This is a genomic window from Massilia norwichensis, from assembly GCF_024753245.1.
GTDB classification, from domain to species: domain Bacteria; phylum Pseudomonadota; class Gammaproteobacteria; order Burkholderiales; family Burkholderiaceae_D; genus Telluria; species Telluria norwichensis.
In genome coordinates this window covers 1-56,655 of the sequence record NZ_JANUGX010000008.1, presented here as the reverse complement: position 1 = coordinate 56,655, position 56,655 = coordinate 1, and the positions used below count along the sequence as shown (strand labels likewise).

At 64.4% G+C, this 56,655-nt stretch carries 53 protein-coding genes, 1 other RNA gene and 1 riboswitch (1 of these 55 only partly in view); of the genes, 23 read left to right on the top strand and 31 right to left on the bottom strand.

Annotated features, from left to right (window positions below; all coding sequences use genetic code 11):
• From NX782_RS08765 to NX782_RS08745, 5 genes are all read left to right on the top strand, one after another.
• Positions 1-37, top strand: the final stretch of a protein-coding gene (locus NX782_RS08765; protein WP_258845064.1) for a superoxide dismutase. 542 nt of this gene lie to the left of the window's left edge; the window shows 37 of its 579 coding nt (coding positions 543-579); the start codon falls outside the window, past its left edge; it ends in the stop codon at positions 35-37.
• Between the two features lie 120 nt (positions 38-157).
• Positions 158-652, top strand: a complete 495-nt coding sequence (locus NX782_RS08760; protein WP_258845063.1) for an arsinothricin resistance N-acetyltransferase ArsN1 family B — start codon at positions 158-160, stop codon at positions 650-652.
• Between the two features lie 170 nt (positions 653-822).
• On the top strand, positions 823-1,281 hold the full coding sequence (locus NX782_RS08755) for a Rid family detoxifying hydrolase (RefSeq protein ID WP_258845062.1): 459 nt from the start codon (positions 823-825) through the stop codon (positions 1,279-1,281).
• A gap of 188 nt (positions 1,282-1,469) precedes the next feature.
• Positions 1,470-3,164 (top strand): matrixin family metalloprotease, encoded by a 1,695-nt coding sequence (locus NX782_RS08750; RefSeq protein WP_258845061.1) that lies wholly within the window; start codon positions 1,470-1,472, stop codon positions 3,162-3,164.
• A gap of 170 nt (positions 3,165-3,334) precedes the next feature.
• Entirely contained in the window at positions 3,335-4,021 is a 687-nt protein-coding gene (locus tag NX782_RS08745) for a response regulator (RefSeq protein WP_258845060.1), read from the top strand.
• Here NX782_RS08745 and NX782_RS08740 read toward each other — a convergent pair whose 3' ends face one another.
• From NX782_RS08740 to NX782_RS08730, 3 genes are read right to left on the bottom strand one after another with little or no spacing between them, the layout of a single operon-like run.
• The gene (locus NX782_RS08740; RefSeq protein WP_258845059.1) at positions 4,022-4,771 is read right to left on the bottom strand and encodes an SDR family oxidoreductase; all 750 of its coding nucleotides are present in this window, start codon (positions 4,769-4,771) and stop codon (positions 4,022-4,024) included.
• A gap of 19 nt (positions 4,772-4,790) precedes the next feature.
• Positions 4,791-5,471 carry a hypothetical protein gene (locus tag NX782_RS08735; RefSeq protein WP_258845058.1) on the bottom strand — a complete coding sequence of 227 codons (681 nt, stop codon included), beginning with the start codon at positions 5,469-5,471 and terminating at the stop codon, positions 4,791-4,793.
• A gap of 2 nt (positions 5,472-5,473) precedes the next feature.
• Positions 5,474-6,337, bottom strand: coding sequence for a MipA/OmpV family protein (locus NX782_RS08730; protein ID WP_258845057.1), 864 nt, complete (start codon positions 6,335-6,337; stop codon positions 5,474-5,476).
• 297 nt (positions 6,338-6,634) lie between these two features.
• Between NX782_RS08730 and NX782_RS08725 the strand changes: the two genes are divergently transcribed.
• Positions 6,635-7,951 (top strand): ATP-binding protein, encoded by a 1,317-nt coding sequence (locus NX782_RS08725; protein ID WP_258845056.1) that lies wholly within the window; start codon positions 6,635-6,637, stop codon positions 7,949-7,951.
• On the opposite strand, the gene NX782_RS08720 is transcribed toward NX782_RS08725, so the two are convergent.
• From NX782_RS08720 to NX782_RS08705, 4 genes are all read right to left on the bottom strand, one after another.
• Positions 7,944-8,612 carry a thiol:disulfide interchange protein DsbA/DsbL gene (locus NX782_RS08720; protein ID WP_258845055.1) on the bottom strand — a complete coding sequence of 223 codons (669 nt, stop codon included), beginning with the start codon at positions 8,610-8,612 and terminating at the stop codon, positions 7,944-7,946. The genes NX782_RS08725 and NX782_RS08720 overlap by 8 nt on opposite strands.
• A gap of 141 nt (positions 8,613-8,753) precedes the next feature.
• Positions 8,754-9,083, bottom strand: coding sequence for a hypothetical protein (locus NX782_RS08715; RefSeq protein ID WP_258845054.1), 330 nt, complete (start codon positions 9,081-9,083; stop codon positions 8,754-8,756).
• Positions 9,084-9,092: 9 nt separating this feature from the next.
• On the bottom strand, positions 9,093-9,767 hold the full coding sequence (locus tag NX782_RS08710; RefSeq protein WP_258845053.1) for a thiol:disulfide interchange protein DsbA/DsbL: 675 nt from the start codon (positions 9,765-9,767) through the stop codon (positions 9,093-9,095).
• Positions 9,768-9,967: 200 nt separating this feature from the next.
• Positions 9,968-11,914, bottom strand: a complete 1,947-nt coding sequence (locus NX782_RS08705) for a TonB-dependent receptor (RefSeq protein WP_258845052.1) — start codon at positions 11,912-11,914, stop codon at positions 9,968-9,970.
• 76 nt (positions 11,915-11,990) lie between these two features.
• Positions 11,991-12,319, bottom strand: a riboswitch (cobalamin riboswitch).
• Between the two features lie 149 nt (positions 12,320-12,468).
• Between NX782_RS08705 and NX782_RS08700 the strand changes: the two genes are divergently transcribed.
• The 3 genes from NX782_RS08700 (at position 12,469) to NX782_RS08690 (ending at position 16,573) form a co-directional block, all read left to right on the top strand.
• The gene (locus tag NX782_RS08700) at positions 12,469-14,694 is read left to right on the top strand and encodes a M1 family metallopeptidase (protein ID WP_258845051.1); all 2,226 of its coding nucleotides are present in this window, start codon (positions 12,469-12,471) and stop codon (positions 14,692-14,694) included.
• A complete protein-coding gene (locus NX782_RS08695; protein WP_258845050.1) occupies positions 14,691-15,623 on the top strand; it encodes a hypothetical protein in 933 nt (310 codons plus the stop codon). Before NX782_RS08700 ends, NX782_RS08695 begins: the two co-directional genes overlap by 4 nt.
• Before the next feature lie 122 nt (positions 15,624-15,745).
• Positions 15,746-16,573, top strand: a complete 828-nt coding sequence (locus NX782_RS08690) for a DODA-type extradiol aromatic ring-opening family dioxygenase (protein ID WP_258845049.1) — start codon at positions 15,746-15,748, stop codon at positions 16,571-16,573.
• A gap of 4 nt (positions 16,574-16,577) precedes the next feature.
• Here the strand turns inward: NX782_RS08690 and NX782_RS08685 are convergent, their stop codons facing one another.
• Complete coding sequence (locus NX782_RS08685) at positions 16,578-16,862, bottom strand: hypothetical protein (RefSeq protein WP_258845048.1); 285 nt, start codon at positions 16,860-16,862, stop codon at positions 16,578-16,580.
• A 152-nt stretch (positions 16,863-17,014) separates the two neighbouring features.
• On the opposite strand from NX782_RS08685, the gene NX782_RS08680 reads away from it, so the two are divergent.
• From NX782_RS08680 to NX782_RS08670, 3 genes are read left to right on the top strand one after another with little or no spacing between them, the layout of a single operon-like run.
• A complete protein-coding gene (locus NX782_RS08680) occupies positions 17,015-17,509 on the top strand; it encodes an Hcp family type VI secretion system effector (protein WP_258845047.1) in 495 nt (164 codons plus the stop codon).
• 7 nt (positions 17,510-17,516) lie between these two features.
• Entirely contained in the window at positions 17,517-17,900 is a 384-nt protein-coding gene (locus NX782_RS08675) for a CHAP domain-containing protein (protein WP_258845046.1), read from the top strand.
• 25 nt (positions 17,901-17,925) lie between these two features.
• Positions 17,926-18,453: a hypothetical protein gene (locus tag NX782_RS08670; protein ID WP_258845045.1), complete on the top strand. Its 528-nt coding sequence runs from the start codon at positions 17,926-17,928 to the stop codon at positions 18,451-18,453.
• Positions 18,454-18,494: 41 nt separating this feature from the next.
• Here the strand turns inward: NX782_RS08670 and ylqF are convergent, their stop codons facing one another.
• The 6 genes from ylqF to NX782_RS08640 all read right to left on the bottom strand — a co-directional run bounded on the left by ylqF (position 18,495) and on the right by NX782_RS08640 (position 24,313).
• Positions 18,495-19,442 (bottom strand): ribosome biogenesis GTPase YlqF, encoded by a 948-nt coding sequence (ylqF, locus tag NX782_RS08665; protein WP_258845044.1) that lies wholly within the window; start codon positions 19,440-19,442, stop codon positions 18,495-18,497.
• 30 nt (positions 19,443-19,472) lie between these two features.
• Positions 19,473-20,090 (bottom strand): hypothetical protein, encoded by a 618-nt coding sequence (locus NX782_RS08660; RefSeq protein ID WP_258845043.1) that lies wholly within the window; start codon positions 20,088-20,090, stop codon positions 19,473-19,475.
• Between the two features lie 9 nt (positions 20,091-20,099).
• On the bottom strand, positions 20,100-21,392 hold the full coding sequence (locus tag NX782_RS08655; protein ID WP_258845042.1) for a choice-of-anchor X domain-containing protein: 1,293 nt from the start codon (positions 21,390-21,392) through the stop codon (positions 20,100-20,102).
• On the bottom strand, positions 21,382-22,257 hold the full coding sequence (locus NX782_RS08650; RefSeq protein WP_258845041.1) for a hypothetical protein: 876 nt from the start codon (positions 22,255-22,257) through the stop codon (positions 21,382-21,384). The genes NX782_RS08655 and NX782_RS08650 overlap by 11 nt, the downstream gene beginning before the upstream one ends.
• 189 nt (positions 22,258-22,446) lie before the next feature.
• Complete coding sequence (locus tag NX782_RS08645) at positions 22,447-23,319, bottom strand: hypothetical protein (protein WP_258845040.1); 873 nt, start codon at positions 23,317-23,319, stop codon at positions 22,447-22,449.
• Positions 23,320-23,383: 64 nt separating this feature from the next.
• Positions 23,384-24,313, bottom strand: a complete 930-nt coding sequence (locus NX782_RS08640) for a histone deacetylase family protein (protein ID WP_258845039.1) — start codon at positions 24,311-24,313, stop codon at positions 23,384-23,386.
• Between the two features lie 86 nt (positions 24,314-24,399).
• Here NX782_RS08640 and NX782_RS08635 point away from each other — a divergent pair, with 86 nt between their 5' ends.
• The 5 genes from NX782_RS08635 (at position 24,400) to NX782_RS08615 (ending at position 30,342) form a co-directional block, all read left to right on the top strand.
• Positions 24,400-25,320 (top strand): AAA family ATPase, encoded by a 921-nt coding sequence (locus NX782_RS08635; protein ID WP_258845038.1) that lies wholly within the window; start codon positions 24,400-24,402, stop codon positions 25,318-25,320.
• Between the two features lie 16 nt (positions 25,321-25,336).
• On the top strand, positions 25,337-26,365 hold the full coding sequence (locus NX782_RS08630; protein ID WP_258845037.1) for a DUF58 domain-containing protein: 1,029 nt from the start codon (positions 25,337-25,339) through the stop codon (positions 26,363-26,365).
• A complete protein-coding gene (locus NX782_RS08625) occupies positions 26,362-28,380 on the top strand; it encodes a transglutaminase TgpA family protein (protein ID WP_258845036.1) in 2,019 nt (672 codons plus the stop codon). The genes NX782_RS08630 and NX782_RS08625 overlap by 4 nt, the downstream gene beginning before the upstream one ends.
• Positions 28,377-29,549 (top strand): lytic murein transglycosylase B, encoded by a 1,173-nt coding sequence (gene mltB / locus NX782_RS08620; protein WP_258845035.1) that lies wholly within the window; start codon positions 28,377-28,379, stop codon positions 29,547-29,549. The genes NX782_RS08625 and mltB overlap by 4 nt, the downstream gene beginning before the upstream one ends.
• A gap of 448 nt (positions 29,550-29,997) precedes the next feature.
• Positions 29,998-30,342 (top strand): hypothetical protein, encoded by a 345-nt coding sequence (locus NX782_RS08615; RefSeq protein WP_258845034.1) that lies wholly within the window; start codon positions 29,998-30,000, stop codon positions 30,340-30,342.
• 152 nt (positions 30,343-30,494) lie between these two features.
• Here NX782_RS08615 and cysM read toward each other — a convergent pair whose 3' ends face one another.
• The 16 genes from cysM to gyrA form a co-directional block, all read right to left on the bottom strand.
• A complete protein-coding gene (gene cysM, locus NX782_RS08610; RefSeq protein ID WP_258845033.1) occupies positions 30,495-31,397 on the bottom strand; it encodes a cysteine synthase CysM in 903 nt (300 codons plus the stop codon).
• A 179-nt stretch (positions 31,398-31,576) separates the two neighbouring features.
• Positions 31,577-31,948: a ComEA family DNA-binding protein gene (locus NX782_RS08605; RefSeq protein ID WP_258845032.1), complete on the bottom strand. Its 372-nt coding sequence runs from the start codon at positions 31,946-31,948 to the stop codon at positions 31,577-31,579.
• Between the two features lie 113 nt (positions 31,949-32,061).
• Entirely contained in the window at positions 32,062-33,078 is a 1,017-nt protein-coding gene (gene rfaE1, locus NX782_RS08600; RefSeq protein ID WP_258845031.1) for a D-glycero-beta-D-manno-heptose-7-phosphate kinase, read from the bottom strand.
• A gap of 9 nt (positions 33,079-33,087) precedes the next feature.
• Positions 33,088-34,455: a UDP-glucose dehydrogenase family protein gene (locus tag NX782_RS08595; RefSeq protein WP_258845030.1), complete on the bottom strand. Its 1,368-nt coding sequence runs from the start codon at positions 34,453-34,455 to the stop codon at positions 33,088-33,090.
• A 12-nt stretch (positions 34,456-34,467) separates the two neighbouring features.
• Entirely contained in the window at positions 34,468-35,643 is a 1,176-nt protein-coding gene (gene lapB / locus NX782_RS08590) for a lipopolysaccharide assembly protein LapB (RefSeq protein WP_258845029.1), read from the bottom strand.
• Between the two features lie 26 nt (positions 35,644-35,669).
• Positions 35,670-35,972, bottom strand: coding sequence for a LapA family protein (locus NX782_RS08585; protein WP_230027580.1), 303 nt, complete (start codon positions 35,970-35,972; stop codon positions 35,670-35,672).
• 230 nt (positions 35,973-36,202) lie between these two features.
• Entirely contained in the window at positions 36,203-36,508 is a 306-nt protein-coding gene (locus NX782_RS08580; RefSeq protein ID WP_008446215.1) for an integration host factor subunit beta, read from the bottom strand.
• An 18-nt stretch (positions 36,509-36,526) separates the two neighbouring features.
• Complete coding sequence (rpsA, locus tag NX782_RS08575; RefSeq protein WP_258845028.1) at positions 36,527-38,233, bottom strand: 30S ribosomal protein S1; 1,707 nt, start codon at positions 38,231-38,233, stop codon at positions 36,527-36,529.
• A gap of 89 nt (positions 38,234-38,322) precedes the next feature.
• On the bottom strand, positions 38,323-38,985 hold the full coding sequence (gene cmk / locus NX782_RS08570; protein WP_258845027.1) for a (d)CMP kinase: 663 nt from the start codon (positions 38,983-38,985) through the stop codon (positions 38,323-38,325).
• Between the two features lie 99 nt (positions 38,986-39,084).
• On the bottom strand, positions 39,085-40,428 hold the full coding sequence (gene aroA / locus NX782_RS08565; RefSeq protein WP_258845026.1) for a 3-phosphoshikimate 1-carboxyvinyltransferase: 1,344 nt from the start codon (positions 40,426-40,428) through the stop codon (positions 39,085-39,087).
• Complete coding sequence (locus tag NX782_RS08560; protein WP_258845025.1) at positions 40,425-41,345, bottom strand: prephenate dehydrogenase; 921 nt, start codon at positions 41,343-41,345, stop codon at positions 40,425-40,427. Before NX782_RS08560 ends, aroA begins: the two co-directional genes overlap by 4 nt.
• Positions 41,345-42,448: a histidinol-phosphate transaminase gene (hisC, locus tag NX782_RS08555; protein WP_308632877.1), complete on the bottom strand. Its 1,104-nt coding sequence runs from the start codon at positions 42,446-42,448 to the stop codon at positions 41,345-41,347. The genes NX782_RS08560 and hisC overlap by 1 nt, the downstream gene beginning before the upstream one ends.
• A gap of 162 nt (positions 42,449-42,610) precedes the next feature.
• Entirely contained in the window at positions 42,611-43,681 is a 1,071-nt protein-coding gene (gene pheA / locus NX782_RS08550) for a prephenate dehydratase (protein WP_258845024.1), read from the bottom strand.
• A gap of 123 nt (positions 43,682-43,804) precedes the next feature.
• Entirely contained in the window at positions 43,805-44,905 is a 1,101-nt protein-coding gene (gene serC / locus NX782_RS08545; protein ID WP_258845023.1) for a 3-phosphoserine/phosphohydroxythreonine transaminase, read from the bottom strand.
• A gap of 12 nt (positions 44,906-44,917) precedes the next feature.
• The gene (locus NX782_RS08540) at positions 44,918-45,466 is read right to left on the bottom strand and encodes a DUF2059 domain-containing protein (RefSeq protein WP_258845022.1); all 549 of its coding nucleotides are present in this window, start codon (positions 45,464-45,466) and stop codon (positions 44,918-44,920) included.
• A gap of 153 nt (positions 45,467-45,619) precedes the next feature.
• Positions 45,620-48,235, bottom strand: coding sequence for a DNA gyrase subunit A (gene gyrA, locus NX782_RS08535; protein WP_258845021.1), 2,616 nt, complete (start codon positions 48,233-48,235; stop codon positions 45,620-45,622).
• Positions 48,236-48,610: 375 nt separating this feature from the next.
• Between gyrA and ompA the strand changes: the two genes are divergently transcribed.
• The 4 genes from ompA (at position 48,611) to NX782_RS08515 (ending at position 51,729) form a co-directional block, all read left to right on the top strand.
• Positions 48,611-49,327 (top strand): outer membrane protein OmpA, encoded by a 717-nt coding sequence (gene ompA, locus NX782_RS08530; protein ID WP_308632876.1) that lies wholly within the window; start codon positions 48,611-48,613, stop codon positions 49,325-49,327.
• Positions 49,328-49,419: 92 nt separating this feature from the next.
• Positions 49,420-50,139 (top strand): bifunctional 2-polyprenyl-6-hydroxyphenol methylase/3-demethylubiquinol 3-O-methyltransferase UbiG, encoded by a 720-nt coding sequence (gene ubiG / locus NX782_RS08525; protein ID WP_502572701.1) that lies wholly within the window; start codon positions 49,420-49,422, stop codon positions 50,137-50,139.
• Between the two features lie 19 nt (positions 50,140-50,158).
• A complete protein-coding gene (locus tag NX782_RS08520; RefSeq protein WP_258845020.1) occupies positions 50,159-50,854 on the top strand; it encodes an HAD family hydrolase in 696 nt (231 codons plus the stop codon).
• 218 nt (positions 50,855-51,072) lie between these two features.
• Positions 51,073-51,729: a glycine zipper 2TM domain-containing protein gene (locus tag NX782_RS08515; RefSeq protein WP_258845170.1), complete on the top strand. Its 657-nt coding sequence runs from the start codon at positions 51,073-51,075 to the stop codon at positions 51,727-51,729.
• Between the two features lie 55 nt (positions 51,730-51,784).
• Here NX782_RS08515 and NX782_RS08510 read toward each other — a convergent pair whose 3' ends face one another.
• Complete coding sequence (locus NX782_RS08510) at positions 51,785-52,636, bottom strand: class I SAM-dependent methyltransferase (protein ID WP_258845019.1); 852 nt, start codon at positions 52,634-52,636, stop codon at positions 51,785-51,787.
• Between the two features lie 160 nt (positions 52,637-52,796).
• On the opposite strand from NX782_RS08510, the gene ssrA reads away from it, so the two are divergent.
• Together ssrA and NX782_RS08500 are read left to right on the top strand one after the other, a co-directional pair.
• Positions 52,797-53,155: a transfer-messenger RNA gene (gene ssrA / locus NX782_RS08505) on the top strand.
• Between the two features lie 658 nt (positions 53,156-53,813).
• Entirely contained in the window at positions 53,814-56,606 is a 2,793-nt protein-coding gene (locus NX782_RS08500) for a TonB-dependent receptor plug domain-containing protein (RefSeq protein WP_258845018.1), read from the top strand.
• Positions 56,607-56,655: the final 49 nt, after the last annotated feature.

Below are 56,655 nucleotides of genomic sequence, written 5' to 3'. Positions count from 1 at the left end.
CGTCAACTGGGACTTCGTGAACCAGAACTTCGCGTAATCCAGTCCGGACCCGTTCCTGCCTGAAGCACAGCCCGCCCCTGCGGGCTGTGTCCGTTTACAGCCTTGACATCCAGGCGGCTTTACGCGGATATTGCTGTAACCACAACGGATTATCGCAATGAACATTCGTCCCGCCACCGCCCTCGACGCCGCCCCCATCTGCGCCATCTACAACCCCTACGTCGCCAACACGGCCATCAGCTTCGAGGAAGCGCCCGTCAGTGAAGAGGACATGGCCAGGCGCATCGCCGACGTCGGCGCGGCCGGCCTGCCCTGGCTGGTGCTGGAAGCCGACGGCAGGATCGCCGGCTATGCCTATGCCACCAAATGGCGGGTGCGGCCGGCTTACCGCACCTCGGTCGAAAGCTCGATCTACCTGGACCCGGCCTTCGCCGGGCGCGGACTCGGCCGCCAGCTCTACGGCGCCCTGCTCGACGAGCTGCGGCGGCGCGAACTGCACATGGTCATCGGCGGCATCGCGCTGCCGAACGAGAATAGCGTCGCCCTGCATGAAAAGCTGGGTTTCCGCAAGGTGGCCCATTTCTCGGAGGTCGGCATGAAGTTCGGCCGCTGGATGGACGTGGGTTACTGGGAACTGAAGCTCGGCAGCTGAGACCGCGCCAGGTAGCACAACATTCAGTACAGCAATCTTGTATTTAGCAAATTGATCCAGCACTAATCATCGACGGATTCTCCATTCGCATCGCCAGCTGAAGCGTTTAATAAAGCGAACGCAGCCATGAAACGGCCAGCGTCGACGCCTTTATTACTGTGGAGAATCCCGTGTTCAAGAAACGCATACTGATGGCGCTGTGCCTCGGCATCAGCGCATGTGCACTGACTGGCTGTGCGGTGCCGGCCCGTAAAGTCGTGCTGTCGACCGACCGGATCTATCCGGCAATCGGTCCGTATTCGCAGATGATCGGCTACGGCAATCACATCTATTTTTCCGGCCTGATCGCCCTGAATCGGGAAGGTACGGCGATCGAGGGCGCCACCACCGCAGAGCAGACGCGGCGGGTACTCGAGTACATCGGAGAAGGCCTGGCGTCGCAGGGCCTGAGCTACGACGACGTCCTGTCGAGCACCGTCTACCTGCAGGACCTGAACGATTTCGCGGCGATGAACGCGGTGTATGCGGAGTTCTTCAAGAAGGATCCGCCGGCCCGCTCGACGATCCAGGTGGCACGCATCCCGCGCGACGCCAGGGTCGAAATCGCAATCGTCGCTGCACGCCGCTGAGTCCTTCTGCATTGATGAGGAGCCTGGGGGGCACGACCGGGACCTGAGCCCAAAGGGCTGAATACTCACCGGCTGAAGCGGTTTTACGTTGCACTGATCCGTTTGAGTTACATCAAAGTTCGCCAATGGCTCACTTCTACGCTGGGTCGACATACTTGTTTGTTCACTCCTCGAGCAAGGAGGACACCATGGCGGAGAGTAAGGACTGGAATAAGTTGCAACATGAGATGACCAGGCTGGGCTTCCTGGATCGCGACCAGGTAACCGAGCTGAGGGGCGACCAAGTCATTCCAGTGCCATTGCAAAAAGCCTTGGCAGATGCGAACCAGGCCTTCGGGCTCAATCTATCCCATGCGATCATTACCGACACTAAAGTAAATGACTTCGCACAGATCAACGACTTCATCGGGCTGCTGACGGACCGCTTTTGCGGTGTCCCGGACCGTGGCGGCAAGATCGGCCCCCTCACGTTCGGCCCTCCTGGCGGGCGCTGGCGCCGCTCCTCCCTGACGTACTCGATCGATACCAACGGCTGCATGTTCGTGATTCCGCCGGGTACGGCACCGACGACGCCCGGCGCGGTGATCGCCCGTGCTTTCGGCCAGTGGCAAACGGCGGCTGCGCCGTATTTGACGCTCACGCAGGTTCCGCCCGGCGCCGGACCAAATATCCGGCTCTGGTTCGATAACGGAAAGGCCGATCCGCGCCTGGGTACGGCCAACGGCGTACTCGGCTCCGCTCCGCCACCGGAAAGCGGAGAGATTTACCTCGACGCCGGCGAAACGTGGACGCCGGACCTGTTGCAGAGGGTGTCGGTTCACGAAATCGGGCACGCGCTCGGACTCGGACATTCGAATATGCCGAGGGGGACCATGTACCCATACCAGTCACCTTCAGCCCTTATCGATAACGAATCGCGCGACGCCATCAGGATGATGTATGGGTGGCGGCCGCAACAGCACTGCCCTGATCGCGGCACAAGCGACCGGCCCGCCCTGGGCGTCACCAGCGTGAGTAATTTCACGGGACATTTCAACACCGTGCACATGCTGTGGAAAGGGGTGCACGACGATCACCGCATTTATGGTTCCGAACTGGGACCGGACGGGTGGTCTCCGCAGGAGATCATTCCCAGGATAGGCTCGACGCATGGGCCCAGCGTGACAGAGATCGACAGCCCCTCAGGGGTAATGGCCACGGGACTGATGATGGCATGGAAAGGTATTCCCGGCGACCAGGGCCTCTACTGGTCCAGGAACTTCGGCTTCGGCCAAGCCTGGCATACGCAAAGAAATATTCCGGGCGTCGGTTCGAGTACCAGGCCGGCTATCGCCAACGTCATGGGCCGCGTCTACATGGCATGGAAAGGCGTTCACGGAGACCAAGGGATTTACTGGTCGGCTTTCGACGGCAATGAAACCTGGACTCCTCAAAGACATATCGACGGCGTGGGTACATCCGACGCCCCGGTGCTGGTTGGCTTGGGCAACCGGCTTTATATGTTCTGGAAAGGCGTGGAAGGAGACTCCACCGCCTACTACTCCTTCATGGACCCCGGCGATCCCTTCTCCATCTGGCACCCGCAACGTCGGATCGAATATTTTTCGTACACGACGGAAGGTGGCGTGCCGCACGCGATCGGCACGACCGGCGGCATGACTGCGACACCGCATGGAAACGCGATCCTCCTTGCATGGAAGGGTATCGAAGGCGATTCGTCGATCTGGACCAGCCTGTTCGAAAACGGGGAGTTCAGCGGCCAGGTATCGGTTCCAAACGTGGGCACCTCGGTCGGGCCATGCGCCGTCGAATCGGATGGCACCGTGTACATGGCTTGGAAAGGTATCTCCGGCGACAGCACTATCTGGTACTCGACCCTGTGACGGAATTGGACACCGCTGCGGCGCACCCAGCACGCTCAGCGGTGGCCTTATGAGGAGGTCGCCGGATCGCGCCATCTTGTCGCGAAACTGTATCAGTTTGTCAATGCATGCCAGCATTTGTGCTCCTTTGATACTTGCTCTTATAGAATGTCGGGGTCAAGGAGAAAACCATGTATCGCGTACTGTTGGTAGAAGACGATCCGCGCCTCGCCGAACTGGTGACGGAATATTTATCCAGTTATGAATTTTCAGTCGAGCTCGTCACGCGCGGCGACACTGCGCTCGAGCACTTCAAGCAAAGCCAGCCCGACATCGTCGTGCTCGACCTGATGCTGCCCGGCATGGACGGCATGGTCGTGTGCCGACAGATCCGCGAGCAGTCCGAGGTGCCGATCCTGATCCTGACGGCGCGCGAAGATACCTACGACGAAGTCTCGGGCCTGGAACAGGGCGCGGACGACTTCGTCAACAAGCCAGTCCAGCCGCGTGTGTTGCTGGCGCGTTTGCGGGCCCTGCTGCGCCGGACCCAGCAGAAGTCGATGCCGGATACCCGGGTGCTGGAATTCGGCGCCCTGCGCATCATGACCAATGACCGCAGCGTGAGCTGGCGCGGCCAGCCTTGCGTGCTCAGCAATACCGAGTACAAGCTGCTGCTGGTGCTGGCCGAGGCGGCCGGACGGGTGCTGTCGCGCGACGAACTGCTCAAGAAGATGCGCGGCATCGAATTCGACGGCCTGGACCGCAGCATCGACAACTGCATCTCCAAACTGCGCAAGAAGTTCGACGACAACCTGTCGGAGAAGATCAAGACCGTGTGGGGCGAGGGTTACCTGTTCTCCCCTTCGGCCTGGAATTGATCACCTGCCTCCAGAACAATCGATGAAGCTGCCCGTGGTATAGGACGCTTCATCGGACAGCAGCCACAGCACGGCGCGCGCCACCTCCTCCGCTTCCCCGCCCCGCCCCATCGGCACTGAGCTCTTCAAGCGTTCAATGCGGCCCGGCTCGCCGCCGCTGGCGTGCATCTCCGTGTCGATCAGGCCGGGCCGCACGCCGTTCACGCGGATACCCTCCTGGGCCACCTCTTTCGCCAGGCCGATGGTCAGCACGTCCAGCGCCGCCTTCGAGGCCGCATAGTCGACGTATTCGCCGGCCGCCCCGAGCACCGCGGCGCGCGAAGAGACGTTGACGATGGCGCCGCCGCTGCCGCCGTGCCGGGTCGACATCCGCCGCACCGCCTCGCGCGCGCACAGGAAGCTGCCGGTGACGTTGGTGGCGAAGATGCGTTCGATGCGCGCCGCGTCCATCTGCTCGACGCGCATCTGGCGCGCCAGGATGCCGGCATTGTTGACCAGGGCATCGAGGCGGCCACCGTGCGCGTCGACTTCGCCGAACAGGCGCAGGACCTCGTCTTCGCGCGCCACATCGGCCTGCACCGCGAAGGCGCTGCCGCCGGCTTCTTCGATCGCGCGGACGACGCCCAGCGCGGCATCGCGGTCGGTACGGTAGTTGATGCAGACGCGGTAACCGCGCGCGGCGGCCAGCAGCGCGCAGGCGGCGCCGATGCCGCGACTGGCGCCGGTGATGAGGATGGTTTTATCGGTCATGCGCACAAGAATAGCGCGCTTACTCGAACAGGGGAAGGATGGCCAGCGGCGCGTTGAAGGTGGCGACCTGCCCGCGCTCGGCGCCGGCCTGGAAGCGGTAGATCACGGCCGGGAAGTCGTCCGGCTCGCCGATGACGGGGGCCAGCACCTGCTCGCCGCTGTCGGGACGGCGCAGGCGTGCCCCGCCCTCGGTCTTCCTGGGGAACACGAAGCGCACGCCGGCGCACTGGCGCGCGCGCTGGGAGGCGTCGACGTAGCGCGCGAAGCCCAGCGCCTGGGCGCAGCCGGCGCGCAGCTCGAGCACGTCGTAGACGCCGTCCGGGCGCACCGCGATCGAGACCTGCGGGCGCAGCACGAAGCCCAGGCCCTTGCGGCTCAGGGACAGCGCCGCGTTGTCGTCGTAGGCGGCCTTCTGCAGCGGGAACACGGTGCGTCCCAGCAGGTCGAGCGGCAGGCTGAGCTGGGTCGAACGGCCCGACAGCAACAGCTGCAAGCCCTCGGCCAGCGCGCCGCGCTCCTTCGGCAGCACCTGCAGCTGGCTCACCAGCAGGTTCTTGGGGCCGCCGTATTTCTCGAACTGGACCATGGCCCGGTAGGCGTCCCGGTAACTCACGGCATCCTCTGCGTGCGCCTGCGCGCCGGCCGAACCGGCCGCCAGCAGCAGGGCAAGGGATGCGATGAATTGTCGGGCAGAACGCATCGTCAGAATCGATAAGCGATGGCGGTCGAAACCGTCAGGTTGGTGGACCGCTCGGTCAGCGGGCTCTTGCGGGCATCGCCCAGCAGGCGTTTGGCCTGCAGGTTCGAGGTCAGCATCCAGGACGGGCTCAGCGTCCAGTTCCAGCGCACACCAAGGTGCACGTCCTGCAGGCCGCCGCCCGGCTGGTAAGCCTGGAAACGGCTGCGCGCGGCTTCCGCCATCGTGACGCCAAAATAGGTTTCGTTGAACTGGCGATTGACGAAGCCGACCCCGGCCGACAGCGACAGGTGATGGCGCTCGCCGGTGGCGAAGGCCAGGCGCTGCACGCCGAGGTCCAGGCGCGCGCCGTCGTGCTCGCGGCCGGCACCGACCAGCAGGCTCGAGGTCAGGCGCCACTGCGGGTTCAAATAGGTATTGTAGAAGGCACCGACTTGCAGGCGCGCACCGATCTCATCCATACCCGCCAGGCGGGCCGGGGTCTCCCCCCGCGCAAACGGCGTCAGCGGCGCCGGGGGGGCGGTAGCGTTCAGGCCGATACCGTCGACGTCGGTACCGGCGCCGGACTCGTCGCGGCCAGGCTGGATCGCCAGCAGCGGGCCGTACTCGACAGTGGGGGAACTCGACAGATGCATGCCTGCGCTCATCCCGGAAATGAAGATGCCGTTGCTCCATTCAACCTGGAGCACAGGCAAGGCCGAGACCTTGCGGCTCCCCGTTCCCTCGTAGCGCGGCGCCGACTGCACGCCAAGACCGACGTACATGTCGCGGCTGCCGTCGGGCATCAGGTTGAGGGCCGGCGTCTGAGCCAGGGCAGCGCCACTGGCCAGCGAACCGGCGCTCAGGACGAAGGAGAGGAGCTTGTTCATAGTGCCGAGTTAAACGATTCAGGAAAACAACATTCTACGTGCTTGTCTTCCCTCCTCCCAAAATCCCGGTTCTCCACATTGGCTGCCCTCTTTCATTGCGAATAAAAAAAGGCCCACCATCGCTCGCGCATCAGGTGGGCCAAACGGAAAAACCTGATGAGTTACCATCCTACGCAGACCTGGCAAGCGAATCCGCCTCGACATGTCCAGCATTTGTCGCAACTTTGTAAAATATGGTTTTGCTGATCATTGCTCCTATACAATTCCGCCCATGAGCAAGACCACTTCCGCGACGGCGTGAACCGCCTGTTTTTCCGCTTCTTCATTCTGGTCATGCTGTCGATCACGGCAGCAAGCTTCGTCATCTATTTCATTTTCACGCGCCTGTTCGGCGATCCGCTCGAGGACATCGCGCGGCGCCAGGCCTCGGCCCAGATCTTCCTGCTCGAACAATACGTCGACCAGGCCCCGGCCGACGAATGGCTGGGCCGCCTGAACAAGGTGCGTGAAGTATCGACCGCGCATTTCGACCTGGTCCCGCTGGACCAGGCCAGGCGCGCCCTGCCGCGCAACGACCGGGCCGCCTTCGAACGCGGCGAGATCGTGATCGACCCGGCCCGCAAGACCTTCTTCCGGCGCGTCGACCTGGCGGGCAACCGCTATATCGGCAGCAACGAGGAAGCGATCCGCGCCTCCAGCCTGCCGATCGACCTCGGCCAGGCCCTGCTGATGGAAGTGGTGCGCTATGTGGTGGTGGCGCTGGCGCTGCTGGTGCCGATCGCATTGTGGTCGCGTTCGCACTGGCAGGGCCTGCAGATGCTGGCGCGCACGGCCGACGAGTTCGGCGCCGGCCAGTTGTCGGCGCGCGCCCGCATGCACCCTTCCGATGCGGCCTATCCGCTGGCCGAGCGCATCAATGCGATGGCCGAACGCATCCAGGGTTTATTGGAATCGCAGAAGAACCTGCTGCACTCGGTGTCGCACGAATTGCGCACCCCGATCGCGCGCCTGCAGTTCGCGCTCGAACTGGTGGAAGCCCGCATCGACGACCCGGCCCTGGCCAAGCGCATCAAGGCGATGGACGGCGACCTGGCCGAGCTGAACGAACTGGTCAACGAACTGCTCTCGATGAGCAAGCTGGACAACGCCATCGAGCCGCAGCGCGCGCTGTTCGAGGTCGAGCCGGTGCTGCGCGAATGCGCCGAGGGACTGCATCCGAGCCCGGCCACCCTGCACGTCGAACTCGGCAGCCGGCTGGGCAGCATCGACGGCGACCGCCGCCTGCTGGCGCGCGCGGTCGGCAACTTGCTGCGTAATGCCCAGAAATACGCCGCGCACACGGTGGCGCTGAGTGCGCGCCACGCCGACGGCGAGCTCGAGATCCTGGTCGACGACGACGGCCCCGGCATCCCCGAAGAGGAACGCGAACGCATCTTCGAGCCCTTCTACCGGCTCGACCGCAGCCGCGACCGCGCCACCGGCGGCTTCGGGCTCGGGCTGTCGATCGCGCGCAAGGCGGTCAGGCTGCACGGCGGCAGCCTGCGCGTGGAGCGCTCGCCGCTGGGGGGTGCAAGGTTCGTGATCGCCCTGCCGGACGGCGTTCTGATTATTTAGTCGCAGCCGCCTTGGCCACCAGCGCATCGGCGATCTGCAGCGCGCCCTGGTACATTTCCTGAGGATTGTTGGTCTTGGTGCTTTCATGGACCATGCCCGGCGAGGTCATGTATTTGCCGTCGACGATGATGGTCGGCACCGAGTCCACCTTGTAGTTCTCGATGATCCGGTTCAGGCCGCGCAGGCGGGCCTGCACGCCGAAGGAGTTCCATGCATTCAGGAAGGTCGTGCGGTCGATGCCGTTCTTCGACACCCAGTCGATGATGGCATCGTCCTTGTTCAGGCGGATGCGCTGCTTGTGCACGGCATTGAAGACCTTCTCGTGCATGTCGTCGAGGCGGCCCAGCGCTTCCAGGGTCAGGTACAGGTGCGCTTCCGGATCGTTGGCGCCGGCATAGGGCATGTGGATGCGGCGCACCTGGATGCGGTCGCCCTGCTTCTTGACCCATTCCTCGAAACCGGGTTCCAGGCCATTGCAGACCGGGCAGTGGTACATGAAGAATTCGATGACCTCGACCTTCTTGCCGGTCGTCTGCACCGGCTGCGGCTGGGCCAGGGTAACGTAATCGACGCCGTTCTGCGGGTTCGCCGGCGAGGCGAAGGCCGGGCTCATGGCGGCGGTGGCGAGCAGGCAGGCGGCGGCAAGGCGCAGGAGACGCATGGGACTAATCCTTTTGATCGTATGAAGGGTATGCATAGCTTAGCATTCTTTCGAGAAAGGATTGCCTTAAGGGAAACTTAGCGGGCAAAAAAAATCCCGCTGCGGAAGCGGGATTTTTTCGATGCCTGCGATACGCGGCCATCAGCGGCGGCGCGCCTCGGGCTGTTCCGCCCTGAGGTGGGTGACGCCGTACCACAGGTGCTCCCACCAGTGATCGCGCGAGCTCACGATGCGCAGGCACTGGCGGTCGACTTCACCTTTGAAGACCGGATCGGCGCACTTGTTGGTGAGCAGGGCGTAACGCTGGTTCTCGGCATTCACGAGCGCGATGCAGAGCCAGAAGACCATGCCGACGAGGACCGCGACCACGCCCCACAGCCAGTGGAGGTAGTACTTGGTATCGGCCAAGTCCTCGTCTTCCGGCTTGGACTTGTCGTACATCTTCAGGATCTTGCCTTCTACATCGCTCATAGCGCTCGCTTATTTCGTCTTGGCTGCCTTGGCGACCAGCGCGTCCATGACCTGCAGGGTTGCCTGGAACAACTGCGGCTCGTTGTTCGTCTTGACCGTATTGTAGACCGTCGCCGGCGAGGTCTGGTACTTGCCGTCGATGACGATGGTCGGCGCGCCGTCGACCTTGTAGGCATCGACGATCTGCGGCAGGCGGCGCAGCTTGGTCATCACGCCGAAGGAATTCCAGGCGTTGGTGAAGGTTGCGCGGTCGATGCCATTCTTCGAGACCCAGTCGATGACGGTGGCGTCGTCACGCATGCGGACGCGGTCGACGTGGATCGCCTTGAACACCTTGGCATGCATCTGCTCGACCTTGCCCAGCGCTTCCAGGGTCAGGTACAGGTGGGCTTCCGGATCGTTGGCGCCTGTTGCCGGGATGTGTACCCGCTTCAGGACGATATTGTCGCCCTGCTTTTTGACCCATTGTTCGAACTGCGGTTCCAGCGCATTGCAGTGCGGGCAGTGGTACATGAAGAACTCGATGACCTCGACCTTCTTGCCGGCAGCCTGCACCGGCTGCGGTTGCGCGAGCGTGACGTATTCGACGCCGCTTTTCGGGTCGGTCGGCGAAGCAGAAGCCGGGATGGACACGGCCGTGGCGACGAGGCTGGCGGCGAGCAGGGCGAAACGCAGGGAACGCATAAGTATCCTTATCGGGTTGGTTGTGCAAACGACCGCGAGATTACCACTTTTTCGCCCCAAAGCCGAACCACAAGACCGTTTTTTGCAATTGCTTACCGCTGTAACGACGACTTACCTCAAACCGGGGTCAGACACCGATTTTTGGCAATGACCGCATGGAAGTTGCCAAAATTTGGTGTCTGACCCCGGTTTGATTTGGGTTAAAAGTCGTAGCGGGCGGAGAGCTTCAGTTGGCGGCCGTCGCTCGGGTAGATGCCCGACTGGCAACCGTAGGCGTAGCTGAAGTAGTGGCGGTCGGCCAGGTTCAGGCCGTTCACGGCGACTTCCCACGGACCCAGCTTGACGGCGTAGCGCGCGTCGAAGGTCACGTAAGACGGCATGGTGGCGGCGCAGCGGTTGTCGAAGTCGCTGCCGTAGCGCTGGCGGTCGACCCACTGCGCGCCGAAGTCCGCGCTCTGGCCATTCCCCGGCAGCCAGTTCAGGCGCGCCGTGAGCACGTTCTTCGGCACCAGCACCATTTCGCGGCCGGCGTTCGGGCCTTCCGTGAATTTGGCGTTCACGTGCTGCAGGTGGGCGGTGGCGCGCCAGCCCGCGGCCAGATCGGCCTCGGCATCGATCTCGACACCCCGGCGGCGTGTCGGGTCGAGGTTGGTGTTGGCGAAGGCGGTCGGGTCGTAGAAGATCTCGTTGTCCAGCTTGTGCTGGAACACGCGCGCGCTCACTTTGCGGGCGGCATCGCCCCAGCTGGCGCCGAATTCCAGGTCGTGCGAGGTCTGCACCTTCAGCAGGCTCAGGCTGGTACGGAAGCTGTTCTCGTCGACGTTGGCGACCCGGTAGCTCTGGCCGGCGCGCGCCGTCAGTTCCAGCTGCGGCAGCACGCGGTAGCTGCCTTGCGCTTCCCAGGCGTTCTGGCCCTGCGAGCCGTTGTCGGGAACGCCGCCCAGCATCGCATCGACGTAGTCCTTGTCGAATATTTCGCGGCGCACGCCTAGCGCCACGCGGCCGTCGTGGGCCGGGTCGAAGCGCAGTTCGTCGCGCAGATACACGGCCTTCGATTTCTGGCTGGCGTCGGACAGCGAATAGCTCGAGACGGTCTTGCGCGTCCAGTCGATCACGTCGATGCCCGCCACCAGCTCGTTGAGCATGCCGCCGTCCAGGGTGTGCAGCCAGCGCGCGCGCGGCGAGAACTGGGTCTGGCGGCCGTCGTACTGCGTCACCGACAGGTCGGGGCCGAAGAAGTAATTCAGGCTCGCATCGCGCTCGCGGTGCGACAGTTCGGCGGCCAGGTCGACCTCGCCGACGCGGACTTCAGCAAACGCGTTGACGCGATCGGTGTCGAGCGAACCGAAGTCGTTCGGGGTCTGGGTCTGGCGCGGATTGGCCTGGAACTGGGCCATGCTCAGGGCGCCCGGCAGGCGCGAATCCTGGCGCGCGCTTTCGACGCGGATGCCGGCGCGGCCGCCCGTGTAGCCGACCTGCACGCCGGCCGACAGGCTGTTCTGCGTGAAGTCGCTGTTGGCGCGGTAGTTGCCGTTGTCCTGGCGCGCCACCGCGGCATCGAAGCTGAGCTTGCCTGCCACGTGGGCCAGCGAAGCGCGCAGGTCGCGCTCGCGCAACTGGCCGGCTTCGCCGAACACCGAACCGTGCGTGCCCGCCTGCGCATAGCGCGGATCCTTGCGCGTGACGATCTGGATCACGCCGCCGGTCGCGCCCTCGCCGTACAGCACGCTGCTGCCGCCGCGGGTGATCTCGATGCGCTCGACGGTGTCGATCGGGATCGTCGACAGCACCGAGCTCACCAGCTCGTTCTCGTTCAGGCGCACGCCGTCGACCATGATCACCATGTTCTGCGGGCCATTGGTGCCGAAGCCGCGCAGGTCGAGCGCGAAGTCCGGCGAAGAGTCCAGGCTCTGGCGCCCGAACACGCCGCCGATCTTGCGGATCGCCTGGTTGACGTCGTTCACGCCGGCCTGGCGGATCTCGTCGCGGGTGATGACGGTGGCGCCAATCGGCTCCAGCGATTCGGCGCTGGGGAAGCGCGAACCGGTGATGACGACGGTGGTCGGTGCGGGCTCGTCGGCGTGAACGGCAAAAGGAAGGGAAACGGCAATGGCGCAGGCCAGCGCGAGCGGCTTTTTGGAAATCATCGGCTTGTTCTTTGGTGAATCGTTAGGCCGGCGCGCGTCCCCGCATGCCGGCTCGATACGGAAGCGCGGCAAACCGCCCGCTTCCCCCTGTCTGGCCGGTATCCGGGCTAGCAAGACAGACCGCTTCACCTTCCTGCAAGAGCGCCCGACAGAGCCTAGGGCGGCGTTGCATCGCCTCGCCGTACTTTCGTACTGTCTTCGGCGATGCGCCTTGCCCTAAACTCTGTCGGGCGCTCTTGAACGCAGTGGTGTTCGAAGCAGCCAGCCATCATGACGATGGCGCTTGTTTACCGTTGCGGGGGCAGCACACGTTGGCGCGGCGCCGGGGGCACCTGCGCTCCGTGTTTCCCGTTTAACTGCACGCGCAAGAAGACGCGTGCGGGCACCAGAACCCCGGAATTATAAACCTAACAAGCAACATCGCTTCCTCTTTGCCCGGGTTTTGGGGTGAATTTGTGGCGGCCGTTGCGTTTTTTGGCAGGGATTTCGCATATAGTGTGAACACAAATGCAACTTAACAATAATCAATTCAATCCGGAATTGGGGGTCATGCAATGCGATTGGGTTCAACACTATTCCGCACGGGCGCTGCCGCGGTCCTGCTGGCGCTAGGCGTGGCGGTCACCGCCGACCTGCTGGCCGGCCCGGACGAGGCACCGGCCGCGCCTATCGCCGCTGGCGCACCGCCCGCTTCGCTCGACGGTATCGCGCTGGCCCTGCCGAACGCGGCAGCGGTCACGGTGCCGAGCAGCCCGAACGCCTGGGGCGGCGCCCGCACCGGGCTGGAGCCGACGCTGTCGGACCGCGTGGTCCACTACGACATCGACGCCACCCTCGATCCGGTCAAGCACACCGTGACCGGCCGCGAAAAGCTCACCTGGCGCAACCGCAGCAGCGTGCCGGTCAGAAGCGTCTACCTGCACCTGTACATGAACGCCTTCGAAGGCGCCGGCAGCACCTTCTTCACCGAGAAGCGCCAGCGCGACGGCGCCTTCCGCTCCGGCGTCGAGATAAAGGACGGCGAATGGGGCCATATCGCGCTGCGCACTGTCACCCAGGGCGATGCCACCGTGCCCTGGACCTTTGTCCACCCGGACAACGGCCCGGCCACCGACCACACGGTGGTGCGCTTCGACCTGCCGGCGGCAGTGGCGCCGGGCGCCTCGACCACCCTCGACATCGACTTCCACACCCAGCTGCCGCGGGTGATGGCGCGCACCGGCTACTTCGGGACCTTCCACCTGGTCGGCCAGTGGTTCCCGAAGATCGGCGTGCTGGAACTGCCTGGCGAACGCGGGGCCACCGCGCCACGCTGGAACGTGCACGAGATGCACCTGAACTCCGAGTTCTATGCCGACTTCGGCAGCTTCGACGTGCGCCTGTCGGCGCCGAAGGAGTACACGATCGGCGCCACCGGCGAGCGCCAGGGCGCGCCCGTCGAGAAGAACGGCCTGCTGACCCACCGCTACGTGCAGGGCGACGTCCACGACTTCGCCTGGACCGCGGACAAGCGCACGGCCAAACCGATGGTCGAGACCTGGACCGGTCCGGGCAGCCCGAACGTCACCGTGACCGTCCTCTACCCGCCCGAGTACGCGGCCAGCGCGGCGCCGGCCATGAAGGCGGCCAAGGATTCCCTGACCTACTTCTCGAACACGCTCGGCCCGTATCCGTACAAGACGCTGACGGTGGTGATCCCGCCGCACAACGCCGAAGAAGCGGGCGGCATGGAATACCCGACCTTCTTCACCGCCGAAGGCTATGCCCAGGTCGAGCCCGACCTCGGCCAGCAATACCTGCTGGACTTCGTCACCATCCACGAATTCGGCCACGGCTACTTTTATGGCCTGCTGGCGAACAACGAGTTCGAAGAGCCGGTGCTGGACGAAGGCCTGAACGAGTACTGGGACCTGCGCATGATCCGCGAACGCGGCCAGCAAATCCACGCCGCCTCGCCCTTCATGCGCCGGATCGGCATCACGCCCACTTTCGATGCCTTCGCCGCCGAGCGCATGGGCACGCCGCGCGGCGACCCGGCCGATGCGCCGGGCCAGAACGCCTACGACCGCCTGCAGGACATCGGCCCGGTCTACAGCCGCACCGCGACCCTGATGCGCGACCTCGAAGCCCGTATCGGCAAGGCGCCGATGGAGCGCGCCTTCAAGGAATACTACCGCCGCTGGAAGTTCCGCCATCCGAGCACCGCCGACCTGCGCGAGACCCTGGCCGAAGTGACCGGCCAGCGCGCCGCCGTCGAAACCGTGTTCGCCCAGCAGGTGTACGCGGCCACCAAGGTCGACGACCGCATCGCCAGCATCACCAGCCGCGAACAGCTGCCGCTGCCGGGCACGCGCCAGGCCGGCAGCAACTGGGTCGAGGACAAGCAGGAAGACATCGACAAGCGCGTCGAGAAGGAGCGCGACGCCTGGAAGAAGGCGAACCCGAAGGCGAAGGAAGGCGTGGGCCCCTACCCGTTCCGCACCGAAGTGCTGGTGCGCCGCTATGGCGCCGCGGTGCCGCAGCTGCTGACCGTGAAGTTTGCCGACGGCAGCGTCGAAAACGTGCGCTGGGACGCCAACGAGAGCTGGCACAAGTTCAGCTGGACCAAGCCGGCCAAGGCCGTCTCCGCCGAACTCGATCCGCAGCGCCTGCACTACCTCGACACCAGCAAGCTCGACGACAGCCGCACGGTCGAGCCCAATGCCAGCGCTTCGCGCCGCTGGGGCATGGATGCCAGCGCCTTCATCGAATACCTCCTTACCCTGATCGCGACCGTATGATGAGCACCGACCAGACCCTCGACTCCCCTTCGCTGGCGCCGCAGAACGCCGGCGCGCGCCGCCGCCACGGCCTGCGGCCCCTGCTCAGCGCAATACGCGCCGCGCTGCAATGGCGCCTGATGCTGTGGTGGGCCCTGCTGCTCCTGCTGCCGACCCTCGCCGCCAGCCTGCCGGTCTGGCAGATGCTGGGCGCGAACCTCGACCACTCGGTGCATGCACCGGCGCTGGCGAACAAACTCGACATGCTGGCCATCGCCGACCTGATGGGCAGCGTGCGCGAGCGCTTCGGCCCGGCCATGAGCCTGGGCGGCATCGTCGCGCTGGCAATGACCCTGCTGCTGTCGCCGCTGCTGGCCGGGATGAGCATCCATGCCGCGCGCGCCACCCGTCGTCCCGGCTTCATCGACCTGCTGGCCGGCGGCGCCCAGGAATATGCGCGCATGTTCCGCATGATGGTGTGGAGCGCGATCCCGCTGCTCATCGTCGGCATCGTCGCCGCCGTGGCCTTCAAGGTGGCCGGCAAATCCGCCGAGAGCGCGATCCTGGAAAGCGATGCCGACCGCGCCTCGCACCTGGCGCTGATCGCCACCGCGGTGGCCTTCGTGCTGGTGCACGCGACCCTCGACGCCGGCCGCGCGCTGCTGGCCAACGAACGCCGGCGCCGCTCGGCCATCGTCGCCTGGTGGGGCGGCGTGCGCCTGATGCTGCGCCGGCCGCTGTCGCTGCTGGGCGTGTACGTGATCGTCACCGGCCTCGGCCTGCTGCTGGCCGCGCTGCTGGCGGTGGCGCGCCTGCACGTGCCGGCGCTGGGCGGGGCCGGCACGGTCGGCGCCGTCCTGCTGGCGCAGCTGGTGGTGCTGGTGCTGGGCTGGATGCGCAGTGCGCGGCTGTTTGCGATGATGGCCTTGGTGCGGGCGCGGCCGCAGTAAGCTGCACGACCGTCGTCCCGCCCCTCGTCATTCCCGCGCAGGCGGGAACGACGAGGGGCGGCCAACGCATTCGACACGGATGCGCTACCATGGCCGTTTCACTGTCCCGCCAAGGAGCCGCCATGACCACCCGCCTGCCCACTTATTTCGTCTCCCACGGCGGCGGCCCCTGGCCCTGGATGAAGGCCCAGTACGGCGGCGCCTACGACAAACTCGAAGCCTCGCTGGTCGACATCAAGCGCCAGGTGGGCGTGCGCCCGAAGGCGGTGCTGGTGGTGACCAGCCACTGGGAGACCGACGCGTTCACGGTGTCGAGCAATCCGGCGCCCGGCATGATCTACGACTACGGCGGCTTCCCGCCGCACACCTACCAGATCCAGTACCCGGCGCCGGGCGACCCGCAGCTGGCCGCGCGCGTGGCCGAACTGCTGAACGGCGCCGGCCACCCGGCCGCGCTCGATGCGGCGCGCGGCTTCGACCACGGCACCTTCTCGATGCTGTACCCGGTCTACCCGGAGGCCGACATGCCGGTGGTGCAGCTGTCGATCCGCCACGGCTACGATCCGGCGGTGCACCTGGCCGCCGGCCGCGCGCTGGCGCCGCTGCGCGACGAGGGCGTGCTGATCGTCGGCAGCGGCCTGTCCTTCCACAACCTGCGCCAGTTCGGCCCCGGCGGCGCGCTGGCGTCGCACGCCTTCGACACCTGGCTGCAGCATGTGCTGCTGGAATTGTCGCCGCAGGATCGCGAACAGGCGCTGCTGCACTGGAGCGAGGCGCCGTATGCGCGCCATGCGCATCCGCGCGAGGATCACCTGGTGCCGCTGTGGGTGGCGCTGGGAGCGGCTGAGCAGGAGCAGGCGGCCTGCGTGTATCACGAGGAGAGTTTCTTTGGGGCGTTGACGGTGTCGAGCTTCAGGTTTGGGGCGGCTGCGGCGGACACTGCCAGCTGATCTCTCACCTTGTCGTTTTCGCGTTGATTCGGTCGACAGCGGTGCCTGCCGCTACCGATGCCGTCCGCTCCGCGCGCCTGACTTCGTCCCGAATGTCCAGGTGAGCCTTGCAGCACTGCCCATTAATCCGCGCCCAAGCTGCAACGTCGGCATCCGACACATCGACACCATGTCTCAACAGGTTACGTGAGGTCAGGCATCGTGCGACCTCCGGGCTATATTCGGATTCCAGTTCGCGGTAAGCCCGGTTCTGCGCCAGCATATTGGCTGTTCCATAGCGTGTTGGCATTCGATTCTCCTGTTGTTGTCTGCCGTAAGACATGGAAAATGCATGTGGGTTCGCCTCTTGCGGAGAAAGACCAGCTTGAGCATGCCCAAAGTCGGAAAGGCAGTACGACGCAACAATGCCCTCTTGAGTTCGCCAACTTATGGAGAGACGGCATGGCAATCGACGTATATCTGCAAATCGACGGCATCAAGGGCGAGTCCCACGACGACAAGCACAAGGACTGGATCGAGGTAACCGGCATCCATTGGGGCGTGCACCAGCCCCGCAGCGCCACCGCGTCGACCGGCGGCGGGCACACCGCCGAGCGCGCCGAGCTCTCCGACATCTCGTTCTCCAAGCTGACCGATCTGTCTTCCCCTATTCTTCTACAGACCTGCGCAGCCGGTAAAACCATCCCCAAAGCGAAGTTCGAGTTCTTCCGTGCTGACGGCAACGGCGAACGCGTAAAGTATTTCGACGTCGAACTGGAGAACGTCCTGATCGGTATGGTCAAGCCTCACCTGGGCGGTGCCGATTCCTTCTTGTCCGAAACCGTCAACCTGAAGTTCTCCAGGATCAAGTGGAAGTACACCCAGCAGAAAATCGGCGGCGGCAGTGGAGGAAATACCGCCGGCGGTTGGGACCTGGCGACCAACAAGATCGCATAGGTGTGCCATGCCTGTCGATCTGGAGAAATTTACGGCACATCTGCGCAAGCGCGCTTTGCCCAAGTACGGAAAAAGGCGATGTGGCGAGTTCGTACGCAAGGCGCTGCAGGCGGGCGGAGCTGAGTTCCATGGCCGGTATCCGGCTACCGGAAAGGAATTCGGTCCGGCCCTTGAAATGCTGGGGTTCCACGAGATCACGGTAGACGATCCTGCCCGCTTCAGCTTCCTCAAGGGGGACGTCATGGTCATGGCGCCATACAAGGGCAGCACGGCTGGGCATGTGGCAGCGTATGACGGAAAGAGCTGGATTTCCGATTTCGTCCAGAACGACTTTTGGGCTGGACCGGCTTATCGCACGGAGAAACCACATTATGTCGTCTATCGTTACTAAGCGCGTCATCCTCGCAGTCCTTCTCATGACCGCCGGTAATGTGGCGACAGCCGGCGACAAGCCTCCTCGATACGTGATCGAGCCGGCGATTGGCCTGCGACTGGACGCCCGGGTCAAGCTGGAAGCATTACCGAGTGAAATAAGCGCTTTGTGCTCAAGGGACACCGGGAACTGGGTCCTCCACGAATGGATTTTCGCACGTGCATACGACGCGGCAAGCAGCTACTACGTTGTCTCGGGGTATGCCAAGCGACGCCATCGGGAAGCCGGGCAATCACTGTACGAGCCAATCCAGCGCGGAGGCCTTTACGCAGTAACCGGAAACAAATGCATAGACGACCCGGCAGATGAGTCGTTCGAGGCGCGGGACCCCAACCAGATACCGCTTCCCATCCTGCGGCAGCTCGCGCAGGATCTTGTAGCAAGGCTCGTTCGCGCCGTGGGTGGCCAAGATAAGCTGCGCGCTGAAATCAGGAACCAGCGTATCGACTTCGACCGGCTTTCCCCAGAACTCCAAGAAGCCTTCAAACCCTACTTCAGCACCGTAAAGTAGATGCAATTGGTAGCCGACCGGCGCCGGCTCCAATCGAAATCTTAGGTCCCACGCTTGCCGCGCGCCGCCTCTTCAGCCTTCCTGGCCGCCTTCTCCTCCGCAAGCCGCGCCTTCTCTTCCATCTCGATGCGGTGCTTCTCGAGCGCCTCGGCGCGGGTTGCCGGGGTTTCCAGGCTGATGCGGCCCAGCGCGCCCTGGCGGTAGTCCTGCAGGAACACGTGCGAGGCCTTTTCGTAGTCGAAGTCGCCGCCGCGCACGCGGAAGCCGCGGCGCTGGGCCACGCCCTCGATCACGCCGAAGCCGTCCATGCCCCCGGTCTTGAAGCCGTAGCGCGCGCTCAGGAGTTGCGGGTAGCGCTCCAGCAGCAGCGTGCCGAGGAATTCGGCCACTTCTTCCTCGATCACGGCATTGGTGCCGACGGCGTGGCTGGCGGCCAGCATCAGGCCGTCGCTTTCCATGGCGATCTTCGGCCACAGCATGCCGGGGGTGTCGACCAGCACCGTGAACTTGTCGAGGTAGATCTTCTGCTGGGCCTTGGTGACGGCCGGTTCGTCGCCGACCTTGGCCACGCGCTTTTTCAGCAGCGCGTTCATCAGGGTCGACTTGCCGACGTTGGGGATGCCCATGATCATGATGCGCAGCGGCTTGGTCGGCACGCCGCGGTGCGGCGCCAACTGCTTGCACAGCTCGGGGATGCGGGCGACGTCGGACGGCTTCTTGGTCGTCATCGGATAGGCGGTGACGCCGTCCTGAGCGTCGTACCAGGCGGCCCAGGCGGCGGTCGCCACGGGGTCGGCCAGGTCGGTCTTGTTCAGGACCTTCAGGCAGGGTTTGTTGCGGAACTTGCGCAGTTCCTCGACCATCGGGTTGCTGCTCGCCTGCGGCAATCGTGCGTCCAGGACCTCGATGACCACATCGGTGTTTTCCATCTGCTCCGCAGCCTGCTTGCGGGCAGCGGCCATGTGGCCCGGGAACCATTGAATCGACATGCTTATTCTCAATAATGTGCGTACAAGACGCTATTTTACGCTGTCGAAGCCGGCGAGCTCCTGTTCGCTGAAGGTCGGATTGGCGACGGCCTGGCGCAGCAGCGCCTCGACATCGCCGCGCCGCAGCAATTCGAGGTCGTGATGCTGGCGCGCCAGCGCGCGCTGGATCAGCGGATGGGCCAGCAACCGCGCCTCCTTTTTGGGGGTGTTCGGCACCACGCCGGTCAGGGTTACGGCGGCCTGGTCGGTGGCATCGTACTCGCGCCCGACCGCCAGTTCGGCCTGGCCGGGATCGCCCACCAGCAGGCAGCGGATCGCATAGGCCAGCGAGGCCAGGCCGTCCTCGGCCATCGAGGCCAGCAGGCCGCCGCCGGCATCCTCGCGTGGAATCATGGCCATGACTTCGTCGAGGACCGCCGGCCAGGGCTGCTGGCCCGGGTCGCCGGACAGGATGCATTGCCACAGTTCGGCGACGATGTCGCGCGCGCGCCCTTCCCGTCCTGTGCCCTGGACCACGGCGAAGCGCTCGCAGGCCGGCATCAGGCGAGTGGCCGCCGCCGCGGCGCAGGCCAGGCGCGCCTCCAGCGGGAATGCCGCCAGCTTGCTGAGAAGATCATCCTTGTCGTAGCTGAGAATCGAATCTGCCATCCGCACATTCTACCGCGCAGCCGGCTTTGGACCGCACTCGCTCGGCGGCAGCGGCTGGCCGGGGTCGAAAGCCTGCAATTCGTTCTTCGCCAGATTGACGTCCTTGGCGAACTCGGTCAGGTAGCGCGAACGCTCCTCGCTCTGCCATTCGGCATCGGAAAAACCCTTCAGCGGATGGTTTTTACTCGTCAATACCTTGCCTTCCAGGCGCGGCATCAGGGCGCGGTCGGGGTCGGTGTTCTCCTTGAGCAGATAACCGTCGACATCGCGCAGGGTCAGCGGCAAGGCCGCGGCCTGGTCGCGCATCAGTTTGCCGAACATGGTCAGTTTCACCACGCCGGGGCCGGGGCCGAGCAGGTCGTTGAAGGTCAGCAGTGCGAAAGGCTGGCCGCGCGCATCGTCGACCCGGCCGCTGATCACGTAGCGTCCGGGCATGCGCACCTCGACCGGCAGGATGAAGACCAGCGAACCGTTTTCCACCGCCTCGCGCACCTGCCCGGTCCAGATGGCCGGCAGCTCGGGGGTGTAGATCACGTCGAACACCACCATGCCGTTCTTGCCGTTGACGTTGTAGCTGACCTGGGTGCGGATGGTGCCGTTGAAGCCTGCCAGGCCGCTCTGCGCGGGCGCCAGCACGCCGGCGTAGGCGCCGTCGTTCGGCACCGGGTCCGAGCCGCTGCCGTCGTCGGCGAAGGGAATGCTCACCTGCGGGGTCTGGCGCGCACCGCTGAAGGTGATGCCCTGCGCAACCGCGCGCGTGATCACCAGCGGCTGCACCTGGCCGGCGGCATTCACCGCGCGCAGCGAGAACGCGACCGCCTCGTTGGCCGCCATGTAGACACGCGACTGCGAGGTCTGCAGCTGCACGCTGGCGTCGGCCCCGCCGCCCTGCAGGCGCATCGGGTTCATCTCGGTGACCGGCTTGTTGGGATAGTTCTGGTCCAGGTTTTCCGCCATCGGGCGCGAACCGACCGGGTACTGGCTGCCGTCGCGGTAGCTGCAGAAGGTGTGGTCGGCCAGCTGGTAATTGCTGACCAGCTGCTCGCGGCGCTGGCGCCGTTCGTCGACGGCCGGCAGGCTGCTCTCGCCGACCGGGTGGAAGAAGGGCCGGCCCTGCGGCGCCGGAGCCTGGGCGGCGGTCAGCGCCGGGGCGGGGCTGTCATGGCTTGTAAAGCTCCACGCCAGGATGCCGAGCACCGCCAGGGCCAGGATGGGCAGCGCCAGCCGGCGCCACCAGGGCCGCGGCGCGGACCGGGGCGATGCCGGCTGCCGGCCTCCCTGCTGTGGTTTCTTAGAGGGCACTGCTCACCATCGCACTTCGGACGACGGAAACGATGCCCTGCCAGTTCCCGTTCGCATAATGGTTATACGCCTCGTTGTCGTCGCGGAAGGACACCGAGTGGTAGCTCCACTTGGTCGTGCCGCCCTCGTTGGCAGCGGTGCCGAGGGTCAGGTCGTTGCACAGCCAGTCGCTGGGATTGCAGTAAGAGCCGCCGGAACTGCCCGAGACGCCGCCCGAGCTGTGGTAGGCCACCGCTTCGTCGTCCTGGCCCGGCAGGATGCCCGAGTAGGCCGTGCCCTTGGAGGCGGCGTACATGTAGAACCAGATGTTGCGCGTGGTGTTGTGGTTGTACATGGCGCGCGCGGTGGCGGTTTTGAGGTCCTTGGTCAGCGGATCGCCGACCGCCCAGGAGCCGTAGTCGGCCAGCTCGGAGCCGCCGCCGGCGCCCGAGGCGGCGCGTACCCACTTGATGTTCCAGCCGGTCTGCGAACTGCCGTCCGCATTGCCGCACACGCCGGCCGAATTGGCCACCGCGTTCTTTTTCAGGCGCGAAGAGCCGCCGTAGTTGGCCAGTACATAGCCCATCATCAGGTCGCCCGCGCTGTGGGTCGCGATGTAGCACCAGTTGTTGCCGGTGCAGAAGCAGTCCAGCGCATCGCGGATGTGGCCGCTCTGCGAGGCGATGCTGTTGTAGCCGTCCCAGTTGACGGCTTTCTTGTTGACGCCTGCGGCCGTCGACGACGGTCCCCAATAGCTGAAGCTGTTGTAGTCGCCGATCGTGCCGCCGCCTGTGCGGCCGTTGATCCATAACGTGTAGTTCGTTGCCGATGCCAGTCCCGCTACCGCGAACAGGCACAACGCCAGTACCGTGCGTATCAGTCTCATCTTGTCTCCACTCGTTCGTTGTCGTTGGATTGCGTTTGCTGCCCGCACGGGCACACAAAAATTCCGCACGACCGTGCTACAGCCGAGTCGAATGTAGATGGGACATTTGTGCAAGTCAATTGCCACACAATACAAACTGCTGAGTGTGGCGGAAAGCGCAAACGCGCCATGCCCGCCACATGAAATGTGCTAGCGCGCCGCGCTTTCCATCGCGCTGCGCACTACGGACACGATGCCGCTCCAGTTGCCGAGGGTGGAGTGGCCGTAGTCTTCGCCATCGTCGCGGAAGGCGACCGAGTGGTAAGCCCATTTGGTGCTGCCGCCCTGGTTGGGCTCGGTGCCCAGCCTCAGGTCGTTGCAGAACCAGTCGCCGGGATTGCACAGCGAGGTGCCGGAACTGCCCGCCACGCCGCCCGCGCTGTGATAAGCCTCGACGCCATCGTCCTGGCCCGGCAGGACCACCGAGCCGAGGCCGCCCGAGGCGCCGGCGTACATGTAGAACCAGATGCCGCGCGTCTCGTTGTGGTTGTACATGGCGCGCGCGGTGCTGGTCTTCACGTCCTGCACCAGCGGTTCCGAGGTGGTCCAGGCGCCGATGTCGGCCAGTTCCGAACCGCCGCCCGAGCCGGCCGCCGCGCGCACCCACTTGATGTTCCAGCCGGTCTGGGCGCCGCCGGCGTTGCCGCACACCCCGTTGCTGGCCGCCACCGCGTTCTTGCGCATGCGCGCCGAGCCGCCGTAGTTGGCCAGGGTGTAGCCGAGCAGCAGGTCGCCGGCGCTGTGGGTGGCGATGTAACACCAGTTATTGCCGGTGCAGAAGCAGTCGAGCGCATTGCGGACCAGGACGCTCTGGCTGGCGATGCTGCTGCGGCCGTCCCAGTTGACGGCTTTCTTGTTGACGCCCGCCGCCACCGCGGCCGGGCCCCAGTAATTGAAGCTGTCGTAGTTGCCGATGACGCCGCCGCCGGTGCGGCCGTTGATCCACAGGGTGTAATTGGTGGCCGATGCCAGGCCCGCACAGGCGAGCAGGCACAGCGCAACCAGGGTGCGCAGCAGTCTCATCGTCTCCTCCAGATTGGTTCTTGTGGAGCTTAGATACGGCTGCGCTGCTTAGGTTCGCGGCTTCTCAGTCCAGTTCGGCCAATGCCTTGATGTGCACCGCCACGCTGCGGCCCAGCGCCGACAGGTTGTAGCCGCCCTCCAGGCAGCTGACGATGCGTCCGTTCGCATGCTGGCGCGCCACCTCGACCAGGCGGTGCGTGATCCAGGCATAGTCGGCCTCGACCAGGGCCATGCCGCCCAGGTCGTCTTCCTTGTGGGCGTCGAAGCCGGCCGAGATGAAGAGCATCTGCGGGCGGTGCGCATGCAGGGCCGGTAGCCAGTGCTCCTGCACCAGCTGGCGCACCACGTCGCCGCCGCTATAGGCCGGCACCGGGATGTTGACGCTGGTCGCCGTTACCGGCGACGGTTCGGTGTAGGGATAGAAGGGATGCTGGAAGAAGCTGGCCATCAGCACGCGCGGATCGTCGCGGAAGGACTCGTCGGTGCCGTTGCCGTGGTGGACGTCGAAGTCGACGATCGCGATCCGCTCCAGCCCGTGCACTTCGAGCGCGTGGCGGGCAGCGATGGCGACGTTGTTAAACAAGCAGAACCCCATCGGCTCGCCGGGCCGCGCATGGTGGCCGGGCGGGCGGATCGCGCAGAAGGCGTTGTCGACGCGGCCTGCCATGACGTCGTCGGTGGCGGCCAGCGCCAGGCCGGCGGCGCGCAGGGCGGCGCGGTAGCTGTCCTTGCACAGCAGGGTGTCGCCGTCGAGCGGATAGTGTTCGCTGCCGCTCGGGACGTTGTCGCGCACGAGGTCGATCGCGCCCTGGCTGTGGTTGCGCAGGATCGCTGCCTCGGCGGCCGGGTCGCCGCCGCGGCGCTCGATCAGGCCGCTAAGGCGTGCCAGGATCAGCTGGTCCTCGATCGCCTGCAGGCGTGCGGGCGTTTCGGGGTGCCAGTCGCCCATCTCGTGGAGGGAACAGTCCGCGTGGCTGTAGATTGCTGTACTCATGACGCTGCGCTCATCCGTATCACATGGATCGGCGTTCTCGCATAGAATCGAAATGCCGAAAAGATTGCCGATAGCGATAATCTACCATGTTCAAACAATTACACTCCGCTGCCCGTCAGGTCGGCCAGATCGTGGTGGGCAAGGACCAGCAGGTTCGCCTCGCCCTCACCTGCCTGCTGGCCGGCGGCCACCTGCTGATCGACGACGTGCCGGGCGTCGGCAAGACCACGCTGGCGCATGCCCTCGCCCTGACCCTGGGCCTGCAGTTCAACCGCGTGCAGTTCACCAGCGACCTGCTGCCGGCCGACGTGGCCGGCATCTCGGTGTACGAGCGCGAGAAGAACGGCTTCGTGTTCCATCCCGGCCCGATCTTCACCCAGGTGCTACTGGCCGACGAGATCAACCGCGCCACGCCCAAGACCCAATCGGGCCTGCTGGAGGCAATGGAAGAGCGCCAGGTCACGGCCGACGGCGTCACGCGCGCGCTGCCCGAACCCTTCTTCGTGATCGCGACCCAGAACCCGGCGCACCAGATCGGCACCTTCCCGCTGCCGGAATCCCAGCTCGACCGCTTCCTGATGTGCCTGTCGCTGGGCTACCCCGATGCCAGCGCCGAACGCGCGCTGCTGATGGGCGAAGACCGGCGCGCCATGCTCAAGACCCTGCAGCCGGTGATGCGCCCGGAAGAGTTGCTGGACGCCCAGCGCTCGCTGCGCGCGATCCACGCCTCCGGCCCGCTGATCGACTACCTGCAGGCGCTGGCCCAGGAATCCCGTTCCGGCAAGCTGTTCGCCGAGGGCCTGTCGCCGCGCGCGACCCTGGCCCTGCTGCAGGCAGCGCGCGCCTGGGCCGCGCTGGAGGGACGCGACCATGTGATCCCGGAAGACATCCAGACCCTGCTGGTGCCGGTCTGCGCGCACCGCCTGCGCCCGCTGAAGGCCGCGATCGGCGGTGGCAGCGCCAGCCGCGACCTGGTGCTGCAGTTGCAGAAGTCGGTGCCGGTATGACGCGGCGCGTCCGGCGATGACGACCGCGGCCGTGACCAGGCTCGCACTCGGCGTCCGCATCTATGCCTGGCTGCGCGGACGGCGCAGCACCTGGCGCGAGCGCACCACCGCGCGCGACCGCGGCGAGGTCGAGCTGAGCCAGCGCCGCGTCTACATCCTGCCGACCCGCGCCGGGCTCGGCTTCGGCGCCCTGCTGCTGGCGCTGCTAGTCGGCTCGATCAATTACAGCCTGGGCCTGGGCTTCGGCCTGACTTTTGTGGCCGCCGCCTGCGGGCTGGTCGACATGATTTACACCTACCGCAACCTGGCCCACCTGCACCTGCGTCCCGGCCGCAGCAGCGCCGTGTTCGCCGGCGAGGAAGCGCCCTTCGAGCTGCAGCTGTCCAACCGCACGCGCCTGGCCCGCTACGCGCTCTGGATCGACCTCGACACCATGAAGGACCCGCGCCATGCGGTCGACGTCGCGGCCGGCGCCAGCACCAGCGTGGTGCTGTCGAGCACCAGCAAACAGCGCGGCTGGATGAAGGCGCCGCGCGTGCGCCTGTCGACCCGCTTTCCGCTCGGCCTGTTCAACGCCTGGAGCTACTGGCAGCCGGACAGCCGCGCGCTGGTCTATCCCTTCCCCGAACAGGACGCGCCGCCGCTGCCCTCGAGCGGCCATCCGAGCCCGGACGGCTTCGGCAGTGCCGGCAGCGACGACTTCGCCGGGGTGCGCAGCTACCAGCCCGGAGACCCGTTGCGCCAACTGGCCTGGCGCCACATCGCCCGCCTCGATCCCGCGCTCGGCGGCCAGCTGGTGACCAAGCAGTTCGAGGGCGGCTCGCTCGACGAACTGGTGCTCGACCTCGATGCGCTGCCGCCCCGGCTGGACCTCGAGCTGAAGCTGTCGCGCCTGGCGCGCTGGGTGCTGGAGGCGGAGCTGCGCGCGCTGCCCTATGCGCTGCACCTGGGCCGCCAGCGGCTCGGCGCGGCGCTCGGTCCGGCCCACCAGGCGGCCTGCCTGGAAGCGCTGGCCCTGTACGGCCTGCCGGACGCCATGCGATGAAAGCCCTGCGCCCCACCGTTCCGCTCTCGCGCGACAAGCAGGACACCCTGCTGCTGCTGGCCAGCACGGTGCTGGTGCTGCTGCCGCACACGGCCCACCTGCCGCCCTGGGTGACGCTGGTGTGCGGCGCCACCCTGGCCTGGCGCGCCGCCCTCACCCTGCTGGGCCGGCGCATGCCGGCCAATCTGCTGCTGGTGCCCCTTGCCGTGGCCGCGATGGCGGGCGTGCTGCAGACCTACCACACGGTGCTCGGGCGCGATGCCGGGGTCGCGATGCTGGTGCTGCTGGTGGCCTTCAAGATGCTCGAGATGCATGCGCGGCGCGATCTGTTCGTGGTGGTGTTCCTGTGCTTCTTCCTGGTGCTGACCAATTTCTTCTACTCGCAGAGCATCGGCACCGCGGCTTTGATGCTGGCCTCGATCGTGGCGCTCCTGACCACCCAGCTGTCGTTCCAACTGACCGGCGCCGTGCCGCCCTTGCGCATCCGGCTGCTGATGGGCGCCAGGATCCTGGCGCTGGCGGCGCCGCTGGCGGCGGCCGGCTTCGTGCTGTTCCCGCGCATCGACGGGCCGTTGTGGGGCATGCCCGACGATGGCCACGCGGCGCGCACCGGCCTGTCCGACAGCATGGCGCCGGGCCAGTTCTCGAACCTGGCGCAATCGGATGACCCGGCTTTCCGCGTCAAGTTCGAGGGGGCGCCGCCGCCCCAGCCGCAGCTCTACTGGCGCGGCCCGGTGCTGGGCGCCTATGACGGCCGCACCTGGACCCGCATGCTGCCGCGCCCCAGCTTCAGCCGCAAGGCGCCATCGGCGGTCTCGATCAAGGTGCGCGGCGAGCCGCTGCGCTACCAGGTCACGCTGGAGCCCTCGGACACGCGCTGGCTGTTCGCGCTCGAGATGCCGCGCGCGCTGCCGCAGCTGTCGGGCGGGCCGGCCACCGTCACCAGCGAACTGGAACTGCAGGCATCGAGCCCGGTGCGCGAGCGCATCCGCTACGAGCTCGTCTCCTATGTCGACTTCAACATGCAGGCCGCCGACACCCTCGAAAACGCCTACCAGTGGCTGCTGCTGCCCTACGGCCGCAACCCGAAGGCGCTGGCGGCGGGCCAGCGCCTGAAACAGGACTACCCCGAGCCGGGCCAGCGGGTGCAGGCGGTGCTGCGCCAGTTCGCCACCGGCGGCTATTCGTACACGCTGCAGCCGCCGCTGCTGGGCGGCGACGCCGTCGACGAATTCCTCTACAACACCCGCGCCGGATTCTGCGAACACTATGCGGGCGCCTTCGTGTTCCTGATGCGTGCGGCCGGGATTCCGGCGCGTGTGGTGACCGGCTACCAGGGCGGCGAACTGAACCCGATCGACGGTTATTTCACGGTGCGCCAGTCCGATGCCCATGCCTGGGGCGAGGTCTGGCTGGCGGGCCTGGGCTGGGTCCGCGTCGACCCGACCGCGGCGGTGGCCCCGGACCGCGTACAGCGCAATCTGGCGCAGGCGCTGCCGGCCCCGAGCCCGTTCGGCTTCGCCGGCCTGGGCAGGCTGATGCAGCCGAACCCGGATTCGCTGCTGGCCAAGGTCCGCTATGCGATCGGCGCCGCCAACAACGGCTGGAACCAGTGGGTGCTGAACTATACGGCGCAGCGCCAGCATGCATTGATGGAAACCCTGCAGGAAAACCTGTTCGGCTGGCGCAGCGCGGTCCTGCTGGCCCTGGCCTGCGCCTTGTTGCTGCTCGCGCGAAAACTCTCGAAGCAAAGGCGGGACGACCCGATCGATAAGCTATACTCGGCCTTGTGCCACCGCCTCGGCCAGCTGGGCCTGCCGCGTGCGCCGGACGAAGGACCGACGGCGTATGCCGCGCGTGTCGCCGGTGCCGCCCTGGCCCCCGAACCGAAGGCCGCCGCGGCCGAATTCCTGCGCCGCTACAGTGCCTGGCGCTACGCACCACCGCCACAGTCCGCGCCGCACGGCGCAGGCTTGCTGACCACCTTGAAAGAGTTGCTGTCCCGAGTTCGATGAAATCCTTTGTACCGCTGCTGCTTGCCTTCGCCATCGGCGCCGGGCAAACGCCCCACGCACTTGCCGCTTCCTCGACCCACCATGCCGCCAAGGCTGCCAAAACGGCAAAAACAGCCAAGGCCGCGAAATCCGCCAAGCTTGTCAAAAAGGCCAAGGGCAAGGCCGCCAAGCCTGCGCCCGCACCAAGCCGTCCGGCCATCGACTACGACGGCGAACAGGTCAATTTCAGCGAATGGCAGTCAGTGCGCGACTTCGAGGACGACATGGTCCAGCGCAACGGTTTCGAGCGCGCCGAGGTCGCAGCGGCAATCGGCAAGCTGCGCTTCATCGATTCCGCGGTCCAGCTGGTCAAGCCGGCGCCGCCGGGCAAGCCGAAGAACTGGCAGGCCTACAGCAGCCGTTTCATCGAGCCGATCCGCATCAATGCCGGCGTGCGCTTCTGGAACGAGAACGCGGCAGAACTGGCGCGCGCCGAGGCGCAATACGGCGTACCGGCCGAGATCATCGTCGGCATCATCGGCGTCGAAACGATCTACGGCCGCGATACCGGACGCTTCCGCGTGATGGACGTGCTAGCCACCCTCGCCTTCGCCTACCCGGAATCGCCGAACCGCAACGACCGCATGCAGTTCTTCCGCAGCGAGCTGGAAAAGACCATGGTGCTGGCGCGCCAGGAGAACATCGATCCGTTCTCGCTGCTGGGCTCGTTCGCCGGCGCGGTCGGCATGCCGCAGTTCATGCCCAGCAATATCCTGAAGTATGGCGTCGATTACGACGGCGACGGCATCGTCGACCTGCGCAATTCGGCTGCCGACGCGATCGGCAGCGTCGCCAACTTCCTGGTCGCCCACGGCTGGGACCGCAATGCGACCGGTCCCTCCGTGTTCCCGGCGGATGTCGCGCCGAGCATGGCCTGGGAGCCGCTACTGGGCGGCCTGGAGGCGCGTTACCAGCCGGCCGAGCTGCAGGCCGCGGGCGTGGTGACCCGCACTCTGCTTCCCGAACAGCGCAACTATGGCCTGATCGATTTGCAGAACGGTGCCGACCCGACCGAGTACTGGGTCGCAAACGGTAACTTCTTTGCTATCACAAAATATAATCGCAGTTATTTCTATGCTATGTCGGTCGTGGAGCTGGGTCGCGCGGTGAAGCTGGCGCGGGCTAACTGAGCCTTAACCAGCGAGAAACTTTGTATCCCTTTGTAACGGTGCAACAGTGTTATTGCTGAGTTAATGCAGGACTGACAACGACATACTCCCTGGGGGTATCCTCTTTTCTTCATGCTAGTTCCCCGAGGAAACAGAAATTCCGTTGCGATACCCCCATCAATCTTGGTGTTTCACCATGCCTTTTGGAAACGTGCGGCAGCGCATCGAGAATTGCTTTACACTTAAGTTTAAATAAAAAGCAATTAATTTTTCAGTGAGTTTGTGAGAGAATTGCATTGCGGCTATTGTTGCAGCAAGACAACGGACTGAGCAGGCACGACTGATACTTATTGCTCTTGAGTACTAAATTAGAAATTAGTTGTATAATTTAGTAGAAATAATCGTAATCTTGTTGGGTAACAAAGCCGCCAGCGAACTCCATCAACCCAAAAATAGGAATAGTGACATCATGACGAACCAAGTCGGCATTGATATGAACAGCGATTCGGAAAATGACGAACTGCTGCAGTACAACCCGAACCGCCTGCTCGACACCCTGATCGAGAACCTGCGCCTGAAGAACGACGCAGCCCTGTCCCGCGCCCTGGAAGTGGCACCGCCGGTGATCTCGAAGATCCGCCACCACCGCCTGCCGGTCGGCGCATCGCTGCTGATCCGCATGCACGAAGTCAGCGACCTGTCGATCCGCGACCTGCGCTACCTGATGGGCGACCGCCGTGCGAAATTCCGCATCAGCGACAAGCAGTTCAAGCCGAAAGACAAGGACAACAACGCCGGTACCGGCGCGGAATAAGCGTGAGCGCGCCTACGGACGGCGGTATTCCATGCCGCCGCACCGTCTGCAGAAATAGCATTTCTTCCTCGTCAGGGGAACACCCAGCGCCTAGACCTCGCGCCGGGAGCAATGAGACAACCGACCACGGAGTCGGTGAATAAGCTAGCCCATCAGGCGGGGAATACACCCGTCGACAGATAACGATCGCCGCGGTCGCATACAACGAAGACGATCGTCGCGTTCTCCACGGTCTGCGAAATACGCAAGGCGATTTCGCAGGCGCCCGCTGCGGAAATACCGCAGAAGATGCCCTCTTCGGCCGCCAGACGGCGCGCCATCTGTTCCGCAGCCGCCTGCGTCACGTTCTCGACCTGGTCGACACGCGCCTTGTCGAAGATCTTCGGCAGGTAGGCTTCCGGCCATTTGCGGATACCCGGGATCGACGACCCCTCTTCCGGCTGCGCGCCGATGATGCGGATCGCCTCGTTCTGTTCCTTCAGGTAGTGCGACACGCCCATGATGGTGCCGGTGGTGCCCATCGCGCTGACGAAGTGGGTCACGCGGCCCTCGGTGTCGCGCCAGATCTCCGGACCGGTGGTCTCGTAGTGGGCGCGCGGGTTGTCCTGGTTGCCGAACTGGTCGAGGATGATGCCCTTGCCGTCCTTCTGCATCGACTCGGCGAGGTCGCGCGCATACTCCATGCCGCCGGTCTTCGGCGTCAGGATGATCTGGGCACCGTAGGCCGCCATGCTCTGGCGGCGTTCGATCGACAGGTTGTCCGGCATGATCAACAGCATCTTGTAGCCCTTGATCGCGGCCGCCATGGCCAGCGCGATGCCGGTATTGCCGCTGGTCGCTTCGATCAGGGTGTCGCCCGGCTTGATCTGGCCGCGCTCTTCCGCGCCGCGCAGCATCGACATGGCGGCGCGGTCCTTGACCGAACCTGCCGGGTTATTGCCTTCGAGTTTGCCGAGAATGATGTTGTTGCGGGCCGCGGCGTCCGCGCCGGGAATACGGACCAGCTGCACCAGCGGGGTGTTGCCGATCGTGTCCTGAATGGTCTTGTATGCCATGGGTTTGCTTCTGCTTTCTTGCGATCTCAAAACGCCATTCTAATCCGAGATCAACAGCGGCGTATGCTCGTGGCCATGAAGAGCATGACTGGAAGCAATGTAGGGTGGGCTCCCCGAGCCCACGCGGGCGCTGGCATGTCGCAATCGTCCGCGTGGGCACGGCGTGCCCACCCTACGTTTTAACTAGCTGCCTTGGCCGCAGCTTCCGGCTTCGCAGCCGCCTTCGACGCCTTGGCCGGCTTGGCGGCTGCCTTGTCTTCTGCTTTACCCATGGCCGCGCCGTCCTTCGATTTGCCGTTCACCTGCAGGCCGGCTTCCGACAGCTTGGCGGCGCGCTTGTCGCCCACGCCCTTCACGCGCTTCTGGAAGTCTGCCCAGTCCTTGAATTCGCCCTTGGCGCGTTCGTCGATGATGGCCTTCGACATGCTCGGGCCGACGCCCTTCACCGAATCCAGCGCCGCGACATCGGCCTTGTTGACGTCGACCTGGGCAAAGGCGATGTTCATCGACGCTGCCAGCGCAGCGATTGCAAGGAACAGTTTCTTGATCATCTGGTTTTCTCCGTTGGTTGGAAAGCGGGCGGCAGGCGCCGCCCGGCTTCCTTAACGGACCAGCACACCGGCCGTTGACGCCGGGCGTTTGTGGGAGCGCAAGCGCTCGAAGCTTAGACGGCTCCCGCGTCGGCCACGGTGTCGCTGCGGCGGCGATGCGCGAACAGCTCTTCGCGGGTGACGGTGGCCGTACCCAGCTTGCCGACCACGATGCCGCCGGCGCGGTTGGCGGTGGCCAGCGCTTCCGGCAGCGAGGCGCCCGCGCCCAGCATCGCCGCCATGGTGGCGATCACGGTGTCGCCGGCGCCGGAGACGTCGAACACTTCGCGCGCGTCGGCCGGCACGTGCACCACCTCGTCGGCGGTGTACAGGCTCATGCCCTCTTCCGAACGGGTCAGCAGCAGCGCGCTCAGGCCCAGCTCTTCGCGCAGGCCCTGGGCCTTGGCGGTGAGCTGCTCTTCGGTCTTCCAGCTGCCGACGATGCGCTTCAGTTCCGACTTGTTCGGGGTCAGCATGGTGGCGCCGCGGTAAGGCGTGAAGTCGTCGCCCTTCGGGTCGACCATCACGGTCTTGCCGGCCTCGCGCGCCATGCGGATCATCTCGGCCACGTTCACCAGGCTGCCCTTGTTGTAGTCGGAGAAGATGATGACGTCGTAGTCCGGCAGCACGGCCTTGAACTGGGTCAGCTTGTCGCGCAGCGTGGTTTCGCTCGGCGCTTCTTCGAAGTCGATGCGCACCATCTGCTGCTGGCGTCCGATCACGCGCAGCTTGACGATGGTGGAGATCTGTTCGTCGCGCTTGAGGTAGCTGTCGATGCTGGATTCGCGCAGGATCTGCTCGACCTCGTCGCCGGCTTCGTCGTTGCCGACCACGCCCAGCAGGCCGCAGTGGGCGCCGAGGGCGGCGGCGTTGCGCGCCACGTTGGCGGCGCCGCCCAGGCGGGCTTCGCGCTTCTCGATGCGCACCACCGGCACCGGTGCTTCCGGCGAGATGCGGGAAACATCGCCGAACCAGTAGCGGTCCAGCATGACGTCGCCGACCACCAGCAGGCGCACGGCGTCGAGGTCAGGCGCGTCGGCCTGGCGGTAGCTGTCGGTCGGCAGCAGGCGGCTTGGGATATCCTTGCTCATCGTCTCCCCTCACTTGCTGGTCAGGACCGAACGGCCGATGCCGTGGTATTCGATGCCCAGGCTGGTCATCAGGGCCGGTTCGTACAGGTTGCGGCCGTCGATGATCACCGGCTGCTTCAGGCGCGCCTTGATCTGCTCGAAGTCCGGGCTGCGGAAGGCCTTCCATTCGGTGACGATCACCAGTGCCTCGGCGCCCGTCAGCGCGTCCATCGGCGATTCGCTGAACTCGATGCGCGCCAGCTTGTCGTCGCCCAGGTCCAGTGCCAGCACCCGCTTCGCTTCATGCATCGCGACCGGGTCGTGCACGGCGACGGTGGCGCCGCGTTCGATCAGCTCCTGCAGCAGCACGCGCGACGGCGCTTCGCGCATGTCGTCGGTGTTCGGCTTGAAGGCCAGGCCCCAGACCGCGAAACGGCGGCCAGCCAGGTCTTCGCCGAAGCGCGCCACGACCTTGCGGCCCAGCACATGCTTCTGGCGCTCGTTGACGGCTTCCACGGCGCTCAGGATCAGCAGGTCCTGGTTGTACTGGCGCGCGGTGCGCTCGATCGCCTGCACGTCCTTGGGGAAGCAGGAACCGCCATAGCCGGCGCCGGCGTACAGGAAGCTGTGGCCGATGCGCGGGTCGGAGCCGATGCCGTGGCGTACCGCCTCGATGTCGGCGCCAACCTTGTCGGCCAGGTTGGCCAGTTCGTTCATGAACGAGATGCGGGTCGCCAGCATGGCGTTGGCGGCATATTTCGTGAACTCGGCCGAGCGCACGTCCATCCAGTAGGTGCGCTCGTGATTGCGGTTGAAGGGCGCGTACAGCAGCTTCATGAGCTCGCGCGCGCGCTGGCCGCTCGGCGTATCGTCGTGGCCGATGACGATGCGGTCCGGACGCATGAAGTCCTCGACGGCGGCGCCCTCTTTCAGGAATTCCGGATTCGACACCACGGTGAACTCCGGCTGCACGCCACGCGCGGCCAGCTCTTCGCGGATCGCGGCGGCGACGCGGTCGGCGGTGCCCACCGGCACGGTCGACTTGTCGACGATGACCTTGAAGCCATCCATGTGGCGGCCGATGCTGCGCGCGGCGGCCAGCACGTATTGCAGGTCGGCGGAGCCGTCTTCGTCCGGCGGCGTGCCGACGGCGATGAACTGCAGCTGGCCATGGGCCACGCTGGCGGCGACATCGGTCGAGAAATGCAGGCGGCCGGCGGCGCGGTTACGCGCGACGACTTCTTCCAGGCCGGGTTCGTGGATGGGGATGCCGCCGTTGTTGAGCAGGTCGATCTTGCGCTGGTCGACGTCGAGGCAGAACACATCGTTGCCCAGTTCCGCCAGGCAGGCGCCGGTAACAAGACCGACGTAGCCGGTGCCGATAATCGTAATCTTCATTTTCTCAGTTCATCAATTCATGACATTCAGTTCTTCGGTGCGGCGCGGCGGGTAGGTTTCCCACTTGCTGCAACCCGGGCATTGCCAGTAGTACTGGCGCGCCTTGAAACCGCAGTGGCTGCACTGGTAGCGCGCCAGCTTCTGCGTATAGCCGTGGACCAGGTTCTTCACCATCGACAATTCTTCCCAGACATTCGCCGGCGCATCCATCAGGCGCGCTTCGAGCAGCTTGTCCAGGCCCAGCAGGGTCGGGTTGCGGCGCAGTTCTTCGACCACCAGTTGTTTGGCAGCGTCGACGCCGTTCAGTTCGATCACAGCCTTGAACACGACCTCGATCAGATCAATGGACGATGCTTCCGCGAGATAGGAACGCAGCAGGTTGACGCCTTCCTGCGCCCGGCCGACCTTGCGGTAGCCGTCCATCAGGCGGGCAGCGACCAGGGCCACGTGCGGCACGCTCTGCTGCTCGACGCGGCGCCAGGTCTTCAGCGCGCCTTCGATGTCGCCCTGGGCGGTCTGGGCATCGCCGTACAGCATGGTCGCGCGCACGCTCTTGCGGTCGGCCTGCAGGGCTTTATCGAGCAATTGCATGGCGTCGGCCGGCTGCATGTGGACCAGCGCATCCTGGGCCAGCTCGCAATAGAACTGGGCGATTTCCTTGTGCTGGGCGCCGGCGCCGGATTCCTGCAGGCCTTCCGCGGCGGCGATCGCGCGGCGCCATTCCTTTTCGCGCTGGAAGATCTCCAGCAGTGCGCGGCGGGCCTGCACGCCATACTGCGTGTCGACCAGCAAATTGAAGGTTTCCTCGGCGCGGTCCAGCAGGCCGGCCTTCAGGTAGTCCATGCCGAGTTCGTACTGGGCGTGCACCTGCTGCTCGATCGGCAGGTCCGGGCGCGACAGCAGGTTCTGGTGGACGCGGATGGCGCGCTCGGTCTCGCCGCGGCGGCGGAACAGGTTGCCGAGCGCAAAGTGCATCTCGGCCGTTTCAGGATCGAGCTTGACGATCTCGATGAAGGCGTCGATCGCCTTGTCGGGCTGCTCGTTGAGAAGGAAGTTCAGGCCCTTGAAGTAGCCGCGCGGCAGACTGCGCGATTCGGAGACGAGCTGCTTGATGTCGACGCGGGCGGCGATCCAGCCGAGGGCAAAAAAGACGGGGATGCCGAGCAGCCACCAGATTTCAAATTCCATGTGATTCTTGTTCTGTTAGAGACAGCTTAGCGGGGCGTGACGCTGTCGGGTTGCGGGGCGCTGGCAGCGGTACCGGCGGCGCTCTGCAGGGCCTGGATGGTGTTCTTGTGCTGGGAGCTTTCGCGGCGGTGACGGAACACGGTCGGCGTCACGGCCAGGATGCCGAGGAAGGCGCCGGCGATGAAGAAGGCTAACAGCATCAGCACCAGCGGGCCGCGCAATTCATAACCGAGGAAAAAATGCAGGTCCACCTGGTCGGTGTTCTTGAGGGCGAAGCCGAAAAAGAGGACGAACAGGATGCATCCGAGGATGGCGGAAACGATCTTCATCTCATTAGGTCCTGTCAGGAAACACGTCAAAGGCGAAGTGTCGCATATTTGGGAGGAGTTTTCAAAACGACGGCCAAAGCCGTCGTCCCCGCGAAGGCGGGGACCCAAGTTCGTGGCATATCGCCAAACTTGGATTCCCGCCTGCGCGGGAATGACGTATTGAAGCCGCAGGCGAAAAAAAACGGCATCTCCGAAGAGACGCCGTTTCTGCCTGCCGGACGGCAGACGACTCAGTCTTCGATGATCGGTTGCCCGACCATCGCGTCGACCCGCTCACGCAACTGCTTGCCCGGCTTGAAGTGGGGCACCCGCTTTTCGGGCACCATCACCTTGTCGCCGGACTTCGGATTGCGTCCGATGCGGGGCGGTCGGCTGTTCAGCGCGAAGCTGCCGAAACCGCGGATCTCGATGCGCTGGCCGGTCGCCAGGGCGTTGGTCATCGCATCGAGGATGGTCTTGACAGCGTATTCCGCATCTTTGGCCACCAGCTGAGAGTAACGCTCGGCCAGGCGGTTGATCAGCTCGGACTTGGTCATCTGCGCTTTTCCAGGTTATTAGCCTTTGTTGTCGAACTTGGCCTTCAGCAGTGCGCCCAGCGAGGTGGTGCCGGAAGCAGCGCTGTTGTCCGAAGCCAGCTTCTGCATGGCTTCCTGGGTGTCGGCATTGTCTTTCGCCTTGATCGACAGCTGGATGCTGCGAGCTTTGCGATCGATGTTGATGACCAGGGCTTCGACCTTGTCGCCCACTTTCAGGTGGGTGCCGGCATCTTCAACGCGGTCACGCGAGATTTCCGAAGCGCGCAGGTAGCCTTCGACTTCGTCGTTCAGCGCGATCACGGCGCCTTTCGGCTCAACCGACTTCACGGTGCCGGTGACCAGGGTGCCCTTGTCGTTCAGCGAAGCGAAGTTGTTGAACGGGTCGCCTTCCAGCTGCTTCACGCCCAGCGAAACACGCTCGCGCTCGACGTCGATGGCCAGAACCACGGCTTCCAGCTCGTCGCCCTTCTTGAAGCGACGCACGGCTTCTTCGCCGGCTTCGGTCCAGGACAGGTCGGACAGGTGCACCAGACCGTCGATGTTGCCCGGCAGGCCGATGAACACGCCGAAGTCGGTGATCGACTTGATCGAACCCTTGACCTTGTCGCCCTTCTTGTGGGTCATGCCGAAGTCGTCCCACGGATTCGCCTTGCACTGCTTCATGCCCAGCGAGATACGACGACGCTCTTCGTCGATTTCCAGAACCATGACTTCGACTTCGTCGCCCAGCTGGACAACTTTGTTCGGAGCGACGTTCTTGTTGGTCCAGTCCATTTCCGAGACGTGCACCAGGCCTTCGATGCCCTGCTCGACTTCAACGAACGCACCGTAGTCGGTCAGGTTGGTGACCTTGCCGAACAGGCGGGTGCCTTGCGGGTAGCGACGCGACAGACCGGTCCACGGATCGTCGCCCAGCTGCTTCACGCCCAGCGAAACGCGGTTCTTTTCCTGATCGTACTTCAGGACCTTGGCGGTGATTTCCTGGCCGACGGTCAGGACTTCCGACGGGTGACGCACACGACGCCATGCCAGGTCGGTGATGTGCAGCAGGCCGTCGATGCCGCCCAGGTCGACGAACGCACCGTAGTCGGTGATGTTCTTGACGACGCCGGTGACCACGGTGCCTTCTTTCAGCGTTTCCATCAGCTTCGCACGCTCTTCGCCCATCGATGCTTCGATGACGGCGCGACGCGACAGCACGACGTTGTTACGCTTGCGGTCCAGCTTGATGACCTTGAATTCGAGGGTCTTGCCTTCGAACGGGGTGGTGTCCTTGACCGGACGGGTGTCGACCAGCGAACCCGGCAGGAATGCGCGGATGCCGTTGGTCAGGACGGTCAGGCCGCCCTTGACTTTGCCATTGACGGTGCCGGTGACGATCTCGCCCGACTCCATTGCTTTTTCCAGAGCCAGCCACGATGCCAGGCGCTTGGCCTTGTCGCGCGACAGGATGGTATCGCCGAAACCGTTTTCCAGCGATTCGATGGCCACGGAAACGAAGTCGCCAATCTGGACTTCCAGTTCGCCCTGGTCATTCTTGAATTCTTCGACCGGGATGAAAGCTTCCGACTTCAGGCCTGCGTTGACGATCACGAAGTTGTGATCCAGACGCACGACTTCGGCCGAGATGACTTCGCCCGAACGCATGTCTTGACGCGACAGCGACTCTTCGAAGAGTGCTGCGAAGCTTTCCATACCGGTATCTTGATTTGCTGCAGTAGCCATGAGTTTTTGAAAGGTTAGCCAGCAGAACGGCGATATGCCTTCTGAACTGGGTCAGGTTGAAACACACCCGGGCACACGCCCGGGCACCACTAGCTGTGCGCGTACCAGTCGAGCACCCTGGCGACCGCCTCATCGACGGACATATTCGAGGTATCGAGGATATGCGCACCCTCTGCCGGGACCAGCGGTGCCACGGCGCGCTGGGTATCGCGCGCATCGCGGGACTGCAAATCTTCCAGCAGATCGTCCATATTAGCAGAAAATCCTTTGTCAATCAATTGCTTATACCGGCGTTGCGCACGTGCCTCAACACTTGCGGTCAGGAACACCTTGCATTTCGCACCAGGAAAGATCACGGTGCCCATGTCACGCCCGTCGGCCACCAGGCCGGGCGTCTCGCGAAAGCCCAGTTGCAGGGCAAACAAGGCCTGGCGCACGCTCGGCAGCGCGGCGATTTTCGAGGCCATGTTGCCGACTTCCTCGGCGCGGATGGCATGGCTGACATCTTCGGTGCCCAGGTAGATGTGGCCGCCGTTGAAGCGCGCCGGCAGGTGCTCGGCCACCTTGGCGACGGCATGCTCGTCCGTCAGATTCGTGCCGCGGCGCAGCGCCGACAACGCGGTCAGGCGGTACAGGGCGCCGGAATCCAGCAGGTGAAAGCCGAGGTGATCGGCGACGCGATGGGCCACCGTGCCCTTGCCGGACGCGGTCGGACCGTCGATGGTGATGACAGGGATAGTTGAATTGGGCATTGATGTGTGATGCGATAGATCGTGCGAGGGCACGGGATGCCACCCCACCGAAACGTAGGGTGGACACCCCGTGCCCACGCGTTGATTGATACGAAACCGTCAGAATAGATCGGTTTTGGCGATCCCGGCAAACGTTTCGAAATAATCCGGGAAAGTCTTGGCCACGCATTTCGGATCGTTGATCCGCATGGCGTTGCCGCGGCGCGCCTTGCCGTCCAGCGAGGCCAGCGAGAAGCACATCGCCATCCGGTGGTCGTCGTAGGTGTCGATGGTGGCCGGCTGAAGTTCGGCGGGCGGCGTCACGCGCAGGTAATCCGCGCCCTCCTCCACGGTCGCGCCGACCTTGCGCAGCTCGGTCGCCATGGCGGCCAGGCGGTCGGTTTCCTTCACGCGCCAGCTGGCAATGTTGCGCAGCGTGCTGGTGCCGTCGGCATACAGCGCGGCCACGGCGATGGTCATGGCGGCGTCGGGAATGTGGTTGAAGTCGGCGTCGATCGCTTTCAACACGCCGTTCGAGCGCGCTTCGATCCAGGTGTCGCCGCGCGTGATGGTCACGCCCATCTGCTCGAGTGCGTCCGCAAAGCGCACGTCGCCCTGGATGCTGTCGCGGCCCACACCCTCGACCCGCACCGGCCCGCCGGCGATCGCGCCGGCCGCCAGGAAGTAGGAGGCCGAAGAGGCGTCGCCCTCCACGTGGATGCTGCCGGGCGTACGGTAGCGCTGGCCCGGCTGCACCGTGAAGGCAGACCAGCCGTCCTGCTCGACCGTCACGCCGAAGCGGCGCATCAGGTTCAGCGTGATCTCGATGTAGGGCTTGGAGATCAACTCCCCTTCCACCTCGATCGTCACCGGATGGTCTTTCGCCATCAGCGGCGCCGCCATCAGGAGCGCGGTCAGGAACTGGCTCGACACGTTGCCGCGCACCGACATGCGGGAGGCAACGATGTGGCCGCGGCGGATGCGCAGCGGCGGGTAGCCGGGCGTGCCGGTGTAGTCGATCTGAGCGCCGACCGCGTTCAGGGCATCGACCAGATCGCCGATCGGGCGTTCGTGCATGCGCTGCACGCCATGCAGCGTGTAGTCGCCGCCGATCACGGCCAGGGCCGCCGTCAACGGACGGATCGCGGTGCCGGCATTGCCCATGAAGAGGTCGGCCTCATGGATGGGCAGCGCCCCGCCCGCGCCGTGCACGACGTGGGTGCGCTCGTCGAGCTGCTCCCAGCGGATGCCGAGCTTTTGCAGCGCGCCCAGCATGACCAGGGTATCGTCCGAGGCCAGCAGGTCGTGGATGGTGGTCGTGCCCTCGCTGAGCGCGGCCAGCAGCAGCGTGCGGTTGGAGATGCTCTTCGAGCCCGGCAGGCGTACGCTGCCTTCCACGTGCATCACGGGTTCGAGGTCGATGTGTTCCGGAAAATGTTTTAACTGAGGTTTAGCTTGACTCATTCTGTTCCTGATTCCTGGGCAGGCGGTTTTTCGGCGGCCTCGATCGCTTCGATCCAGGCGCGCCGCGCACGCTGGGCGTTGCCGTAGACGGACTCCAGTGCGGCGCCGTCGGCGGCGGCCAGGCGCGCACGCAAGCCGTTTAATTGTGCCAGATAGGCATCCAGCTCGCCGAGCAGCGCGTCGCGGTTCGCCAGGCTGATGTCGCGCCACATTTCCGGCGACGAGCCGGCGATGCGCGTGAAGTCGCGAAAGCCGCTGGCGGCGTACTGGAACAGCAGATCGGCATGCGCCTTGTTGGCGATGTCGTCGACCAGCGCATACGCCAGCAGGTGCGGTAAATGGCTGACCGCGGCGAATACCTTGTCGTGCTCGCCCGGCGTGAGGGTGTGGATGATGGCGCCGCACAGGCGCCAGGCCGCGGCGACGCGCTCGACGTCGGCCGCCAAATTTTCCGGCAGCGGCGTGAGCACGGTCTTCTTGCCGCGGTAGAGGTCGGGGATGGCCGCGTCCGGACCGTTCGACTCGCGCCCGGCGATCGGGTGGCCCGGGACGAACTGGCGAATGCGCTCGCCGAGCACGGCGCGGGCGTTGGCGACCACGTCCGACTTGGTGCTGCCGGCATCGGTGACGATGGTGTCCGGCTCCAGCCAGGGCAGCAGATCGCGCAGGATGGCCGGGGTCTGCGCGACCGGGGCCGCGATCAGCACCAGGTCGGCGCCGCGCAGCGCCTGCGCAGGCAGGGTGCAGGCCTGGTCGACGATGCCCAGTTCGAGCGCGCGCGCCAGCGCCTCGCCCGAGCGTTCGAGCCCGACCACGGTGCCGACCGCGCCGGCCGCCTTCAAGCCCAGCGCAAACGACCCGCCGATCAGGCCGACGCCGACGACGACAAGCTTGTCGAACGCGACCGGGCCCGCCATCAGCCGAGCGCCTGCTTCAGCGCTTCAATGAAACGCGCGTTCTCTTCCGGCAGGCCGATCGAGATGCGCAGCCACTGCGGCAGGCCGTAGGCACCGACCGGGCGCACGATCACGCCCTGCTTCAGCAAGGCGATGTTCACGCGCGCGCCGGCACCGTCATCGTCGCCAACCCTCACCAGCACGAAGTTGCCATGCGAAGGCACGTACTCGAGCTTCAGTTCATCGAAGGCGGCGGTCAGTTGCCGGTAGCCGGCGCGGTTGTTCTCGAAGCCCTTCTGCAGGAAGTCCTTGTCGTTCAGCGCGGCGATGGCGGCGGCCTGGGCCAGCGAGTTGACGTTGAACGGCTGGCGAATGCGATTCATCAGGTCCGTCACCGCCGGCTGGGCGATCGCGAAGCCGACGCGCAGGCCGGCCAAGCCATAGGCCTTCGAGAAGGTGCGCGAGACGATCAGGTTGGGGAACTTGCGCACCCACTGGGTCGACTCGAACTGGTCCTTCTGCTCCAGGTATTCGTTGTAGGCCTCGTCCAGCACCACCACCACGCTTGGCGGCACCTTGGCCAGGAAGGCTTCGATCTCGGGCGCCGAAATGAAGGTACCGGTCGGGTTGTTCGGATTGGCGATGTAGATCAGGCGGGTGTCGTCTTCGATGGCGGCGGCCATGGCGTCGAGGTCGTGGCCATAGTCCCTGGCCGGCACCACGATGCCGCGTGCGCCGACGCCCTGGGCGGCCAGCGCGTACACCGCGAACGAATACTGCGCATACATCACCGACTGGCCCTTCTGCACGAAGGCGTGGGCGGCGATCTCGAGGATGTCGTTGGAGCCGTTGCCGAGGGTGATCCAGTCGGCCGGCACGTCGTAGCGCTGGGACAGCGCGGCCTTCAGCTCGAAGCCGTTGGCGTCCGGATAGCGACCCAGCTCGGCGGCGGCCTGCACCATCGCCTGCCTGGCCGATTCCGGCACGCCGAAGGGGTTCTCGTTGGATGCCAGCTTGACGATATTGGCTTCATCCAGGCCGAACTCGCGGGCGACTTCGGAGATGGGTTTGCCGGCCTGGTAAGGGGCGATGGCGCGGACGTAATCGGGACCGAATTGCGACATGATTTCTCTCTGAGTTAATTCTGTAATTAGTTAGCTTAACAGGGCCTCGAAGAACCGTAGCGAGCAGGGCTCAGTTCTGGCCGAGAAGCGCAGCCGTACATCCGGTACGGCGAGCATCGCAGGCCGGAAATGTGCCCGCGCAGTAGGTTATTCGAGGTTCCACTACAAACCAACCGGGTAGGAACCGAGGACCTTGAAAAAGGCGGCGTTGGTTTTCAGCTCGTCGAGGGCGCGCGCAACCGGCGCATCCTGCAGGTGGCCTTCGACGTCGACATAGAAATAGTATTCCCAGGTGCCGATACGGGCCGGGCGCGATTCGAAGCGCGTCATCGACACGCCGTGGCTGGCCAGCGGCGCCAGCAGATTGTAGACGGCACCGGCCTTGTTCGGCACCGCCAGCACCAGCGAGGTGCGGTCCTGGCCCGACGGACCGGCAGCCTGGCGGCCGATCACGGCAAAGCGCGTGCGGTTGTGCGGATCGTCCTGGATGTGGGCCTGCACCACGCCCAGCTTGTACTGCTCGCCCGCCATCTCGCTGGCGATCGCGGCCACGCTCGGGTCCTGGCTGGCCATCACCGCCGCCTCGGCATTCGAGGCGACGGCGCGGCGCTCGATGTTCGGGTGATGCAGGTTGAGCCAGGCCTGGCACTGGGCCAGCGCCTGCGAATGCGCGCACACGACCTTCACGCCTTCCATGCTGCCGGTGCTGCTCATCAGGCTATGGTGGACCGGGATCGAGACTTCGCCGCTGATGATGGCGGTGGTGGCCAGCATCAGGTCGAGGGTGCGGTTGATCGCGCCTTCGGACGAGTTCTCGACCGGGACCACGCCGTAGTCGGCGGTGCCGGCCTCGGTGGCGCGGAACACTTCGTCGATCGAGACGCAGGGCAAGCCTTCGACGGCGCTGCCGAAATGCTGGAACACGGCCTGCTCGCTGAAGGTGCCGGTGGGGCCGAGGAAGGCGACCGTGACGCGCTTTTCCAGCGCGCGGCAGGACGACATGATCTCGCGGAAGATGGTCTGCACGTCCTGGTCCTTCAGCGGACCGGGATTGTTGTCGGCGACCTTGCGCAGGACTTGCGCTTCGCGCTCGGGGCGGAACACCGGCGCGTTGGTCTCAGCCTTCACGTGGCCGACTTCCTGCGCCACTTTACCGCGGCGGCTCAGAAGTTCGAGGATTTGCGCGTCGATCGCATCGATCTGTTCGCGCAGGGGTTGGAGTTTGTCTGTCATTGTTTGCTCATGATTATGTTCGCGGCCTTACGGACGTCATTCCCGCGAAGGCGGGAATCCAAGTGCTGCCAGCATCTCGACTGCTTGACAAACCTGGGTTCCCGCCTGCGCGGGAACGACGGGTTAGCGCCCGGCAAACTCGTTCAAATAATCGACCAGGGCTTGCACGCCCTCGATCGGCATCGCGTTATAGATCGATGCCCGCATACCGCCGACGGACTTGTGGCCCTTCAGTTGCAGCAGCCCGCGCGCCTTGGCGCCGGCCAGGAATTGGTCGTTCAGGGATTCGTCGCGCAGGTAGAACGGTATGTTCATGCGCGAACGGCATTCCGGCGCCACGCGATTCCGGTAGAAATCGTCGGCGTCCAGCGCGGCATACAGCAGGCGCGCTTTTTCGATATTGCGCTGCTCCATCGCCGCCACGCCGCCCAGCCGCTTCAGGTGGGCGAACACCAGGCCGGCAATGTAAATTGCGTAGGTCGGCGGTGTGTTCAGCATGGAGTCGGCATCGGCCACCGCGCGCCAATTGAAGACGCCCGGGCAGATCGGCAGCGCGCAGTCCAGCAGGTCTTCGCGCACGATTAGCAGGGTCAGGCCGGCCGGACCGATGTTCTTCTGGGCGCCGGCGAAGATCACGCCGTACTTCGAGACGTCGATCACGCGCGACAGGATGTGCGAGGACATGTCGGCCACCAGCGGCACATCACGCCCATGAGCGCCTTGCACGGTCGGCACGAAATTGAATTCGACGCCGTCGATGGTTTCGTTGGTGCAGACGTGCAGGTAGGCGGCATCGTCGCTGAGGCGCCAGGATTCCTGCGGCGGCACGGTAGTGAAGCCGCCCGCTTCGCCGGAGGCCGCCACGTTCACCTTCGCATAACGCGCCGCTTCCTTGATCGACTTGCTGGACCAGGAACCGGTCTGCACGAAGTCGATGGTGGCCGGTTGAGCCTTGCGGCCCGCCAGGTTCAGCGGGACCAGCGAATTTTGCCCCAGTCCCCCACCCTGCATGAACAGGATTTTATAGTTGGCGGGGACGTTCAGCAGTTCGCGCAGGTCGGCTTCGGCCTGCTGGTAGATCGAGATGAATTCGGGGCCGCGATGGCTCATCTCCATCACGGACATGCCGCTGCCGTGCCAGTCGAGCATCTCGCTGGCGGCCTGCTGCAGGACTTCTTTCGGGAGGACGGCCGGGCCGGCGGAAAAATTGAATACCTGGGTCACTGGTCGCACCTCTCAGTTACTGCTCAGGGTCAGCACCAGCTGCGACATCGTTTTCTGGATCCGCGGCATCATGACGCGGTTGGAAATCTCGGCGCATTCGGCCAACAACTGCGGCATCGTGGCCAGCATCTTCTGACCCAGAGGCGAACGATACAGGACGACCATCTGCTTGAGCTCATCCACCGTGTAGGTCCGGGCATACAGGGGCAGGGTTTCCGAAACGATGTCGTCGACCAGGCTCGGGTCGGCATACAGTGCATGCGCCTGCTTGGCGATCGCCGGGGTCGACGCATCGACTTTCGCCAGCGCGGCCTTTTTCTGCTCGGCGCTCATCGTCGTATCGTTCTCGACCATTCCGGTCATCACGGATTTCATTTGCGCAGGCAATTGTTTCTCTGCCTGCTGCAAGGACATGATCACCAGCTCGCGATACTTCATCACCTCCATCAGCTGCCGGCTGGCCTCGATGGCAGCCGGATCGACCACCGGCGCTGCATACGCAAACATCGGCACCAGGCTGAAAGCGAAGGCGGAAGCGACGGCGGCGAGATGCTTTTTCATGGAGGTTCCTCATGGACGGGGAACTCGATTTTCGCACGAAACTTGCAAAAAATCCTCAAGCGGGGAGATTTTTCGCCGCATTGCAGCAAAGCGCCAAAAGAAAAACGGCCCGTGCATCGCTGCAGGGGCCGTTTCAAGGGAGACGGGTGCTGCTTATTCCGGCGCCGGCTCCAGTTCCACTTCGTCGACGTCGCTCTCGACCACGCGCTGCAGGCCGGACAGCTTGGTGCCGTCTTCCACCGCGATCAGGGTCACGCCCTGGGTCGCGCGGCCCATCTCGCGGATCTCGGCCACGCGGGTGCGGATCAGCACGCCGCCGGTCGTGATCAGCATGATTTCGTCGGTGTCGTTCACCAGGGTCGCGGCCACCACCTTGCCGTTACGCTCGGTGGTCTGGATCGCGATCATGCCCTTGGTGCCGCGGCCGTGGCGGGTGTACTCCATGATCGGGGTACGCTTGCCGAAGCCGTTCTCGGTGGCGGTGAGCACGGACTGCTGCTCGTTCTCGGCCACCAGCAGCGCGATCACGTTCTGGCCTTCTTCCAGGTTCATGCCGCGCACGCCGCGCGCGGTACGGCCCATCGGGCGCACGTCGTTCTCGTCGAAGCGCACGGCCTTGCCGGCGTCCGAGAACAGCATCACGTCGTGCTTGCCGTCGGTCAGTGCGGCGCCGATCAGGAAGTCGCCCTCGTCCAGGTCGACGGCGATGATGCCGGCCTTGCGCGGGTTGCTGAAGTCCTTCAGCGGGGTCTTCTTGACGGTGCCCAGGCTGGTCGCCATGAAGACGTAGTGGTCTTCCGGGAAGCTCGAGTTTTCGCCCGACAGCGGCAGCACCACCGTGATCTTCTCGCCATCCTGCAGCGGGAACATGTTCACGATGGGTTTACCGCGCGAGTTGCGCGAGCCCTGCGGCACTTCCCACACCTTCAGCCAGTACATCCGGCCGCGGTTGCTGAAGCACAGGATGTAGTCGTGGGTGTTGGCGATGAACAGCTGGTCGATCCAGTCCTCGTCCTTGGTCGCCATCGCCTGCTTGCCGCGGCCGCCGCGCTTCTGCGCACGGTATTCCGAGATCGGCTGCGACTTCATGTAACCGGTGTGCGACAGGGTCACCACCATGTCCTGCGGCGTGATCAGGTCTTCGGTTTCGAGGTCGCTGGCGTTGTGCTCGATGGCCGAGCGGCGGCTGTCCTTGCCGTTCTCGGTGTAGTCGGCCTTGATCTGCGACATTTCGTCGACGATGATCGCGGTGACGCGCTCCGGCTTGGCCAGGATGTCGAGCAGGTCGGCGATGTGAGCCATCACCTCTTTGTACTCGTTGACGATCTTGTCCTGCTCGAGGCCGGTCAGGCGCTGCAGACGCATCTGCAGGATTTCCTGGGTCTGCTCGTCCGACAGACGGTACATGCCGTCGGCCTGCATGCCGTAGTGCTTCGGCAGGTGCTCCGGACGGAAGGCTTCGATGCCGCCGGCGGCGCCGGTTTCGGTGCGGTTCAGCATCTCGCGCACCAGCGACGAATCCCAGGTGCGCTGCATCAGCTCGACCTTGGCGACCGGCGGGGTCGGCGCAGCCTTGATGATGGCGATGAACTCGTCGATGTTCGCCAGCGCAACAGCGAGACCCTCTAACATGTGCCCGCGTTCGCGCGCCTTGCGCAGCTCGAACACGGTGCGGCGGGTAACGACTTCACGACGGTGCGACAGGAAGCTCTCGAGCATCTGCTTGAGGTTCAGCAGCTTCGGCTGGCCGTTGACCAGCGCCACCATGTTCATGCCGAAGGTGTCTTGCAGCTGAGTCTGCTTGTACAGGTTGTTCAGCACCACTTCCGGCACTTCGCCGCGCTTCAGCTCGATCACCACGCGCATGCCCGACTTGTCGGACTCGTCGCGGATGTCGGAGATGCCTTCCAGCTTCTTGTCGCGCACGTTCTCGGCGATGCGCTCGAGCAGCGACTTCTTGTTCACCTGGTACGGCAGCTCGTCGACGATGATGGCCACGCGGCCGCCGTCCTTGCCGTACTCTTCGAAGTGGGTCTTGGCGCGCATCACCACGCGGCCGCGGCCGGTGCGGTAACCATCGCGCACGCCGGACACGCCGTAGATGATGCCGGCGGTCGGGAAGTCCGGCGCCGGGATCAGTTCGATCAGTTCGTCGATCGAGCAGTCCGGGTTCTTCAGCACGTGGAGCGCGCCGTTGATGACTTCGGACAGGTTGTGCGGCGGGATGTTGGTCGCCATGCCGACCGCGATGCCCGAGGAGCCGTTCACCAGCAGGTTCGGGATGCGGGTCGGCAGGACGGTCGGTTCCTTTTCCTTACCGTCGTAGTTCGGCTGGAAGTCGACGGTGTCCTTGTCGATGTCGGCCAGCAGTTCCTGGGAAATCTTGTCGAGGCGGCACTCGGTATAACGCATCGCCGCGGCGCTGTCGCCGTCGATGGAACCGAAGTTGCCCTGCCCGTCCACCAGCGTGTAGCGCAGCGAGAAGTCCTGCGCCATGCGCACCAGGGTGTCGTAGATCGAGGCGTCGCCGTGCGGGTGGAATTTACCCATGGTCTCGCCGACCACACGCGCACACTTCAGGTACGGGCGGTTCCACACGTTGTTCATCTCGTGCATCGCGAACAGCACGCGGCGGTGCACCGGCTTGAGACCGTCGCGCGCATCCGGCAGAGCACGGCCCACGATCACGCTCATCGCGTAATCGAGGTAGCTCTTGCGCATCTCTTCTTCCAAGGAAATTGGAATTGTTTCTTTTGCGAATTGATCCATTGGCGGGTCGGCTTTTTTCAGCAGTAAATTTGAATTCCTAAGCTCATGATTTTACCACGCGCGCCATATATCAGCAGCCGATTTTGAAAGCAAGGTCAGCACGGCAAGAGTGTGCACAATTGCGATTCTTGACACATGCCTGTCATAAACTTTCGTCAAGCTTGCGAACTGTTCACGACACGTTGTTGCGCAGAAACAACGCGACAAATCTCATGCAGGGCAAATGCACCCCCTGCGGTCGTGCGGATGTAGCGTATGTGGCAAAATGGCCGAGAAGTTAATTGCATGTTTCACAATGCGAAACAGACACGTCTATGCGGATGTTAATATTCTGCCTACGTGCCCGCTTAAGATTTACCGAAAGGAAGAAAAAATATGAAAAAATTGGCAACCCTCATGCTCGCAGCTTCGGCAGCGATGGCCGGCAGCGCTTTCGCGCAGAGCGCACCGCCGTATGCGCCGCTGACGACCGACATCCAGGCGCCGAAGCCCTATAGCGCTTACGTGCAGGATGCCCGCGGCGTGATCGCGCGCAATCCTTTCGGCCTGTGCTGGCGTACCGGCTACTGGACCCCGGCCGACGCGGTCCCGGGTTGCGACGCGCCGCTGTGCGTGCCGCCTGAGAAGCTGGAAAACGGCAAGTGCGTCGCCCCGCCGCCGCCGCCGGTCGTCGAAGCCCCGGCACCTGCTCCGGCACCTGCCCCGGCACCGGCTCCGGTCCCGACCTCGGAAAAAGTGAGCTACTCGGCTGACGCCTTCTTCGACTTCGACAAGGCCGTGCTGAAGCCGGCTGGCAAGGCATCGCTGGATGACCTGACCTCGAAGCTGAAAGACATCAACCTGGAAGTCATCATCGCCGTCGGCCACACCGACTCGGTCGGTACCGATGCCTACAACCAGAAGCTGTCGGTCCGCCGCGCTGAAGCCGTCAAGGCCTACCTGCAGAGCAAGGGCGTGGAATCGAACCGCATCTACACCGAAGGCAAGGGCGAGAAGCAGCCTGTGGCCGACAACAAGACCGCCGCCGGCCGTGCCAAGAACCGCCGCGTGGAAATCGAAGTGGTCGGTACCCGCAGCACCCAGCAGCAGTAAGCCTCGCCGCCTGCCAATGACCCCGCTTCGGCGGGGTTTTTTTTCGCCAGCTAAACCGTAGCACCGCGGCATTTCCGTTATTATTCCGACCTATGACTACCGAACCGACGATGGCGGCCAACGCCGACCCTTTGGAAATCCAGAAATTCAGCGAACTGGCTCACCGCTGGTGGGACCCGACGTCCGAGTTCCGTCCGCTGCACGAGATCAATCCGCTGCGCCTCGAGTGGATCAACGCGCGCGTGCCGCTCAGCGGCAAGAACGTGATCGACATCGGCTGCGGCGGCGGGGTGCTATCCGAGTCGATGGCGCGCAAGGGCGCCAAGGTGACCGGCATCGACCTGTCCAAGAAGGCGCTGAAAGTGGCCGACCTGCACAGCCTGGAATCCGGCATGGAGGTGCGCTACAAGCTCATCGCGGCTGAAGACATGGCTGCCGAGGAACCGGGCCAGTTCGACGTCGTCACCTGCATGGAGATGCTCGAGCACGTTCCCGATCCGGCCGCCATCGTGCGCGCCGCGGCCGCGCTCGTGAAGCCGGGCGGCCACGTGTTCTTCTCGACCCTGAACCGCAATCCGAAGTCCTACCTGTTCGCGGTGATCGGCGCCGAGTACGTGCTGCGCATGCTGCCGCGCGGTACCCACGACTACGCCAAGTTCATCACCCCGGCCGAGCTGTCCGGCTTCATCCGTGCCGCCGGCCTGCAGCTCGACGGTATGAAGGGCCTGAGCTACAACCCGCTCACCAAGATCTATTCGCTGAACCAGGACACCGACGTCAACTACATGGTCGCCTGTACCAAGCCTCTGTAATCCGTACCCACGAAGCCGCATGACTTTTCCTTCCCGCCTGCCCGCCCCGCGCGCCGTCCTGTTCGACCTCGACGGCACGCTGGCCGATACCGCGCCCGACCTGGCCGCCGCCGTCAACTGGCTGCGCACCGAGCGCGGCCTCGAACCGACGCCCTATGCGGTGCTGCGGCCCACGGCCTCGGCCGGCGCGCGCGGCATGATCGGCGCCGCCTTCGGCCTGCAACCAGGCGATGAAGGCTACGAAACGCTGCGCCTGCAGTGGTTCGACCGCTACCAGTCCGCCATGGCGGTCGAGACCACGCTGTTCGACGGCGTGCCGGAACTGCTCAAGGGCATCGAAGAGGCCGGCATGGCCTGGGGCGTGGTCACCAACAAGCCGATGCGCTTCACGGACCCGCTGATCCCGCAGATCGGCCTGGCGCACGCCGGCTGCATCGTCTCCGGCGACACCACCGGCTTCGCCAAGCCCCACCCTGCTCCGCTGCTCGAAGGCGCACGCCTGCTGGGCCTGCCGCCGGAAACCTGCTGGTATGTCGGCGACGACCTGCGCGACGTCGAAGCCGGCCGCGCCGCCGGCATGGTGACGGTGGCCTGCGGCTGGGGCTATTGCGGCGACATTCCGCCCGCTACCTGGGGCGCCGACTACCTGCTCGAGACGCCGCTGCAACTGCTGCAGTTGTTGCGTGAGGTGGTCGAGGCTGCGCACGTAGCCTAATCAAGCGTGTCCAACAAAGGCTCAGGGCAAGGGATGCGGCCACCCGACGCGCCGTCGAAGACAGTACGCTAGTACGGCGAGACGGCGCAACGCCGCCATGAGCCTTTGTCGGGCACGCTTACATATCTTTACGATTGATACAGGGTACAGTCTAGTTCTCCACGATCGCCATCAGTAATCTACTCCCATCGGACAACGCAATACCTCAGGAGCAGACCATGGAAGCGATCAAGACCACCACCAACCGTATCCACCCGCTGATGGCAGCCGCCGCCGCATCGGTCATCGTCGTCAGCCTGGTCGGCACCGCCGCCATCACCGGCGTCCTGCCGAGTTCGAACAGCGCGCCGTCGCCGCAAGCTGCTGCCCTGATGACTTCGCAAAACGGCTATGCGCCAGGCTACGCCGGCGCACCGGCGCCCGCCGCCGGCTACGTCCAGCCGGTGCAGGGCCAGCCGGTCGGCTATGCCCAGCCGGTCCAGGCGCAGACGATCGGCTACGCACAACCGGTGCAAGGCGCTTACCCGCAGCCGGCCGCGGCCATGTATGCCCAGTCCGCCCCGGTTGCCGCTGCCGCCCCTGCCCCGGCTCCAGTGGTGATCAAGGAAACCGTGATCAAGGAAGTGCCGGTCAAGCAGGCTGCGCCGAAGCCGCGCACCGTGGTGCACCACACCTATGCACGTAACGATTACTACGCGCCGGCCCCGCGCCCGGCCCCGCAGCCGAACTATGTCGGCATCGGCACCGGCGCCGTCATCGGCGGCCTGATCGGCAACCAGATCGGCGGCGGCAACGGCAAGAAGCTGGCGACCGTGGCCGGCATCATCGGCGGCGGCATGATCGGCAACCAGATGATCAACAACCCGAACCGTTGATTTTCAGCGTTTGAAATGAAGCCGCAGGCGCGCGAGTCCTGCGGCTTTTTACGTTCTACGTTTTACGAAAAACGCTGACGATGATGTCGCTCGGGAACAGGCGCAGCAGCGGAATCGTGCACAGCACGGCCGCATACTGCAGGTAGAGCGAGGGACCGGCCATATTGCCGGTGCAGCGCATGCGCTCCAGCAGGCCCTTCGCGCGCAGCGAGGGCAACTCGCCCGAATGCACGCACCGGAAACCGTGCCTGCTCACCAGGCGCGTCAGGTTGGCAGGACGAAAATAGTGGACGTGCGGCGACGGCAGGTCCTTCTGCCACAAACGTTCGAAAGGGCTGCGCCAGCCGGCTTTCGCGAAGGCCTTGGACAGGCGGTAGAAGAAGCCGGCGCTGTTGGGCAGATTCAGGATCAGCAGACCACCCTCGTTCAGGCGCGCATGGCAGGCGTCGAGCGCCGAGCGAATGTCGGGAATATGTTCGATGACGTCGTTGAAGACGATGACGTCGAAGCTTTCGCCGGGCTGCAGCGCCTGCGGGAAATAGCCCGCCCGTACCGGCAGGCCACGCGCCGCCGTGCGTCCGCCGACAGCCTCATCCGGCTCGATGCCGAGCACCTCGAAGCGCTCGCGGGCTGTTTCCAGGAACCAGCCATGGGCACAGCCGACATCCAGCAGACGGCTCGCCTCCGGTCGGGCCAGTTGCCGCGCGAGGGCGACAATCTCCCGGAAATTCTCCTGGCGCAGGGCCTTCAGGCCCAGCTCGCGGTCCTGTTCGTCGAGCCGCGCACCGGCCTCGGCCTCATTGATCGCCCCTTGCAAAGCAGCGCTTTCATACCCACATTCGTGGCAGGACGCATGCCAGCCGGCCAAGCCGGCGGCTTGCGGGGTACCGCAGACGATACAAGTCATTCGAGCTCCGTTGTCGGTCATTCGGAAATCTCCAGCTGCCGAGATGATAGTCCGGGTTTGACAACAAAAGTCTCTCGAAAGTTAACCGTCACGAACGACTCGAAAGACCCGCATCACTGCACACCGCCTCTATTTACGATACAATGGAGGTTCTTCGTTGGGGGGCGACCTGGTTTCGACGTGGGTTGCAAAGCAGCGCAGGGCATACCGAGGACTGGTTACCTCGTAAATACATCCAGAAATCAATAACTGCAAACGATAACTCGTACGCACTCGCAGCCTAATCGCTGCTAGCTCTACACCACCTCGCCTCTCGGGTGGGCCGCAAGGCAAGTAGAGTCATTTAGAGAGGCTAGGACTCAAGCGGGTTACTTGCTTGCTTCCGAAATTTTAGGTAACTCGCTAGTACACAGGGTGCACATCCCCGTTGTGCTGGTTAAATTAAAAGATAGTGCTAAGTATGTAGAACTGTCTGTAGAGTGCTTGCGGACGCGGGTTCGATTCCCGCCGCCTCCACCAGTATTCAAAAACAAAGGCCTCGTCGGCGCAAGCTGACGAGGCCTTTGTTTTTGAATACCTGCATGAGCTGACGGCATCGAATCCGCGTCCGGCACGGACGCGGGGCGGAGCCGGGGTTTCTCGCCGCACCGCGACGAGCCGGCGCAGCGACCTTGCGCTGGCAAGCGCAAGGGCTCTCCGATTCGGCTGACTAAGCAGTCGCGCAGCGACTGCGCCAAAGCCCTGCCGACGCAAGCCGGTGGGGCTTTGTTTTTGAATACCTGCATGAGCTGACGGGCATCGAATCCGCGTCCGGCACGGACGCGGGGCGGAGCCGGGGTTTCCTGCCGCAGTCGTGCGCGGCCTTTGTTTATGCGCCTCTCCCTGTCCATACTGCACCGCAGCAATTTCCTGCCTCGCCGCAGCCGTTTACAAAATTTCGTTTCGTCAAGGATCAAGAATCAGCCACATACGTAACAGACTGTATCAAAAAACCAACGGATGTAACTTAAAGCAACGCAATATTTCGTAAACGCATATTTACATCTTTGCACAGGTGCAATGTTGTGCAACAGTATTTGTACGCGTAATGAGTAGCCATCCGGCATGACGACCGGAACAGCACGCGGGTCGCTTATAAATTTACATCCCAGGAGTAGTTGTGAAGCATAAAAGTATCTTGAATAAGAAAGCCATGGCCCTGGCCGTTACCCTGGCCATTCCAGCTCTGGTCGCTGCGCAAGAGGCTAACCAGCCCGAACCGAAGATGCAGCGTGTTGAAGTCACCGGCTCCAGCATCAAGCGCACCGACACGGAAGCAGCCAGCGCGGTCCAGATCCTGACCCGCGACGATATCGAAAAGACCGGCCAGACCACGGCCCTGGGCATCCTCACCGCCACCTCCTCGATCAGCACCGACATCAGCTCGGCCTCCGCCAGCTCGGGCAGCTTCGCAACCGGTTCGTCGGGCGTCAGCATGCGCGGCCTGAGCAAGGTTGCGACCCTGATCCTGGTCAACGGCCGCCGCATCGCCCCTTATGGCCTGGCCGATGGCGCACAGCAGAACTTCACCAACCTGGATGCGATCGCCAGCGACGCCATCGAGCGCATCGAAGTCCTGAAGGACGGCGCTTCGGCAATCTATGGTTCCGACGCGATTGCCGGCGTGGTCAACATCATCCTGCGCAGCAACTACGAAGGTTTCCAGATCAAGGGCCAGTACAGCGAAGCGCCGCACTTCAACGATGCGCGCAACCGCAACCTCTCGGCGATCTGGGGCTACGGCGACATCGACAAGAACGGCTTCAACACCTACCTGACCGCCGAAGCCTACAAGACCGACGGCTACAGCCAGGCCGACCAGGCCGCACTCTATCCGGCATGGCACCGCCTGACCCCGGGCCGCTCAACCTACGATGCGAAGAGCTCGTTCTCGCCGACCGGTAACTACTTCCTGAGCAGCACCAACATCGTCGCTGCACCGGGTTGCCCGGCTTCCGACATCGATCCGGCCGACAAGCTGTGCAAGTGGGATGCCACCGCGTACAACGGTCTGCGCACGGACAACAAGCGCCACTCGATCGCCAGCAGCACCCACTTCCGCATCGGCAAGGACATCAACGCGAACTTCGAGGTCACGACCGCCGGCGAGACCAGCGAATACATCGTGGCGCCGTTCAGCATGAGCAACGGCAGCGCCACCAGCTCGCAGAGCGTCTGGTACAACGCGATCGCAGGCAAGATGGTCGGCCCGTTCTCGTACCCGAAACTGCCGGTCGGCCACCCGATGAACCCGTACAGCACGCCGACTGAGTACCGTGCCCGTCTGATGGACACCGGCAACGGCTTCAACTTCAACCGCACCGATTCCGACCAGCAGCGCGTCATGCTCGCACTGGACGGCACCATCGGCGGCTGGGACTGGAAATCGGCACTGGGCTACGCGCACTCGAGCGCCACCAAGGCCACCCGCGCCGTCAGCGCCACCGGCTACACCAACGCGATCGTCAACAAGACTTACCAGTTCGGCAAGCAGAACGACGCAGCCCTGCTGGAATCGATGTTCCCGGTCCGTACCACCGAAGGCGAAGCCAAGGTCAAGTTCTTCGACGCGACCGTGTCGGGCACCGTGGCCCAGCTGCCGGCCGGTCCGCTGAATGTTGCGTTCGGCACCGACATCCGCCAGAACGCCTACTGGATGAAGAGCTCGGACAACGTGCTGCGTGGTGAGCTGGTCGGTGTGTTCGGCCTGCAGGTCGACGATTCCCGCAACGAATATGCGCTGTTCACCGAGGCAAACGTTCCGCTGCTGAAGGGTCTGGAACTGAACGCGGCCATCCGCGCCGACAAGAGCGGCGATTTCGACGCCCACCTGTCGCCGAAGCTGGGCCTGCGCTACACTGTCAACGACAGCCTGCTGCTGCGCGCCACCGCATCGGGCGGCTTCCGCGCACCGAACATCGTCGAATCCGGTAACGGCCTGGGCCGCAGCTCGGTTGCCACCGGCGTCAACGACCTGCGCCGCTGCCCGGTCGCCAACCAGCTGAACGCCCTGGTGCAGAACGCTGCCGGCGCAACCACCGCCGACAAGGCGCAGGCCAACAGCTTCCGCAACGCGGAGTGCTCGGCCGGTCTGCCGAGTTTCGTGTCGTCGAACCCCGACCTGAAGCCGGAAATCTCGCGTTCGGTGACCCTGGGCGCCGTCTGGGAGCCGGTCAAGAACTGGAGCGCCGGTCTCGACTACTACTTCATCGAGCGCCGCAACGAAATCGGCACCCGTGGCGTGACCGACATCCTGAAAGGCGAGGCAAGCCTGCCGGCTGGCCAGCTGATCCGTATCGACAACACCGCCAACGACAACGAGTTCCTGTCGCTGGTGAAGAAGTACGCGCCGAACAACACCATCAACTACGGTGGCGTTGGCCAACTGGGCCTGGTGTACAACCCGTACGTCAACAGCGGCCGTACCCGTGTTTCGGGCTTCGACTTCGACGCATCGGGCCGCTTCAAGTTCATGGACACCGACTTCCGCCTGAAGCTCGACGGTTCCTACGTCTGGAAATACCAGAACTACAGCCAGGCCCTGAACGCGTATGACGAGAACATCGCCGGTACCTGGGACTTCTACGACTTCCCGGCATCGCGCCTGAAGACCGTGACCAAGCTGTTCATGAAGAAGGGTGATTTCGACCACTCGATCACCATGAACTACAACAGCGGCTGGGGCAACAACAGCAACTCGTCGCCGACCTACTGCGTCACGCAGAAAGTCGCACCGGAGAACATGGCTACCTGTAACCATGTCGGCAGCAACACCACCTTCGACTACTCGCTGACCTACTCGGGTATCGATCACGTGAAGCTGAGCCTGTTCGTCAACAACATCTTCGAACAGGACTACCCGATCACCTGGCGCGACGGCTACGTAGCACAGTACCGCCGCGTGTCGGTGGCCGCGACCTACAAGTTCTGATCGCGTCGTTCTCTCTCGCAGTCACTCGGACCAGGCTTCGGCCTGGTCT

What these genes read in the sequence shown, in the direction of transcription:
- NX782_RS08660 (WP_258845043.1), bottom strand. Translation starts at nt 20,090, where the DNA reads ATGGCAGATTCGATTCTCAGCTACGACAAGGATGATCTTCTCAGCAAG.
- pheA (WP_258845024.1), bottom strand. Translation starts at nt 43,681, where the DNA reads ATGACAGACAAACTCCAACCCCTGCGCGAACAGATCGATGCGATCGAC.
- NX782_RS08675 (WP_258845046.1), top strand. Translation starts at nt 17,517, where the DNA reads ATGCCTGTCGATCTGGAGAAATTTACGGCACATCTGCGCAAGCGCGCT.
- NX782_RS08695 (WP_258845050.1), top strand. Translation starts at nt 14,691, where the DNA reads ATGATGAGCACCGACCAGACCCTCGACTCCCCTTCGCTGGCGCCGCAG.
- NX782_RS08750 (WP_258845061.1), top strand. Translation starts at nt 1,470, where the DNA reads ATGGCGGAGAGTAAGGACTGGAATAAGTTGCAACATGAGATGACCAGG.
- NX782_RS08710 (WP_258845053.1), bottom strand. Translation starts at nt 9,767, where the DNA reads ATGCGTTCCCTGCGTTTCGCCCTGCTCGCCGCCAGCCTCGTCGCCACG.
- NX782_RS08740 (WP_258845059.1), bottom strand. Translation starts at nt 4,771, where the DNA reads ATGACCGATAAAACCATCCTCATCACCGGCGCCAGTCGCGGCATCGGC.
- cysM (WP_258845033.1), bottom strand. Translation starts at nt 31,397, where the DNA reads ATGGCATACAAGACCATTCAGGACACGATCGGCAACACCCCGCTGGTG.
- NX782_RS08510 (WP_258845019.1), bottom strand. Translation starts at nt 52,636, where the DNA reads ATGACTTGTATCGTCTGCGGTACCCCGCAAGCCGCCGGCTTGGCCGGC.
- rfaE1 (WP_258845031.1), bottom strand. Translation starts at nt 33,078, where the DNA reads ATGAGCAAGGATATCCCAAGCCGCCTGCTGCCGACCGACAGCTACCGC.
- NX782_RS08625 (WP_258845036.1), top strand. Translation starts at nt 26,362, where the DNA reads ATGAAAGCCCTGCGCCCCACCGTTCCGCTCTCGCGCGACAAGCAGGAC.
- NX782_RS08650 (WP_258845041.1), bottom strand. Translation starts at nt 22,257, where the DNA reads ATGAGACTGATACGCACGGTACTGGCGTTGTGCCTGTTCGCGGTAGCG.
- hisC (WP_308632877.1), bottom strand. Translation starts at nt 42,448, where the DNA reads ATGTCGCAATTCGGTCCCGATTACGTCCGCGCCATCGCCCCTTACCAG.
- NX782_RS08715 (WP_258845054.1), bottom strand. Translation starts at nt 9,083, where the DNA reads ATGAGCGATGTAGAAGGCAAGATCCTGAAGATGTACGACAAGTCCAAG.
- NX782_RS08680 (WP_258845047.1), top strand. Translation starts at nt 17,015, where the DNA reads ATGGCAATCGACGTATATCTGCAAATCGACGGCATCAAGGGCGAGTCC.
- NX782_RS08705 (WP_258845052.1), bottom strand. Translation starts at nt 11,914, where the DNA reads ATGATTTCCAAAAAGCCGCTCGCGCTGGCCTGCGCCATTGCCGTTTCC.
- NX782_RS08605 (WP_258845032.1), bottom strand. Translation starts at nt 31,948, where the DNA reads ATGATCAAGAAACTGTTCCTTGCAATCGCTGCGCTGGCAGCGTCGATG.
- mltB (WP_258845035.1), top strand. Translation starts at nt 28,377, where the DNA reads ATGAAATCCTTTGTACCGCTGCTGCTTGCCTTCGCCATCGGCGCCGGG.
- NX782_RS08735 (WP_258845058.1), bottom strand. Translation starts at nt 5,471, where the DNA reads ATGCGTTCTGCCCGACAATTCATCGCATCCCTTGCCCTGCTGCTGGCG.
- NX782_RS08615 (WP_258845034.1), top strand. Translation starts at nt 29,998, where the DNA reads ATGACGAACCAAGTCGGCATTGATATGAACAGCGATTCGGAAAATGAC.
- lapB (WP_258845029.1), bottom strand. Translation starts at nt 35,643, where the DNA reads ATGGAATTTGAAATCTGGTGGCTGCTCGGCATCCCCGTCTTTTTTGCC.
- NX782_RS08745 (WP_258845060.1), top strand. Translation starts at nt 3,335, where the DNA reads ATGTATCGCGTACTGTTGGTAGAAGACGATCCGCGCCTCGCCGAACTG.
- NX782_RS08760 (WP_258845063.1), top strand. Translation starts at nt 158, where the DNA reads ATGAACATTCGTCCCGCCACCGCCCTCGACGCCGCCCCCATCTGCGCC.
- NX782_RS08670 (WP_258845045.1), top strand. Translation starts at nt 17,926, where the DNA reads ATGACCGCCGGTAATGTGGCGACAGCCGGCGACAAGCCTCCTCGATAC.
- aroA (WP_258845026.1), bottom strand. Translation starts at nt 40,428, where the DNA reads ATGAGTCAAGCTAAACCTCAGTTAAAACATTTTCCGGAACACATCGAC.
- cmk (WP_258845027.1), bottom strand. Translation starts at nt 38,985, where the DNA reads ATGCCCAATTCAACTATCCCTGTCATCACCATCGACGGTCCGACCGCG.
- NX782_RS08730 (WP_258845057.1), bottom strand. Translation starts at nt 6,337, where the DNA reads ATGAACAAGCTCCTCTCCTTCGTCCTGAGCGCCGGTTCGCTGGCCAGT.
- gyrA (WP_258845021.1), bottom strand. Translation starts at nt 48,235, where the DNA reads ATGGATCAATTCGCAAAAGAAACAATTCCAATTTCCTTGGAAGAAGAG.
- NX782_RS08580 (WP_008446215.1), bottom strand. Translation starts at nt 36,508, where the DNA reads ATGACCAAGTCCGAGCTGATCAACCGCCTGGCCGAGCGTTACTCTCAG.
- NX782_RS08645 (WP_258845040.1), bottom strand. Translation starts at nt 23,319, where the DNA reads ATGAGACTGCTGCGCACCCTGGTTGCGCTGTGCCTGCTCGCCTGTGCG.
- NX782_RS08540 (WP_258845022.1), bottom strand. Translation starts at nt 45,466, where the DNA reads ATGAAAAAGCATCTCGCCGCCGTCGCTTCCGCCTTCGCTTTCAGCCTG.
- ubiG (WP_502572701.1), top strand. Translation starts at nt 49,420, where the DNA reads ATGACTACCGAACCGACGATGGCGGCCAACGCCGACCCTTTGGAAATC.
- NX782_RS08685 (WP_258845048.1), bottom strand. Translation starts at nt 16,862, where the DNA reads ATGCCAACACGCTATGGAACAGCCAATATGCTGGCGCAGAACCGGGCT.
- NX782_RS08520 (WP_258845020.1), top strand. Translation starts at nt 50,159, where the DNA reads ATGACTTTTCCTTCCCGCCTGCCCGCCCCGCGCGCCGTCCTGTTCGAC.
- NX782_RS08515 (WP_258845170.1), top strand. Translation starts at nt 51,073, where the DNA reads ATGGAAGCGATCAAGACCACCACCAACCGTATCCACCCGCTGATGGCA.
- NX782_RS08595 (WP_258845030.1), bottom strand. Translation starts at nt 34,455, where the DNA reads ATGAAGATTACGATTATCGGCACCGGCTACGTCGGTCTTGTTACCGGC.
- NX782_RS08700 (WP_258845051.1), top strand. Translation starts at nt 12,469, where the DNA reads ATGCGATTGGGTTCAACACTATTCCGCACGGGCGCTGCCGCGGTCCTG.
- ompA (WP_308632876.1), top strand. Translation starts at nt 48,611, where the DNA reads ATGAAAAAATTGGCAACCCTCATGCTCGCAGCTTCGGCAGCGATGGCC.
- NX782_RS08640 (WP_258845039.1), bottom strand. Translation starts at nt 24,313, where the DNA reads ATGAGTACAGCAATCTACAGCCACGCGGACTGTTCCCTCCACGAGATG.
- NX782_RS08720 (WP_258845055.1), bottom strand. Translation starts at nt 8,612, where the DNA reads ATGCGTCTCCTGCGCCTTGCCGCCGCCTGCCTGCTCGCCACCGCCGCC.
- NX782_RS08630 (WP_258845037.1), top strand. Translation starts at nt 25,337, where the DNA reads ATGACGACCGCGGCCGTGACCAGGCTCGCACTCGGCGTCCGCATCTAT.
- NX782_RS08585 (WP_230027580.1), bottom strand. Translation starts at nt 35,972, where the DNA reads ATGAAGATCGTTTCCGCCATCCTCGGATGCATCCTGTTCGTCCTCTTT.
- rpsA (WP_258845028.1), bottom strand. Translation starts at nt 38,233, where the DNA reads ATGGCTACTGCAGCAAATCAAGATACCGGTATGGAAAGCTTCGCAGCA.
- ylqF (WP_258845044.1), bottom strand. Translation starts at nt 19,442, where the DNA reads ATGTCGATTCAATGGTTCCCGGGCCACATGGCCGCTGCCCGCAAGCAG.
- NX782_RS08560 (WP_258845025.1), bottom strand. Translation starts at nt 41,345, where the DNA reads ATGGCGGGCCCGGTCGCGTTCGACAAGCTTGTCGTCGTCGGCGTCGGC.
- NX782_RS08635 (WP_258845038.1), top strand. Translation starts at nt 24,400, where the DNA reads ATGTTCAAACAATTACACTCCGCTGCCCGTCAGGTCGGCCAGATCGTG.
- NX782_RS08690 (WP_258845049.1), top strand. Translation starts at nt 15,746, where the DNA reads ATGACCACCCGCCTGCCCACTTATTTCGTCTCCCACGGCGGCGGCCCC.